Origin of the sequence: Bacillus cereus group sp. RP29, assembly GCF_040459765.1 — a bacterium.
GTDB classification, from domain to species: domain Bacteria; phylum Bacillota; class Bacilli; order Bacillales; family Bacillaceae_G; genus Bacillus_A; species Bacillus_A paranthracis.
Window position 1 is genome coordinate 2,707,478 of the sequence record NZ_JARVHN010000001.1, and the last position, 57,671, is coordinate 2,765,148.

The window sequence follows — 57,671 nt, forward strand, 5'->3', positions numbered from 1 at the left end:
TGAAGAGCACCTTAAAGTGCTCTTTTTTTTGAAATTCATGCACATATATAAGTTGTTCTTTATTCGTATTATCGCCCTTACATTATGTAATTTTGCATAATGTTACATAAATTGTGTATTTTCCCTTTTTTTCGACAGGAGCAGGCAGTATACTTTGTACAAGCTTTCTATTTCAAAATTATACGAGGTGAAAAAATGAAAAACAAAAAGACGTTAACTAAGGTAGCATTAACAACAGGTTTAGCTTTAACAGCAGTAGCACCATACGGAGTAGGTCATGCAGAGGAAACAGATCAACTACAAGTTCAAATTCAGGAGGAATCATTCCGTTCTGGTGAACTTACACAACCGTCACAAAAGGCACCAGAGAATGTAGTAAAAGATGCTCTTAAGGAGAAAACAGAACAAGCCCTTTCTTCAAAACAAGTCAATGGAGAAACTGGAGTAGATTACAAAGTTCTTCAAAAACGTGATTCATATGATGGGACTACACTTGTACGTATACAGCAAACATATGAAGGAAAAGAAGTATATGGCCATCAATTAACTGCACACGTAGATTATAACGGTGTTATTAAAAGTGTTTCAGGTGATAGCGCGCAAAATTTAAAACAAGAAGAATTGAAAAAGCCTATCAATCTATCAAAAGATGAAGCGAAACAATATATTTATACGAAGTACGGGAACGATATCAATTTTATTTCTGAGCCAGAAGTTAAGGAAGTTATTTTTGTTGATGAAAATAATGGCCAAGCTAGCAATGCATACCAGGTTACATTTGAAGCGGCAACACCAAAATATGTTTCCGGAACATATTTAGTAAATGCACAAAATGGTGATATGTTAAAAAATATGGTACAAGAGTCTAACTTGAAAGCAAGTGAAAAACTAGTTGGAGCCTTAAAGAAAAGTAAAAAAAGCAGTCTTACATCATTAACGGGCACTGGAAAAGATGATTTAGGGATCTCTCGTTCATTTGGTATTTCTAAACAAAGTAATGGCAAATATGCTCTGGCTGATTATACAAGAGGGCAAGGAATTGAAACATATGATGTGAATTATAGAGATATTACGAAAGAAGAAAGCTATTATCCTGGTACATTAGCAACTAGTACTTCGACAACATTTAACGATCCAAAAGCAGTAAGTGCTCATTACTTAGCAACAAAAGTTTTTGATTTTTATAAAGATAAATACAACCGTAATAGCTTTGATAATAAGGGACAAAAGGTAGTTTCAGTTGTACACGCTTGGGATTCTGAAGAGACGAATGATCCGAAAAATTGGCAGAATGCATTGAGTGCTAATAATGGAAGTATGCTTGTATATGGTGATCCTATCGTCAAAGCATATGACGTAGCTGGCCATGAATTTACACATGCTGTTACTTCTAGTGAATCTAATCTTGAATATTACGGTGAATCTGGTGCGATTAATGAGGCACTATCTGATATTATGGGAACATCTATTGAGAAATACGTAAATAATGGAAGCTTTAACTGGACGATGGGAGAACAAACTGGATCTGTCTTCCGTGATATGGAAAACCCAGCTTCTGTTCCATCTTCACTTGGAGTACCTTATCCAGATGATTACAGTGAATTTAACGATTTTAATGGATGGGATCAAGGTGGCGTTCATTTTAATTCAAGCATTATTAATAAAGTTGCTTATCTTATTGCAAAAGGCGGAACTCATAACGGAGTAATTGTTAAAGGAATTGGTGAAGATAAAATGTTTGATATTTTCTATTATGCAAATACAGATGAGTTAAACATGACTTCTAATTTCAAAGAATTGAGATCAGCATGTATTCGAGTGGCAACTAACAAATATGGTGCAAATTCAGCTGAAGTTCAAGCAGTACAAAAGGCATTTGATGCAGCAAAAATTAAGTAAGTTAGAAATATAGTTCTTATTCATATATTATTACATTATGAAAAACAGCTAATGTCGTTTTAAGGATATTAGCTGTTTTTTTCATACCAATGTATTTGAAAAATAAACTTACTAAGCAATAATTAGGTACTCTACCTTTAAGAAGTTGCGACAAAGATTTTAGGTTTATAGTATATAAAAACAGAAAATTAATAATATATTGACCCCTTAATGGGAAGTGCTATAAAATGAAAGCGATAACAAACGATTGCTTTAAAATAATTTCCCTGATCTTTTCGTATTTACAGATATATGAAGACATAAATAAACTATTTTTTTAACAATCAATGCAAACGTTTTCGTATTGGAAAGATCATTGAAATACATATGTGAAAATAACCAATACGGGGGGGGGAAGCAAAAGAGATTTCTAGATTAATTTAAATTGTGTAATGTAGTACGGGCATAATAAATCGTCCGTACTATTTAAAGAAAGGGTGTATGTAGTGCAAATGACAAAAAGATTAATTAACAAATCAGTTTTATTGCTTACTATAATCGTTATGTTATCATCTGTTTTCTCTTTTCAAAGTGTAAAGGCAGTTTCAAATTCGAAAACAACTGAAGTTATCATTCATTACAAAGAGCAGCTTGGAAATACAAAAGACTGGAATCTTTGGTTATGGGGAGAAAATGCAAATGGTACATCTTATGAATTTACTGGTGAAGATGAATTTGGAAAGTACGCTAAGATTAATATAGATGGTGACTATAATCGTGTAGGATTCATCATTCGTACAAATGAGTGGGAAAAAGAGGGTGGGGATCGTTGGATTGAAAATATAAAGGACGGTCGTGCTGAAGTATGGATTCTTTCTGGTGATGAAAAGGTATATAACGCTAAGCCTTCTTCGGATCTATCAATTCAAAAAGCAACTATTGATAGTTTCAATGAAATCACTGTAACGACGAATGTTCCATTTCATATTAAGGAACAGAAAATCGAAATTGAAGGTATTAAAATTAAGAATATTACTCCTTATGATATAAACAGTGGAGATATTACGAATAAGGTGAAAATAATTACGGAACAGAAAATTGATTTAAAACAAACATACAAAGTTAAAATAGAAAACTTAGCTGATACGAATACTGAAATTGGTAAAGTCATTCGTAGTGAGGAATTTGATCATTTATTTTATTATGGTGGTAACGATTTAGGAAATACATATACCGTGCAACATACAAAGTTCCGTGTATGGGCTCCTACTGCGAGTGAAGCGAAGTTAGTTACATATAAAAAATGGAACGATAAAATAGGTACTGAAATAAATATGCAACAAGGTGAAAAGGGCACCTGGAAAGCAGAACTTAAAGGGAATCAAAAAGGTCTCTATTATACGTATAAGGTAAAAATTGGTGATAAGTGGACAGAAGCAGTTGATCCGTATGCACGTGCTGCTTCTGTAAATGGAGATAAAGGTGCGGTTATTGATTTAGAAGAAACAAATCCGAAAAAATGGAACACTAACAAAAAGCCTAAATTAAAAAATCCGGAAGATGCTATTATTTATGAATTGCATGTACGTGATCTTTCTATTCAGCCCGAAAGTGGCATTAAACAGAAAGGAAAATATTTAGGTGTAACAGAAAAAGGAACAAGAGGGCCTGAAGATGTGAAAACAGGACTTGATCATATAAAAGATCTTGGTGTTACACACGTTCAGCTTTTGCCGATATTTGATTATGCTTCAATAAATGAAGAGAATGTAAACGAACCACAATATAACTGGGGATATGATCCAAAAAACTTTAACGTACCAGAGGGGTCCTATTCTACAAATCCATACGAGCCAACTGTTCGAATAACTGAATTAAAACAAATGATTCAAACACTACATGATAATAATCTTCGTGTTGTTATGGATGTAGTTTATAACCATATGTATAATGCTGCTGAATCTAATTTTCATAAGTTAGTTCCCGGTTATTATTATCGTTACAATGAAGATGGAACATTTGCAAATGGAACCGGTGTAGGAAATGATACGGCTTCAGAAAGAAAAATGATGAGGAAATTTATGATAGATTCCGTCACATATTGGGCAAAAGAATACAATTTAGACGGATTCCGTTTTGATTTAATGGGTATTCATGATTATGAAACGATGAATGAAATACGTAAAGCTGTTAGTCAAATTGACCCTTCTATTATACTGCATGGAGAAGGTTGGGATTTAAATACTCCTCTTGCAGCAGAGTTGAAAGCAAATCAAAAAAATGCAGAGAAAATGAAAGGGATTGCTCATTTTAACGATAATATACGTGATGGATTAAAAGGTAGTGTATTTGAAGAGAAAGAAAATGGGTTTGTAAATGGAAAAGAACACATGGAAGACCGTATTAAAAAAGGTATTACCGCAGGCATTGACTACGATACAAATTCGTCGACTTACCAAGATCCAGAGCAGGTACTAACGTATGTGGAAGCACATGATAATCATACATTATGGGATAAACTTGAGTTGACTAATCCAAGTGACAGTGAAGAAGTGCGAAAACAAATGCATAAATTATCTTCTTCGATTTTATTAACATCACAAGGTATTCCGTTCTTACATGCGGGACAAGAGTTTATGCGCACGAAATATGGTGATCATAACAGTTACAAATCTCCAGATTCAATTAACCAGATGGACTGGTTGCGCCGTGCAACGTTTAATAATGAAGTGGATTATATGAAAGGTTTAATAGAATTACGCAAAAAGTACTCAGCTTTTCGAATGACATCTGCAGAGCAAATAAAAACACATGTATCATTTATTGATGCTCCGAAAAATACTGTAGCTTATACAATAGAGGGGAATAAAAATGAATACTTTACGGTGGCTCACAATGCAAATAGAGAAACTGTTGAAATAACACTTCCATCGAAAGGTCCTTGGAAAGTACTAGTAGACGGGAAGCAAGCGGGAAGTAAATCCCTTTATGTTGTGCATGACAATAAAATTAAAGTTCCTGCGTTAAGTTCATTTGTTTTAAAGTTAAAATAGTATAATTTCACATACTGTAATTGTATTACAATTTAATCAATCAAAAAGAGAAGAACTCGCCAAGGTTCTTCTCTTTTTTATGTGTGATTAGGGTTTCCGTAATTGTAGATATACGAGTTTATGAATATAGCAAAAGGCAAGACGATGAATCTATTTTCAAAGTGACGAGAAAATGACAAAACTGTAAGAATGCATGAATGATTGTAAGAAAGTTCGATGTTTTCCTTTTTCTTTTTTTATTAAAGTGAAAAAGAAGAAAGCGGTGTCATAAGAGGTTGGTATTTTTAGGTGGGTACAATAACCAACACTATCCATGTAATAAAAGTATATGGCAATCAGTAAGACACCTTACTAATAAGGAGGGATTTGAAATGTCTTTTTCTCAATTCAATATCGATATTTTTCGAGCCATTAATGATTTAGGTAAACAATATTCATTCCTAAACCCGGCCATAGTATTTTTGGCAGAATATATAGTATATATTTTAGCTTTAATTATTTTAACTTATTGGTTTATTGGATCTAGAAAAAGTAGGATGATGGTTATTCAAGCGATGGTTGCTTTTGTAATTGCTGAGGTGATTGGAAAAATAGCAGGGAAATTCCATCTGAATTATCAACCGTTTGCAGTATTGCCTCATGTTAATAAACTTGTCGACCATGCTGTAGATAATTCATTTCCTAGTGACCATACGATTCTCTTTTTTTCAATTTGTTTTTCGTTTTGGCTTGTTCGTAAAAAAACTGGATGGCTATGGCTTATACTTGCGCTTTGTATAGCGATCTCTCGTATTTGGGTAGGGGTTCATTATCCTTTTGATGTTGCAGTAGGGGCTTTAATAGGATGTATTTCGGCGGTATTTTCGCATTGGTTAGTACCGAAATTATCTTTAATTAGGCAATTACTTACTCAATATGAAAGAGTAGAGAAACATGTTTTACCATCCAAAAATAAATCAAAAGGATTGTGAGTATAGACCTTTATCACCCTCATTACTATTCTTCACAAGTTGAATGTTCAATGCACTTATTGACATTCATGAAGATGAAAAGGAATGGGTAGTACATCTAGGTAATAAAATAGCTTGTTACCTAGATGTATAATCTAAATGCTGTTCCGTTAACATTTTGAATGTATCGTTATTGCAGAATTAAACCTACAATCATAATGAAACTAAATAGTATCATCCAACCAAACGCACAATAGCCGAAGATTCTAATCCATTTTGGCAATTGATTCATGTTAACTCTATTTGTGGGAACTCCTTGCATAAAAAACATCATTTTTTGATCTCTATCCCTATTATTTTGTTGTTCATACATAATATCATCACCTTTCTAGAACTATTGTGTTTATAGTATATCAGTCTGAAGAAAATTATGTATAAGGGCTCGTTTGCATCTTGCGTGGTGAATTTTATAAATAGCAAAAAAGAGTCCTATATAAATGGGACTCTTTTTCTTCAAGTATTAACTTACTGGATATGCATTAGAACCAAGATAACGTTCTTTTATAATTTGTAGATGATGAAGCTCATGTCCAGCTATGATGTATGCTAATGCACGAACTGTAACTTCAGATTTGTTCGCATATCCTTTTTGTAACCAAGTGTCTTTATCTAAGCTTTTCAGTAAATGCACGGTAGATTGGCGAACAACTATTAAATTCTCAAGAAGATCTTGCATAGATTGCTTATCAAAAGCAGCTTTAAGAACATACATATCATCGTTATAGCCTGGAAGTTCTGCTGTCTCGCCTCGAGCGATAGATAACAAGCGATACGCCATAACACGTTCTGTATCCGCAATATGGCCGATTACTTCTTTTATACTCCATTTAGTAGGAGCATATCGAAAAAGTCCCTCACTATCAGAAATGTCTTTTAATAAAAGATTCGTTTCCTCTATTTGTTGTTCTAAAATTTGTATGATATTTCCGTCTGATACTAAGTTAACATACGTAGCATAATAAGAGTTATATTCACTTGCCTTTGGTCTAATTTGCATACGAATCATCCTTTATATTTAATCTTTACGTACAGCTTATCACAAAATACTTTCAAATTAATCTGAAAGTTATAAATTATAATTAAAAAATTCACCTACTACCTTAGTTGAATTTATGTACTTTCACATCAATTAACAAACAGAAAAAGGATTTTTGATTTAACTCTTAGAATAGCGTTCTATTAGGAGTTCTTTGATATGAATTGTTTTTTGATTACTTTTGATGATAACTAAGAAATATAGAAAGGTTGTGAATTTATTTGATGGGTTATAAAGCTATGCTGTTTGATTTAGATGATACGTTACTTAATAGGGATATGGCAGTAGATAAATTGTTTTTATTTGTTTTAGAAAATTGTTATGAGGATGTTAGTGATACAGTTAAAAACAATATGCTACGGAAATTTAAAGAATATGATAAAAGGGAATACGGCATGAGTGATAAAACAATAGTTTTAGAATCGTTGTTTGATGAATTCCCGCCGAAGTATAGATTGCCACGCAATTATATCCAAGATTTTTGGAATAATAATTTCCCTAAATGTTTTTCAATAGACAAAAATACTATTCATTTCTTACATCATATAAAGAAGCACTTTGAAATTGGAATTATAACAAATGGCTCAAGTCAGAGGCAAAGGGCTAAAATAATTAACACGAATTTAAACAATTACTTTGATACGATCATTATTTCTGAAGAAGTGGGATTTAGTAAACCGGATAAACGTATATTTGAACTAGCATTAAATAAGCTTAATGTGCAACCAGAAGATGTATTATTTATTGGAGATGACTTAGAAAAGGATATTGCTGGTCCTCAAAATGCAAATATAAAAGGTGTGTGGTTTAACCCTCAGAAAATCAAGAATACTACCAAAATACAACCATATGCCGAGATTAACACTTTGGATAGCTTGTTAAGTTATGTTACGCCACAATATTTTTTTAACAAGTAAAATTAATTTCATTGACCGTATTAGTAATAAAAAATAGAGGCAATTTTAAAAGCTACAGCTAATTTAATCTATGATTCATACGAAGTTTTGTAAAACAATTTTACTCATATTGTGTAAATTATAAAGGGGTGGGACTATGGAAATAAAGAAAGTAGTAATCGATGGAATCAATATTGCGGTCATTAGAAATGATAAGGTATTAATATCCGATGTTCAATCTGCATTAGATACTATGGCAACTGTTCAATATGAGATAGATGCGAAGCATATTATTATCCATAAATCTTTAATAAGTGAAGATTTCTTTGATCTAAAAACACGTCTTGCGGGCGATATCCTTCAAAAGTTTATAAACTACAAGGTGAAATTTGCTATTGTTGGAGATTTCTCTATGTATACTAGTAAAAGCTTAAAGGATTTTATTTATGAATGTAATAAAGGTAAAGATATTTTTTACTTAGCAACTGAACAACAAGCAATTGAAAAACTAAGTACATTAAAGTAATAACAATACCCCAGTAAAATTACCCTCTTTTTCATATCGCTTATTATTTATAACATATAAGAACTGATGTTTGTGTTAAACTAAGAAATGAATAAAGGGGGAGTTTTCTTGAACAGTTATAATGATACGATACAAAACTTAAACAACATAATTTACAAACCTAACAATTTACTGATTGCGAATGTAAAAGAAGAAAAGCAAAACGCAGAATATGCAGGATATTTATTTCACTTAAATAACAAAACCATTCGTTTTAGAAAATCCAAAATTACTCCTAATAAAATTGGTCAATTTGTTTCTTTTTGGGAGAAAGATGACGATATGCAAAATCAAGCATTCTCTTATGACGCTGCTACTGACTTATTAGTTATCACTTGTATAGATGATAATAAACTAGGACAATTTATCTTCCCTAAAGAGATTCTTCTTAAGGAAAAAATCTTGAGAACACAAAATCAAAAAGGCAAGATGGCTATGAGGATTTATCCGATCTGGGATACCCCTGTTAGCAACCAAGCTAAAAAGAGCCAAATGTGGCAGCTTCAGTATTTTGTTGATTTAAGCGATTATAATAATTTACCTATAGACAAACTATTACATTTGTATTCGTAGCTTCTTATCTTGAGTAATCTTGTAAGTTAGACTTTTTGTACCGGTACAGTTAAACGAAATGTACATTGTTTCAGTACCCCATCAAAATTACAATCAGCATATACTAGTTTAACTTATACATTTTAAGGGGTGCTGACTATGACAAGTCTACAACATAAGCTTTTTACAAGATTGAATCTTGCAAAGCGTACTGAAATGAAGTTTGAAGAATTAAATACAATTCTTTTTGCATTTGCACACACTATACCATTTGAGAATTTAGATGTTATATCACGTAATTCGAATGCAATTACTATGGAAAATTTACAGGATAAAATTTTAACTAGATCCCGCGGTGGACTTTGTTATGAATTAAATACTCTTTTGTACTACTTTTTAAAAGATTGTGGTTATGATGTACAACTCGCATTAGGTACCGTATATAAAAATGATATAAACACTTGGGCACTCGAGGATGGGCATATAACGATTATTCTAAATTATGATAACGTACGATACGTAATTGATGTAGGTATTGCTTCATTAGTACCTCTAGTCCCTGTGCCTTTTACTGGTGAGGCTGTTTCTTCTAAAAATGGTACGTATCGAGTGAGACGAAAAGATACGAGTAAAGGGAATTACGTTCTAGAAAGAAAAGATACGAACGGTGAGTGGAAAGTATGTCATGCTTTTTATAATCGTATCATTGATGAGGCAGTAGTGAATGATGTTCAAAAAAGAGTAGTAGAAGATGAGAAATCTATTTTCAATAAAGGACCAATTGCAGTGAAATTGACGGAATCTGGTCATGTCTCTTTAACCAATACTAGTTTCACTGAAATAGTTCATGGCGAAAAAGCGAAACGTGAAATTACAGAAGAGCAATATAGGGAGCTTTTAAATACTTTATTTGCTATTGAGTTATGATAAAACAAATAGCTAGCCGGTTCTTATGAAGAATCGGTTATTTTAATTTAAAACAATTATTAAAGTTTGATTTTCTTAATAGATATAATACACTAGAACAGTATAAAAAAGGATAAACAATGAATTTTAAATGTAAAGGAAGATTTTTATGTCAATAATCGATAAATTAAAGCTTAATAAGTATACAAATATGGTCGTAATTAATGAACCAAGTGATTATGATATTTTTACCGGGAAAGAAACTACATTTTCAAAAGAACACGATGCTATTTTTATTTTTGTAGAAACACTGGATGAAATGGTGAAACAAACAAATTTTATTATTAGTAATGAAGAATTACTAATTGAAAAAGGATACATATTCATTGCATATCCGAAAAAGGGTAATTCTCGCTACAGTACGTTTATTCACCGTGATGAGATGTTTCCAGCATTAAACGTTGGAGAAGATGGATATGTGGGAGAAAGCGATATTAAATTTGCACGAATGGTAAGTATGGATGACATCTTTACTGTTGTAGGTTTAAAGCGTGAGAAGAAAAAAGCGACAAAAACGCCTGCAATGAGCCAATGTGTAGCTGATTATGCAGATCGAATTCAAGATGTTGAAGCTTTATTAGCTAATCACCCAAATGAACTTAAGTTTTATCAAAGTTTAACACCTGGATATCAAAAAGATTGGGCACGTAATTTATTTTCTGTAAAACAAGAAAAAACACGTGAAAAACGTCTTGAGAAAATGATCGAAATTCTTTCCCAAGGATATAAAACAATTGAATTATTTCGTAAAAAGAAAAAGTAAAACTAGGTAATTCACAATGATGCAACAATTAATTGAGCTTAGCACATTGTAAAAAGGATTCCTTTCAGTATACTAAAGTATGTTCTTATATTTAAATAATTAGCAAAAGAGAAAAGGTGTTTGAAATGAAATCGTATATTGTAGTTGGAGCTGGTATTTTAGGAGCGTCTACTGCTTACCATCTTGCTAAGGCTGGCGCGAACGTTACTATCGTGGATCGTCAACAAGTAGGTCAAGCAACAGATGCAGCAGCAGGTATTGTCTGTCCATGGCTTTCGCAACGTCGTAATAAAGCATGGTATAAAATCGTTAAAGGCGGTGCACGTTACTATTCTTCGTTAATTCAGCAATTAGAAGACGACGGTGAAACGGATACAGGTTACAACCGTGTAGGTGCAATTAGTTTACATACTGATGAGAAAAAATTAGATCAAATGGAAGAGCGAGCTTATAAACGCCGTGAAGATGCACCTGAGATTGGTGAAATTACGCGTTTATCAGCTGAAGAAACGAAAAAATTATTCCCGGCATTATCAGAAGAATATAGTTCTGTTCATATTAGTGGTGCTGCAAGAGTAAACGGAAGATTATTACGCAACGCATTAATAAGCGCTGCGAAAAAACATGGCGCAACTTTTTTAAAAGGTGATGCAGTATTAGTCCGTGAAGGTAATCATATTACGGGTGTTAAAGTAAACGATGAAACAATTTTAGCAGAGAAGGTTATTGTAACGGCTGGTGCATGGGCGAACGAAATCTTAAACCCATTAGGAATTAACTTCTTAGTTACGTTCCAAAAAGGACAAATTGTTCATTTGCAAATGGAAAATACAGCAACTGAAAATATGCCAGTTGTTATGCCGCCAAATGATCAATACATTTTAACATTTGACAATGGCCATGTCGTAATTGGTGCAACACATGAGAATGATACTGGTTTCGATCACCGTGTAACGGCTGGTGGTTTAAATGAAGTATTCCATAAAGCATTAACAGTTGCACCTGGCTTAGAAAATGCTACTATGCTTGAAACGAGAGTTGGATTTAGACCATTTACTCCAGGGTTCTTACCTGTAATTGGCCCGCTTCCTAACTTTGAAGGTATTCTCGTTGCAAACGGATTAGGTGCCTCAGGTTTAACTGCAGGTCCATATTTAGGATCAGAACTTGCTAAGTTAGCGCTGGGACAACCAATTGAATTAGATTTAAATGATTATGACGTTGCAGGCGCAATTGAATAACATAAGATATAGAAAAAATACGCTAAGCAAATTCGATAGGAAATAAGCAGTTTTTTTTCTCTGTTAAGAGTAAGACTGTTTATGAAAAATAAAATACTTTAAAAATAAAGAGCCGACACCATAAACCTGCATTATTAAGGTAGAATTGTGATGTTTGCTCTTTATTTCTATTTATTTAAAGCTTATTTTCGAGAGGAGGTTAAGCAATGAGAGCACCGTATCAAGTATTGATATTTCCTTATATAAAAACTGACGATTCTATTCAATACGCGATTTTCAACCGAAGTGATTATGCTTATTGGCAAGGGATAGCCGGTGGTGGTGAAGACGGTGAGATTCCTATTGAATCAGCAAAACGTGAAGCGTTTGAAGAGGCTGGTATTACAAGAGAATGTTCATATATACAATTAGATTCTGTGTCTTCACTACCAGTAGAGGATGTAGTTGGAGAATTCCTTTGGGGTGAAGAGGTTTATGTAATAAAAGAATTTTCTTTTGGAGTTAACGTCCCTACAAAAAACATCTCATTATCTAAAGAACACTTACATTATAAATGGGTATCCTTTGAAGAAGCAGTAACGCTTTTGAAATGGGACAGTAACAAAACAGCATTGTGGGAATTAAACAAAAGACTATTAAAATAGTAAAAGTATTAGCAAAGACGTTAGTGGAACAAGAATTGAACAATTAAAAAACTTACTATTCTTCATATGTAGCAAGTTTTTTTCTATACAGTTACCCCTGGAAAAATAAAAATAGTTAGAAATATTTTTTTATTGTATGGTTTTTGGCTCTGTATAGCGGAATACATATTAAGTATTCAACAGTTCAAATAAAACGAGTCATCTTTTTATTTGAAGAAGAAAGATGACCAGTTTTATGCTAAAATTCGCTTAGTGTATATTTTCGTTAAAATGTGGGCAGGCCCACTTTTAGCAAAACCGGAGTGGAAATGATGAGTATAAATTGTTTTGTGGGATTGATAAAGAATGAATTATTAAAAGAGATAAGCATAAGAAGCGAGGATGAATCCGAGCCTGTAGTAGTTAAAGATATTCCTAGACTTTGGAAGTGTTTAGGGAAAGGTAATTATGCCGCAGTATTCATGCACAAAGAATACAAAGATTGGGTAGTGAAAGTTTACGCACGAGAAGGAGAAGGCATTGAAAAAGAATCAGAAGTATACCGCAGAATCGGAAATCATCCTTCTTATTCAAAGCTTATTTATAAAGGAGAAAATTTCATAGTATTGAAACGGTTAAAAGAAATTACCTTATACGATGCTGTTCATAAAGGGATTAAAATCCCTAAGCAGGTGATCCTTGATATCAATAAAGCTTTAGAGTATGCAAGAGAACAAGGATTAACCCCCTGCGATGTTCACGGGAAAAATGTGATGATGGAAAAAGGAAGGGGATATGTAGTCGATGTATCTGATTTCTTAAAAACAAATGAAGATAGTAAGTGGAGAGATCTAGAAAAGGCATATTTTACATTTTATTTGCCTTTCATTTATAAATTGCCTTTCCCTGTTAAAATTCCGTATTTTATGTTAAACATTGTTAGACGTTCGTATAGAAAATATAAGAAGCTTAAAAAGAAATTCAAGTTGTAATACTTATAAGTGAACCGCTAGTAAACAAAAGGACCGTACATATTAGAGATGTACGGTCCTAATCTTTTTTATGCATACATATTTTTGCTAGTTATATCACTATCAATCCCAAAACGAGATATTTTGAATAAATGAAATCGTCAAAATAAGTGTTGATGCGGAACCAGTAGTTAATAACATTTCTACCTTTCGTCCATTCTGTTCTTTTGAAGGTTTTATAAGTTCTGTAATCAACATAATCCATATTATTATAGAAACTATAGAAATAATATTTATAGACATATGTAACACATCCTTTCGTGTTTTTACATAAACATTTCTTTTTTATAAATTAAAAGCAGTTTAACAATAAAATATGTACAGCATTATAAATCAATATTTTCCTGTTAAACCACCTTTTTTAAATAGAAATACGACTGATAAAACGATAATAACTGCCTTTAAACTGCTCCAATATGGATAAACAACATGATCTGTTAGATGAGCATGCTGAAAAATGTTCTCTAATCCAAAAATCCCAATAATGACCGCTAAAAGAAAAGCAGCTTTTCCAATAGTTGTATTACGATAGAGGGTAAATAAATATAGTGCAAATATAAGCGGTAAGATGATTTGTAGTAAAAGTGTCATAAGTAGCCCTCCTAGTTTATTTATAATTATATTATATATAAATTTGTAATAAAAAGGAATTGCTCTTTTTGATACTAATAAGATCCCTCTAATCATACTCTTCTATTAAAAAGAATATAAAGGGGTGTAAAGTTAATTGACAAAAGTTAAAGTTCGTTTACGACCCATTGTTCATAACATCAATTTACCCACTGTAATAAAAACAGCAATTCTTCCAGGTGAATCGGCTGAAAGGCTATTTATCGCAACGCAATTAGGAGAGGTTTTCTACATAGGAGATGGCGTCATAAAAACATTTTTAAATATTCGTCCGCGAATTATAAAATTAGGCACATCTGAAGAAGGTGTCTCTAGTAGTGGTTATGATGAACGAGGATTGCTAGGACTAACATTTCATCCACAATTTTATCAAAACGGTTTATTTTATCTTCATTATTCAGTAGCTGGCACTCAAGGACCTAGTGCACTTTCTGAACAATTTAAACCGAATCCTTGTGACCCGAAAACTTTAAATTTAAAATGGCTAAATAGAGATACGCAATATGATCATATCGATACAATTGAAGAATGGATTTTACAATCAAACGGTCACCCTCAAAAACGTAGAACATTACTTAATATAAAACGTCCATTTTTTAATCATAATGGAGGAAATACTTTAAACTTTTCTCCAGAGACGGGGAAACTTGTTTTTACAAATGGAGATGGTGGCTCGGGTTATGATCCGTTCAATTTAAGCCAAGATGATTTAGAAATAGCAGGTAAAATTATTGAAATCGATGTAAGTAAAAATACATTCATAAATAATCCTCCAGTCGTTACACGCTTTAATGAACTTCCTCTATCTATACAAGAAACACTTACAGTAATTGCAAAAGGTGTTCGTAATATAACCGGTATTTCATTCCAAAGGTTTTATAATCAGTATATTAAATATGCAGGTAATGTCGGACAGGATATTGTAGAGTCTATTTTTTCATTTGTTCAATATAAACCAATCCGGGTTACCGAACTTGTTCAAATGCATGTAATGAGACTCACCCCCAATCAAGATGGATTTATTAATTTTGGTTGGAGAGGATGGGAAGGAGAATTGCCTACTTCTTTTATAAAACACTGTTCTGAAAATCCTACTTTTGATGAGAGAACAATGGCTTATTATAATGAAACAATAGAAACATCAGTGAAGCGAATTCAGCCACTCATTAGTTATTTTCATAAAGATCCAAGACCGGATAAGTTTGGAGGAACTTCACTAACAGGCGTTCAACCATATATGGGAACTGCAATCCCGAATTTACATGGTAGTGTTGTGTTTACTGACCTTGCTAGAAAAGAAGAGTCTCGGCCGCCAGTTAAAGGTGTATTAGCATATACTAGAGCAGGTACAGATGGTAAACATACTGATTTTCATGTTATTGAAACTGATTATGATTTTGGTACGCAATCAGCTTATTATATGAGTTTAGGAACAAATTTGGATCAAACTAGGTTATATTTAGGAGTTTACGGTTCTATGAAAGTAACTGATTTTAACAAAGGTACCATTTTTGAAATTACCCCTTAATACGATATACACTCGTAGTTTAATCATACAAGGAATTCCCTTTGTTTTAAAACGTACAAGTTCTCCCCCTAAAAGCCTTTTATTGTATAGTAACTCATTACAAGTAGAACACAGCTCATAAACCACTAGTGTATGAATAAGATAGAAAGTGATGGATGAGATATCTTTAGGGGGTATTTTGATGAATCGATTTGTACGTTATTGGTGTCAACTTATGATAAAGAATAATGGGGACTTTGTTCATAAAAGAAAATTATCCCTAGCAAATAAAGTAGTCATTACAGCTTTAATGAGTGCTTTGGCCACCATGTTTCAAGCAGCAGGTAACTTAATTCCTGGTATAGGGTTATTTATTAGCCCTTTTGCGACGTTACCAATTTTTTTGGCGATTTGCTACTCTATTCGTGAGGGAGTACTTTCTTATTTCCTTACTATTCTCCTATTATTTATTATTGAGCCAAGTGAACTAATTGTTTTTCCTTTTACTACAGGTTTATTAGGTATAGCCTTAGGGCTTTCCTTTATACTATTCAAGAGGAGAATTTGGGTTGTTTCCTTTTCTGCAATTTGTCTACTTATAGGAATTATGATAGTTCTCGATATTTTCCGTTTTCCAGTACTTGGTCCTACTATTCATACAATTATGGATATAAAAATGATTTTATCAATATTTATACTGAGTTTTCTATACTGCTGGATCTATGCAGGGCTTTGTAGAATATTGTTGAATAGAGTATATAGAGTATGGTTTTAACACTTGTATAGAATGGAGACTTAAAACATGTATAACATTGCAATTAGGAGACCAAATTCGGATGATTTAGAGGAACTACACTTATTTTTCTGTATAGTTATTACGAATACATATAAAGACGAAGGATTATCACAACTATTGGATGACATAGAAAATGAAATTAACATGAAAAAGCAATATTTGAAAACAGATTTTGATAGTAATGGAGAAAAACGTTACTTTTTATTAGCAATTGATACAAATAACGATAAAATCATCGGAACAATTGAAGTTGGTCCAGCAAGTACGTTGATTAATAGTTGTACAGGCGGTGTACTTAAGGATTTGTATGAAATAGGAACTGTTTTTATACTGCCAGAGTATCAAAGAAAGGGTATTGGAAGTTTGCTACTAAACACAATGTTTCTTACGTTACTTAGCAGAGGAATAACAGAATTCTGTTTAGATAGTGGCTACAAAAAAGCACAAAGTATATGGACGAAGAAGTTTGGAGAGCCTAGTTATGTACTGAAAGATTATTGGGGAGAATCAAGTGATCATATGATTTGGAAGAAGAGTTTACATGATACACCTATAATATTTGAATTATAAAATGAAATATGCCTATGAACGTAGCTTTTCTTACATATGTATGCTATTATTTATCTTTATAATAAAAGAGGACGTGAATGAACTTGATTAAAATTAGTATCCCTGAAGTTGATGTTACAATTACTGAACGTAAACAAGTTATTAGAGGAGACGAGCCAAGAATTACGCCAATCAATGGTTTTATCGATTTCCACTTGTTCCCTAGAGATAAAGGCGGCATTTTTATGTTTTACAATATTAATGACGAACTACTTTTCGTAGGTAAAGCTCGTAAAATTAGACAACGTATTAAGAAGCATTTTGAAGATAATGTTTCTCCAATCAAAAATCACCGTGATGAAGTATACCGCATTGATGCATGTATCGTAGAAGATCCAACTGAAAGAGAAATTTACGAAACATATATCATTAACGAATACAAAGCAAAATATAACGTTGATAAAGTATTCTATAAATAAGCAATAAAAAAACAATCCTAGCACATATACTGGGATTGTTTTTTTATTTAGATTTAGCCCTCATATTTTTCTCCTTTTTTTAAATGATTAGCAACAATAAAACAAACTACACCTATACATATAAGTACAATTCCAATTGTTTTATGTTTTCCAAAAAAGAAAGGAATATCAGAAATAACATTTGTCATACATAACCCTACAAATACAAGGATAGGTCCTATCCACAGTAATACATTGCCGAATTTTGTATGTTTCCGCATAGTAAGCCTCCTCATCCCTTTTTACATATATATCCATGGATTGAAAGAAAATTCATAGAGAAATATAGTTTTTTTCATATCGAAAATTTAACCTTCATATATTGGTACAAGCAAACAAGAAAGGGGCCCATCATGAATTGGTTAGAAGCTTTTATATTAGGGATCATACAAGGTTTAACAGAGTTTTTACCGATAAGTAGTACAGGTCATCTTTATTTAGGAAGGCATTTGTTTCAATTAGATGAAGCAGGATTGTTTTTAGATACGATGCTGCATATCGGCACTTTACTTGCAGTCTTTATTTATTACAAAAAAGAATTTATATATTTAATCAAAAATCCGTTTTCAAAGCTGATGCTACTACTTATTGTCGGAACGATACCCGCAGTTGTAATCGGGTTGTTATTTAAAGACTTTTTTGAGGATATTTCAAAAACAGGTATTACGATTGGTTGGGAGTTTTTAGTGACAGGATTCTTCCTCTACATGGCAGATAAACAAAAGAATGGTCGTAAAAAAATGGACGACATTACATATAAAGACGCATTTATCATCGGTTCATTTCAAGCGGCAGCTATTTTTCCGGCAATTTCTCGTTCTGGTATGACAATCGTCGCTGCATTATGGAGGAAGTTAGACCGCGAAACTGCTGCTTACTTTTCTTTTTTATTATCAACGCCAGCCATTGTCGGAGCTATCATTTTGCAATTTGCAGATGTTTTTCAAGGGAAAGCAGAATCTATTTCTAGTACATCTTTAATTGTCGGAACGTTATCAGCAGCGTTTTTTGGATACATAGCCGTTTCATGGATGATTCAATATTTAAAACGTCACTCTTTAAAAGTATTCGCGTATTACGTATGGGGATTAGGTATTTTAATTTTAACGTTGCAATTTACTGATGTATTTTAAGTATAATGATAAAGAAGTTAATTTGTTTAAGATCCTGTTTCATTCATACAAGGCAGGATCTCTTTTTATTAAGGGGGAAAACATGTTTAATAAGGCTATCGTTATTGGTGGAAGTATGGCAGGAAAGTTCGCAGCAAAAGCATTATCAACTTCTTTTAAAGAAGTAATCATTATAGAAGCTGGTGAAAGATGGGATGGAAAGTCTTCGAGAAAAAGAGTTCCACAAAGTAATCATCCTCATGTGTTATTAAAAGGTGGAGAAAACGCAATTGAAGAATTGTTTCCTAATATTATGAATGAATTAATAAAAGCAGGTAGTATCGTAAATAACTTTACTCGCGATTTAAAATGGCATCAATTTGGTCTATGGAAACAGCCGTTCATAGGGGAAGTACATATGATTCAACAAAGTAGGTTTTTGCTTGAATGGCATATTCAAAAACGAATATATCAAATTTCAAATATCACCAGTAAATTTAAAACACTAGTGGAAAGGTTAATAGTAGACAGAAAAGCTAACAAAGTATGTGGTGTAAAAGTTAAATGTTTAGAGACAGACACACAAGAAGAAATACATGCAGATATTGTTGTTGATGCAAGTGGATTTAGTTCAAAAAGTATAGAGTGGCTACGAGAATACGAAATTGAAGTACAAGAAGAGAAAGTTCGTATTGATTTATTTTACGCAACGAAAATGTTTAAACTTAAAGAAAATGAGGAGTTAGACTGCTGTAATATGCTAATGTCTCCAAGTTTCCCTGACAATCCGCATGGTGTTCTTATTCAAACGATTGAGGATAATCGTTATTTTGTTACTTTCAGCGGGTATGCAAGTGAGAAAGCACCACAAACAGATGAGGAATTTTATAATTTTGCTGAAAATCTATCAATCTCCAATGTTACAGATTTCCTAAATAAAGCGGAGGCAATTTCAGATATCAAAACGTATAAAATTCCTTATCAAGTACGTCGGAGATTTGATCTCACTACAAATATGCCAGAAGGATTATTAGTCGTTGGAGATGCACACTGTCGTTTTGATCCTGTTTTCGGTCAAGGTGTTTCCGTTGCAGCTATGGAAGCTCACCAGTTGCAATTACTTCTGCAAGGTAGAAAACAACTTGATAAAACATTTACAAAACAATTTTATAAAAAGGCAGCTACTATAATAGAAACCCCTTGGGATATGACAACAACGGAAATATCACGTCACCCGCAGCTACAGAGAGAATTAACTACAAAACAAAAATTTCAGCTATGGTATACGAAACAAATATATCGACTATCCGCAAGTAATTCTGATGTTTATATTCGGTTAGTACGAGTGATGAATTTAATTCGTAGTCCATTTCACCTATTTCATCCAAAAGTGCTACTTGCTGTGTTATTAAAACGAAAGAAATAGCAGGAAAATAGTTGATTAAAAAAGAATATATAACAGTTAGTAGATATAGAAGGGGTAATCGAAATGAAAATATACATAGAACAATTAAAGAAACACGATGCTAAGGATTTATTTACGTTTGAACTTACGAATAAGTCTTTTTTTGAAACAATGGTACCTAATCGTGGCTCGCAATATTTTGATTTTGAATATTTTCAAAAACTACTAGATGATTTATTAATAGAACAGGCGGATGGAGAATCTTATTTTTATTTAATTCGTAACGAAGAAAATGAAATTGTAGGAAGAATAAATTTAATAGATATAGATTCGGAGACTCGAATCAGTTCGTTAGGTTATCGGGTCGGAGAAAAATTTACTAAAAAAGGAGTTGCAACTGCAGCCGTAAAATTAATTTTAGACGTAGCAAAAAATAATGAAATTAATGAGGTTCATGCTAAAACAACTTCTAATAATCTTGCATCACAAATTGTACTAGAAAAAAGCGGATTTTCTTCTTATCAAAACGAAGCAGATACAACATCTGTACAATTAAATGGGGAACAGGTGAATTTTGTACATTATATTTGGAGAAATAATTCGCGCTTATAAGAAGGGGGACTTATTCATGAATGATTTACGATATCCAATTGGGCAATTTACATACAAACGTCCTATAACGGAAGAAATGATAGATACATGGATTCAAGAAATTGAAGATTTACCTAATGAACTAACGAAAGCTATTAAAGATTTAGATCAGAAGCAGTTAGACACACCGTACCGCGTTGGTGGATGGACAGTTCGTCAAGTAGTCCATCACGTTGTTGACAGCCACATGAATAGCTACATACGCTTTAAATTAGCACTAACAGAAAAGAATCCAACGATTAAACCATATAAAGAAGAAAAGTGGGCAGAATTACCTGATTCTAAATTACCAGTAGATGTTTCATTAGTAATGTTAGAGTCATTACATAAAAGATGGGTTAACCTTTTATATTCTTTAGAACTTGAAGATTTAGAAAAGACATTTAACCATCCAGATACTGGTGAAACAAAACTTGCTGTTGCAATTGGACTATATGCATGGCATGGTCGTCATCATACAGCTCATATAACTTCATTAAGAAAACGACTAAATTGGTAACATGGAGATTACATTAGAGAAGGCAACAGAAAGTGATGCAGCAGTTTTATTTCAAATGCAAATAGACTCATTTACCCCTTTATTAAATAAATATAAAGACTATGAAACAAACCCAGCAAATGAATCTATTGAAAAAACTATATTTAGAATAAATAATCCCAGCAGTAATTTTTATAAGATGATAATAGATTCGAAACTTGTTGGAGCGATATGTATATCCCAAAAAGAACTACCTTATAAATTTTGGATCAGTCCAATGTTTATTCATCCAATCTATCAAGGGAAAGGAATTGCTCAGAAGGTACTTATTTTAATTGAAGAGATGTTTCCAGAAGCACGAAGTTTTGAACTTGCTACGATTTTAGAAGAAGAAAGAAATTGTTTTCTATACGAAAAGATGGGATATAAAAGAACAGAAGTAACTAAGAAATTAAATGATAAAACTACACTTATTTATTACAAAAAAGAAAGGTAAAGCGTTTAAAATACGCTTTACCTTTTTATGTTATTTTAGATTAAATATACAATTTTAATGTATATTCTTCCAAAATAATCGGATTAGTAATTTTTTAAATGAATAAACATGCAAAAATACACTATTTCGTCGTATATGTTACCAACGCTTTTTGAATGCTTAAAACACTATCGTCACCTTTAAATTCTTTCGTAATTGGCGTACTCAAACTAGATACCCCAATTTTAAGTTCTGCATCTAAATCAAAATGCCCAGCTGTTTCAATGCTAAATTGTGTAATGCTTTTATAAGGGATTGAATGATACTCAGTTTTTTTACCTGATATTCCTTGTTTATCTACTAAAATAAGACGACGATTTGTGAATACAATTAAATCACGAATTAATTTATAAGCATGTTCAACTTTCTCATCGTCTAACATAATCTTCTCTAAATCACGTTCTACACTTTCTGTACTCGTATTTGATGCATTTCCTAAAATACCGCTAAATAAACCCATAGGAAATTCCTCCTCCATTATTTGTGGAATGTGTTACTTATATTGTACCATGCTATTTACTAAGAAATTATGATATTACTTTAGTAGTTTCTGGTTATTATTGCAATTCATTTATATAACCTCATCTTAATATCTTATGCTAATATGTAAGTAAGAAAAAAGAAGCAGAGGGATATAGCATGAAAAATATCGGTTTAGTATTAGAAGGCGGAGGAATGAAAGGTTTATATACTGCAGGCGTACTCGAATATTTTATGGAAAAGAACTTATTTTTCCCTTATGTAGTTGGCGTATCCGCCGGAGCTTGTATGGGAGCAACTTATTTATCACGTCAAAAAGGGAGAAATAAAAAAGTAAATACAGAGTTAGTAGCAGATCATCGCTATATATCTTATCGAAATTTAATTCGAAAACGTGAATTATTTGGAATGGATTTTTTATTTGATGAAGTACCGAATAAAATTGTACCGTTTGATTTTCAAACTTTCTTAAACTCAAATGAACAGTTTGTTATAGGAACGACTGACTGCGAATCAGGACAAGCTATTTATTATAATAAAGCAGAACACGGAAATGACATTTTAAAAATCATTCGTGCATCTAGCTCAGTGCCGTTTATAGCGCCTGCTGTAGAATATGATAATCGAAAATTACTAGATGGAGGACTTATAGATCCTATTCCGGTTTTAAAAGCGCAAACTGATGGTTATGAAAAGAACGTTGTAATTATGACAAAACCAGAAGGATATGAGAAGCAACGAAATAAATTTTCTGGCCTAGCTAAAATTTTATATAGGAAATATCCGAATATCGCACAATCTTTAGTAGAACATTATCGTTTTTATAATGAGACGATATCTTATATGAATCAAATAGAACAAAAAGACAACTTTTATATTATTCAGCCTAGCGTACAGCTTCCAATAAGCGGAATAGAAAGAAGTAAAGAAAAGCTCGTTAATTTATATAATCTTGGCTATACAGATGCTCAATATCATTATGAAAACTTATTAAATTGGATAGAAAACTAAAGGGGTGGAAAGTTGAAGTTAGGAAAAAGGGTTATTTTTAATGAATTGCAGAAAATGCATAGTCCACTGCATAAACCGTTTCCGAATTGTGACATTCGAAAAATACGAAAAGATTTTAATAATATGTTTACAGAAGATGATTGTATAAGCGCTGATTTAAATTATTATTGGATGCATACAGCAGGTACTTTAAGTTACGTGCTTAATAATAATGAACAGGAGATTGTGTTCAATCAAATAAAGTGGCTAAGGAAATCTTTTTTTGAATGGTTTCCACAATATCGTTTTTTAGAAACAGAGATTATGAAGTATCCCATTTTGTATAGAGATTTCATGAATTATGAAAAGACTCGAAAGTTATTACTTTATTACCTTACTGATTAAAAACGTACAAGTGATGCTACTTGTACGTTTTTTGTTCATAAAATATTCAATATTAACAACTTGTCCATGTAGGTATTTTAACGAGAAAAAAGAAGTACATATAGAGAATGTGTGAGGGAGGAGATAGAAGTTTGTTAGCTGTTTTCCTTTCAATTCATGTCCAACTCAAATATTTCGAGTAAAATTCGCTTCTAAATGGTATTATCAAATATCAAGAAAACTAATTTAGAAACGAAGAAGGGACAGGTTTAATATGGAAAACGTATCAAATGTAGATAAAGTAGAATCAATTAAATCTTTACAGTCAACAATCCGTAAACTTGAAAATGCGCTATCTCAGATGACTCAAAAAGGCTCAAACACTACTTTAGTGAAAAAAAGACTCAAAGCAGCTAGTATCGGCTTAGCTATGTTAGAAAGTATTTGGAATCAAGAAACCCATCATTACACGCAAAAGGATTTAGCAGACGCTCGAAATGTTCTAATTGGTTTGCTTCCATCAATTGAAAAGATTTATGTTAAGTCAAAGCTCGGGAGTCCTCAAAGAACTCTTTTAGAAAGAAGAATAAAATCATTGGAACTTTCTATTCAAGCAATTGATCATTTTTCTAATCAATAACTTCTCTAAACACATAACTTACGACTACTTTTATATAGGGATTCTAATGAAAAAAACTACATATAGAATACTACAAAGGAGGAAGAGAGGTGACTACAATAATCAGTCCTAAGTTAGAGAAGCTTAAAAATCAATTAAAGAATGGAAACGAAAAAGCTCTTTATACTTTTTTGCATGAAATCAAGTCAAATCATACACCACTAGTAGAACAATGTCCTATAGATAATCAGTACAAACTTATAACTTATATATGGTTAGGTGATCAAAATACTGAAAATGTTTATGTAGTCGGTAGTTTTCCTGGTTGGGATCTGTCTGTAAATCAATTACAACGATTGTTACAGACAGATATTTGGTATGTTACGTTTAGGACGAATAAGAGGTTCATTTCAACTTATTATTTTACAGTAAATGATTTTTTCAAAAATGATTGGATAAAGCGTAGTGAACAGTACCGACTAGACCCATTCAATGAAAATGTATTTGGAGAAGGTGCCAATAAAGCGTCTGTGTTAAAAATAGATATGGAAGTGCAGTATAGCAGTCGTTTTCATTCAAATGATTATCCATCCGGAAAGATTGAAACATATTCTTTTTATAGTTCGATTTTAAATAACACACGTAAAATTCATATTTATACGCCTCATGATTATTCTCACACTTCACATCTTCAAGAACTTCTCATTGTATTTGATGGGAATTCATTCATTAATGACCTTTCAATCACAAAAACACTTAATTATTTAATTTACGAAAAAGAAATCCCATCGTGTATAGCTGTTGCCATAGATCCTGTTGATAGATTAGAAGAGCTAACTTATTACGATAAAATGAATACATTTTTAAGGGAGGAATTACTTCTGTGGATTCAGGCTAAGTATCGTGTGCATAAAGAAGCGAAACATACAACAATTACAGGTTTCAGTCTTGGTGGCCTAGCAGCTTTTTATGCAGCACTTCAAAATCCATATATTTTCGGAAATGTGTTGTCAATGTCTGGATCCGTACATTGGGAAAAGGATAATTACGAAAATACAATTCCTTGGATTGAAAATCAAATTTCATCAATAGATTTTAATACGACTCATCTCAATTCTTACATAGCAGTAGGTGAACTTGAAAACGAACCTCTTTTAACGGCTAATAAACGGCTATATAGAGCTTTAGAAGAAAAGAAATACCAAACCACTTATGAAGAGTTTCAAGGCGGACATGATAGCGTGTGGTGGCGAGAAAAGCTATTCGATGGATTAAGGGCATTAGAACTTACAAAAACGACACTAAAAAATAAAAAGGAGAGAGAATCTATGAATCAAGAAGAACTAGATAAAAAACTAAAAAAGCAAGAGATTTTAGTAAAAGATGAGAAAGTTTGGTCCTATACGTATGAGGATCATATTAGTTCTATCGTTAAAGAAGCAGAAAAGAAAGGGTCTTTTGATAATTTACCTGGTAAAGGGAAACCACTGAATCTTGATAAAGATCTTTCGTACAATCCTGAAAAACAACTGTATAGAACTTTGAAAAATAATCATGTTTTACCTAGGTGGATTGAGATTTCAAAGGAAATTGATGACTTAAAAGAAAAACTAAAAGAAAATACAAATACTGCAGAAGCAGCGAATTTAATTCGGACTATTAATAAAAAGGTTTTAGAACATAATTTACTTTGTCCAGCAAGTGCGCAAAAAACGAGGGTGAAAACGGACTTTTAACAATTTTTCATGAAGCTATCTCTTGCTATATAATTAAGTAAGGCATTTTCAATTCATTATGAAAGGGAGGCAAATGTGATGAAGAATACGTATCAACTTCAAATTCCGAAAGAACTAGAGCAGTATCGTAGTATTTTAGAAGAAAGTGTAAAACCGTATATTAAAGTGTCTGGAACATTAGCAGAGACAACCCTTTTTGAAAGTAAGTTTGGTGGTTATCCGTATTTACCTATAGATCAAGAGCATCCTAAAGATTCAAATGGACAACCTATGATGTTACTTGCACAGTTAAACTTTGAAGAAATTCCGCATGTTGAATATATGCCCCAAAAAGGAATATTGCAGTTTTTCGTAAGTACTGATGATGAGCTTTATGGAGCAGATTTTGATCACCCAACAATCCAAAAAGACTTTCGAATTATTTATCATTCTAAAATTACTGAAGATTTAAATAAGGTAATTACTGATTTTAGTTATTTAAACATTTTAGAAATAGAAGACTTTATCATACCTGAAGCAGCAAAATTAAAATTTGAATTAGATTATCAACCCATAACATCTAGAGATTATCGATTTGAAAAGATGTTTAGTGAGGATATTGATTGGGAAGAAATTGTTGATGAAGAAAATAATACAGAATTAGGCGAACTGTATGATGATTTATGTAAAGATTTCGGACATAAAATTGGTGGTTATCCATTTTTTACACAGACAGATCCAAGGGAATGGGAAGAAAAATACCAACAACATGATATATTATTACTACAAATCGATACAGACGACTCATTAAATATTATGTGGGGAGATTCTGGTGTTGCTAATTTCTTTATTAAAAAAGAAGATTTGTTAAATCTAGATTTTTCCAATGTTATTTACAACTGGGATTGCTACTAAAAAGATATAAATGAAATACTAGCAAGCTAAAAAATCTTCCTGAAGGTGAGGGAGATTTTTTTATGTTAAAAATAAACGTTATGTTAACTAGAGTGTAAGATAATACGAATAATAAAAGTCAAGCGTAAATAACAGAAATAACAAGAAATAATGTAAAGTTGTAAAACGTGTGTAAATAGCAATAAATTTATAAAGTACAACATAAAATAAAATTATTAATTTATATTTTGTAAAAAGATTTTTCCGCATAAAAAAATTGTTACTGATCAAAAATGTTTTTGATTCGTTAAATCTTAATCAATAATCGATTAAGATTTGCTGTGATGAATTTATAAATAAAAAAAAGATAAAAAACTGTATAAATGCGTTTAAAGAAGATTTTATGTGAATCTCACTAAAAATCTCTGTTTCGTCTCATTAAGTATAGTTTACTTGGGTTTTGATACCTGATATTACTTCGTTTCTATAACTGCCTATAATATATATTATGTTAACTGGATAAAAGTAATAAACTTATTATATGTTAGTTTGCATTGTTACGCTTCCCTTTTCATCGGATTCATTCTGTGTAATCGATTGTGTGCTTATTTGTTGTTGTTTTATGAGTTGTTGATGATAATGTCTCCAGATATAAATTATATTTAAGACAATAAAAAATGCAATTCGTTTTAAATGAACACATTAAACGAATTGCATGGATATGATTCATAATAAGTTTTTAAAATTAGTTTGCTACAGCAATTGCTTCGACTTCAATTAATAAGTTATCGTTAATTAACTTTCTAACTTCGACAGCTGAACTTGCTGGCGGATTATTAGTGTCAATGTATTGATCTCGAATATCTCTAACAACGGCCATTTGAGAAATGTCTGTTAAGAAAAATGTTAATTTTACTACATCATTGAAATTTAAGTCTGACGCTTCTAATGCGATTTTAATATTTTCAAATACTTGTCGTGTTTGTGTAGCTAAATCATTAATTCCAACAATTTGACCGTCTATATTAATTGCTACTTGTCCAGATATGTAAATCGTTCGTTTAGCGTTACTAACTTCCACTACATGTGAGTATCCAAAAGTTGGTGGCCATCGTTTCTGGATTGATAAATTTCTTTTGCATGGCTCTTCTCCTCTTTAAATATCTTGTTTTCTTTATATTAGATTTTAAATTCAGATTATCCCTTATTTACTATAATAATTATTTACCGTTCAGCTGCTACATTTGTAAAAGTATATTAGCACTTTAATTTAAAGTTATTGATGGATTATGTACGTTTGATTTTTTTGGGTGCTTGTTATAATTACACCTTGTTTTATTAATTCTTCAGTTACTTTTGTATAGAAAAAGTGATACCACCAGATAAAAAACTCTTCATAAGTAATTTCTTTTGAGTATCTGCTGCTGGCAAAGTATTGTTTTAAAGGTTTATCGTTTTCATTGAATAATAAGACTAAATCTTCACTGATTGTGTTTGCAATTTCGTTAAGTATAAATAAGTCTGTTGATTTAAATACAGGGATAACAGGTTGTGAATTTTGATATAAGCCTAATTTTTCGTAAACTACGTTTAAATGTAAGTCTTTTTGTCTATCTGCTGCTACGAAACCTTTTACTAATTGTTTTTTCTTATAATTAATATCGGTACTATTGTTTTGAAAATATTCTTTAAATGTTTCGTTATCTGCTGTTATTAAATTTAATGTTGAATATCGAGAATTTCCATAAAGACCAATTTGAACTTCTCCTAAATCTAAATACGTATTACCATACATCCCGAAAGCCTCTATATCTGTTAGTTCTTGTTCTTGAATAGCATAATAATATCGTTTCTTATTTCTTAAAGGTCGTTTCTTTTTTAAATAGTTTTCTTCAATGTAATTTATTTGTCCAAAATCTAATAACACACCACTATACAATAAAAGACTATAAGATTCTCTAGATAAATGATTAAACGTGTCGATTCTTTTTGAAATATCTTCAATATGACTTGAATAGTTTTCAAAAATCTTAAGTGTTGGTTTAATTAGAGGTTCACAAAGATTATAAAGCTTTTCTCCTTCACAAACTGTTATAATCATACACGTTGGATAGTACCTCCCTCCTATTTGTTTCAATAGCCCCTCTGCTTCTAATAAATTAACGCGCTTTTCAAATTCATCATTCGTCCAATTTAACATCATTTTTATAGCATTTGACTCAAAACCAAGATGAATCAATACAAGTAAATATTGAAGTTTCGTTCCTTTTATTTTTATAGATGGCGAATTATCTCCAGACGAAATCATTTTTGCTTCATAAGCTGTATGTAATATATTCTCCGGACTATTATTAGTGAACATTTCATATTCTCTCCCTTACTAATAAATTCATTATAAAATCTATGTATTTATTAAGTTCTATAAACGAAAATGAGTGTCCTCTAATAATCTCAAATTAAAAACCTTAGCATAGATATACTAAGGTTCCTTACATTTTTATAATGAATGAATTCTTTCATAGTCTTTTTTAAAATGTTTATTTTGATTTAGTAATTCGGCTGGTAAATTATGATTTTGTAGTACCTGATTTAAAGAATTCATAAAGCTATATGATCCTCCTACAAAGCTTACTGTATAAGTTTCATACTTGACGTAACCATCCCCATCAAAATATTCACGAACAAAATGATGTAAATATTCTTCTGGTACGAAAGGGAATTCAATGTTAAAAGATTTACATGGCATAATTCCATGTATGTTCATAAGGTTATATTTTATTGTTTTGCTATTAATATTTAGCATATATACACCTGTTTTTTTGTTTTGGTATAGCGGCTGATTTGTTTTTAGTTCTTTTTTTATATCTTCTAAAATATAACTTTCTTTTTGTATAACACCATCCGCTGCTATAAATCCTAAAATATAAGCCATATTATTTGACCACATTTTAAAATAATTTTCTGTTATGTCATATTTTCTCTTCCAACTGCCTATAGCGCGCCTTGGTACGTTGCTATCTGATAGAACCATCCGAATATACCTCGCAGACACATTAGCAAGCGTAGCTATTTCTGAGGTACTCTTCCCTTCTGTATATAGCTGCGTTATTTCAGATTTCGATAGTTTACATTTTGATTTCTTTTTTCTCTCTATTTGCACTTACATCCTCCCCTTCCTTTTAATAATTAGGGACATATTTTCTTCTATAACATATAACAAAACGTATGTTCTTTGTTACTTGTAAGAAGAAATTTACTAAATTAAAACAATTTACATTTACTTAGTATTCGTTTTATCTGCTGCTGCATGGTTTTTATTTTGTATATAAGAATAATGAATTTGACAAATTTATTAAATGTACTGCAATTACGGTGAAAGGTAAAATGATTTCGTTTAAACTACAAATAGCCACAGTTTGGAGATGCCTCTTCCCCGTTTCCTCTGTTTAATAGTAAACGTTATAGTGGTGCTTTTTCTTTAGAGCATGAAGATCTTCAAGAGATTGATGCAAAATACGGTCCATTCGATCTTACGTTAATGGAATGCGGGCAATATGATCCAAGGTGGTCTGCAATTCATATGTTGCCTGAAGAAACAGTACAAGCTCATATTGATGTACAAGGAGAATTACTTCTTCCGATTCATTGGGGTGCTTTTACATTAGCATTACACGAATGGAGTGACCCGATAGAACGTGTTACGAAAGAAGCTAACCGTTTAGGAGTTAAAATTACAACACCTCAAATTGGGGAATCTATTACGTTAAAATCTACAGACTATCCTAGGTATGCTTGGTGGCAAAAAGTCTAATTATAATAAAAAGCGAATCTGTCTCATATAGAAGATTCGCTTTTTTTCTTATTAATTATAATGTATTTTTTACAAACTGATTAAACTTGTCTATTTCTTCAACGAATGGATTATGATTACTTTCTTCAAATTTAGTTAATGTTGCGTTCGGGATTAAATTTGCTATTTCACGAGAAAATATGTAGGGACATTGTACATCATGCTTACCACAGTATATAAAACTTGGGATTTTTACGAATTTAAGTTTCTGACGAACATCATAATCTTTATATTCAACTTGTCTAAAATAATTTAACCGATTGCCAACTGTCTTTCCGCTATTCGGCAATTTTAATGCCTCTTCAAGCTTTTCTTCAGAATAAAAAGACATAAGTGCCCACTCTCTACTTAATGCTTTTCTTTCTTCTTGTACTGTACTATCATCATTTAATGCATTCATAATTGATACGATTCTATTAAATTTTACATTTTCACTACAATATATACTATCTTTATGAGATGCATATTCCTTGCTCGCCGCTGCGCCACCAACAATTATTTTCGTTAAACTTTCTTGTGCTTCAGTCGCATATACAAGAGCTAACATCCCTCCTGTCGAATGACCAGCAAACCCCCACTTATTAATATATAAAGCTTCTCGAATCGCTTCTAAATCTTTAATCGTTTCGGTCATACTATATTCAGAATCAGTTTTAGCCAAATCTGAATTGCCACATCCTTTTAAGTTAACTAAATATACGCTATAATGGTCAGTAAATGGGTTTGCAAAAGTATTTCCATTATCATTATACTCACTATACAAATGAGTAACGCAAAGTGGAGGTCCTTCTCCCTTTAGAAAATATTCAAACTTTCCTCTTGGAGTTTTGATAATATTTGTTGTCCACATATCGAATCTCCTATCTGAAATTTTCATTTTCTCTTAGTTTGTTATTTATAAGCGAATAGTATTATATAAAGAAGTAAGTAACCTATCCTGCTTAACCAATTTCTGATTCCTATAATTTATTAATTTATGATTAGATAAAATAAAATTATGCTCTAATATGAATTCATTGTGGAGCACTTCAACTAAAAATTTAGGTATCATCTCTCCTACGCCGTAATTATAATCACTAAGAATCCAAGAAATCTCTTTCCAATCTAGAATTCCTTCTGAGACTTTTTTTGGAGTGTGATATATAAATTCATGAAGTAACTCTACTAGATAAACATACATACCGCCAGAATATGAAGAATCCTCCCATGTAATAATGCCTTTAAATTGAATTTGGTCATACGTAACTTTTATATTAGTCTCTTCTTTTATTTCACGAATCGCATTTTCTAAAGGTGTTTCGCCCTTTTCTATCTTTCCTCCTACACCATTCCATAATCCTTTTACCGGATCATATTCTCTATTTAACATAAGTATCTCTTCATTTCTTTTTATAAAACATAAAGTGTGCTTGTACATAACGTGATTCCTTCCTCCGTTTTTAATAAGCTCTTACTGGAGATATAAGATGGATTGCTGCAGAGTGTGTCCCTGCTTCAACTAATATCGGTCTCATAGAACCGCTGAAACTTAAAGTAACCGTTTCTTCTTTTATTGCCCTTAAAGCATCCAACATAAATCGTCCATCGAAAGATATATTGAATTGTTTTTCACCTTGAATTACATCTATCTGTTGTGTCTCAGATATTTTTCCAATCTGAGAAGCATTAGAAGAAACTTTAATTGTAGATTCATTTACAATTTCTAAGTTAACATTGTTATTTGCCCATTCACTTGCTAATAAGCTTGATCGATCTACCCCTTGTAACATTCTTTGTCTATCTATGTTAATGACTGTTTGAAATTCATTTGGAATTAAACTAGATATATTAGGATATTTCCCTTCAATTAATCTTGAATATAATGTAGTTGTGCCGAATGTAAAAATAATGTGGCTTTCTGATAGATAAATAGAAACGAATTCTAAATTGCTGTTCATTAATTTTAAAAGTTCATTAATGGTTGCACTTGGTACAATACAATTCGCTTTCACATTAGTAGAAATTAATGTTTCACGTATAGCTAGTCTATGAGAGTCAGTTGCAGCGCATATTAATTTGTTGTGGTCTAACTTGATATGTACTCCAGTAAGAACGGGTCTAGATTCATTTTTCGCTACTGCAAAGACTGTTTGTTTAAACGCATCAATCAATTGTTTTGTTTCTATTTGTATTTCTGCATGATCGTCTATTTGTGGTACGTTAGGAAATTCATTCGCTGGAAAGCCATTTAAGTTTAATGTGATTTCTTCTGATTGTATGGTAATTGTTTGCTCATTCTTACTTTTTATTACTATATCGCTTGGCATTTTCTTTATAATTTCAATGAAGTATTTTGCAGGTACAACAATTGTTCCTGCTTTTAAGGTAGTCGTAATTTGTTCGTCATCCATGGAACTAGGGATGAATTTTTCGATGAAAATATTTGAATTACTTGCGATTAAAGTAATTCCAGATTGATCTGCAGTTATTTTTATACCGGATAGTATAGGAATTATAGCTTTGGTAGATATTGCTTTACTTACTTCTGAAAGTGCTTGAGTGAAATGTTTATGATTAACGATAAACTCCATTTTTTCCCCGCCTTACATGAAATGATAGTTTTATGAAGATTGATGAATGATTGTTCCGTTAAAAAAGTAAGGTACTGTTTCTTTCCTTTGTAATATATTTAATAAGTGTTCTGGTATACGTAAATGCGGTTCTGCTCTATGTAATTCCATCCAAGTAATCTCTTCAATTTCTTTTGGCCTTGTTATATTTGTTTCCCCTCCAATTTTTTCACCTAAAAAATTAAAGAATATTGCATGATGTCCTCTCTCTTCAAAAAAAGCTTCGCTAATGTAACAAATACCATTTACAGTTATATGTAGACCGGTTTCTTCTTTCACTTCTCGAATGACTGCCTCCTCTAACGTTTCTCCTAATTTAACTGCACCACCTGGTAGTGTGTAATAAGAACCATTCTTCCCTTTGTTTTTTACCATTAAGATCTTTTCATTTGTTTTATCGTATAAAAGCGCATATGTAACATTTACTTTTTTCATCTAAGTCCACCTTCAATAACGAGAATTTTCTGTCTTTGTTACATTCTACCATTTAATCGTTTTAAAATATAAAAAAATTAATAGAGTATTTCATTTATCTATCCTTAGTAAAGGTAATAATTGATCCCCTTCATTTCTAAATAAAAAGAACGTATTTTGAAAGTAATTATTCAACGTACGCTCTTTATGATTTGATTGATTCATTTTGGGATTCTATATATTTTCTAACCTTTTTTCCAAATAGTATCGATTATGTCCTTTAGGGTGATCTTCACTTACTCCAATTACTTTATATCCATGTTTTTTATAAAAAGCAGGTGCCTGAAAGCTAAAAGTATCTAAATTGATTAGGCTACACTCTTTTTCAATTGCAAATTCTTCAATAAGTTTTATTAACTTGGTTCCATAACCTTCGTGTCTATATTTTTCAGAAACCCATAAGAAATCAACATGTACGTGGTGCCAAAATGTAATTCCAGTTATTCCGCCTACTATTTCTTCATTTTCATTTTTCACTATAAAACTAATTTTTTCTGAAGGCTTTTTCTCTTCATCTGAAATATGTTTTTGATTATATTCAATTACTTTTTCTCTTATGTAATCACTATCTTCTTGGACCCATTGTTTTACTATTTTCATTTTAATTATCACGCTCCTTTTAAAGTATCTATTCAATTTAATAATCGTAATATCCTGTCTAACTTAATTGTCGTAGTGCAATGTTTCATTTCACTAAAATTTAAAAAAGCCGTACTACATTTTATTTGTAGTACAGCTTTTTACCGCGTTTGATTCTTTTTACTTAAAACTTCCGTTAGTTTGAACGTATTAGTACAATAATTCAATTGTATTACTGCGAAAAAGAATGAACATTCCTAAACCAATTAGAACAATTGGAACGATAATATGACAATTTCTCTCAAGTACTTTAGCTAAAATAGGAGCTCTTAACAATGTGTAGCTAATAAAACACCATATTGCTATCATGCAAAAAAAGATAATTAATGTAACGAAATTTGCTTCCAAGGATTGACTAGTGAACATTGGTATATAAATTGAGATATTATCAGCTCCATTAGCTAATGTAATCGCAGCTACTTTAAATAATGAGCCAGAAGTGTTATCAATGACTTCATTACTTTTGTTAGAACGAAGCGAGAATAGTCCTTTAATCCCCATATAAATTGGCACGAATCCTAATAATCCGATCCACGATATAGGAATGAAAAAAGAGCTTAAGAAACCAATAATACTTAGAAAAATAATTACACTAAACCCCAAATATTGTCCAATAATAATATAAAGTTCTTTTATCTTAGTTTTCCCATGGAAAGTTCTATCTTCTTCCTTACATACTCCTGTCTTTACTTGTGAAAATAAAACAAGGAGTATAAAAATATCATCAATATTTGTTGAAGTAAATGCAATAAAAGAAGAAATTATAGTTGTAACCAAAATAAGCCAACTACCTTTATAATGAAATGTATGCCTACTAGCGAAGCGGATTAACTGTAGTTTTTTATCAATATTTTGATTCTTTTATAAAACAATATGAATATTTTACTTATCTGCTACTTGATTCGTTAATAAATAAACCACTTTATTGCTTCTCAAATCATTTCATTTTAAATTAAGTAAGTGTATTCTTCCTACACAATGGCTAAAAAGGGAAAATTAAATGTTGTGTAATATAAAAAGAGCCCTTTATGAGGACTCTTTTTAAACTTAAGCTACTTTTCGATATAAATGTTGTGTTTCTTTTTTCTTTTCTGCTTTTGGTGGACGAATTAAAATAGATATAATGAAAGAGATAACAGAAAGAACGCCGATTATAATAAAGGTTGGTTCAAATCCTCCAAGAAGCGCCCCGATGAATGATCCTGCAAGTGCACCAAATCCGAAACCTTGGTATACAATCCCATAATTTGTACTATGGTTTTTTAATCCGAAGAAATCTCCAACAATAGCTGGGAATATAGTGATATTACCGCCAAAGCAAAAGGCAACACTTGCTACACATGCGAAATATATGCCGTAATTTAGCGGAATGAAACTTAATGTAAAGACTGACAATCCAATGATAATAAACGTTGCAGAAACGATTTTCATTCGACCTATTTTATCTGATAACGTTCCAAGAACAATACGACCTACTGTATTAAAAATTGCAATCATTGCAACGGCGTTAGCGGCAGTTGCTGCGCTAAGTCCAACGAGCTGCACTCCGATATCTTTGACCATACCGATTAAATATAGACCGCCCATACACGATGTGAATAGCATAAAAAACAAAAGGTATACTTGTTTCGTTCGCATCATTTCACGAGGTGTATAATCATTGTGTAAAGTCTCAGCTACAGTGTTACTTACTATTGCTTCACGTAAGAAGAACGATCCGATTAATACTAAAAGTAAGACGATAATCCCCCAATATAAAAAGGCTTGTGATACACCAAGGCTGTCGATCAGATTTCCGTTTATATATCTAAAGATTAAGCTGCCCATTCCATATGCTGATACAGATATACCTGAAATAAGCCCTTTCCGATTCGGAAACCATTTAATTAAATTAGATAATGATGTGATATAAGCAGTTCCATCGGCATAACCAACTACTACACCCGCTAATAAATATAGTAATGGTAAGGAGGAAACTTGTGAACTTAGTATTAAACCGAGTCCCAGCACAATCCCTGCAGTAGCGATGAGTTTTCGAAGCCCTAATTTTTGCTGTAACTTTCCTGCAAATAATGTTGAAAATGATAAAGAGAAGCTTGTAATGGAGAAAGTTATAGCAACTGAATTAAGGTTCCATCCAAACTTACTTACAAGGGGCTGATTAAATAAACTCCATGTATAAATTGTTCCAAGGCCAATTTGAACAATGATTGTACCTAGAACAATTAGTAACGGATTTATAGAAGTTTGTTTCATACTAACTGTCCCCTTCTTTTATCGTGACATGAATTTTCACAGTTAGTATAACCATCATAAAAAGCAAGATACTGCATGAAAAATGGAAATTGAATTCATGTACACAAAAAGACACTCCATTATGAAGTGTCTTTCTGCAGGTTATATTAGATTTACTTAAAGAAAGCTTTGTTAAGATAAGACATTTTCAAATGCTTATGTATATAGAATACCAAAAGATTTCTGTCATGAGATGGGACTTAAGATGTATTTTTCATTCATCATATAGTCGGATAAACGAAAAATTAATATTCAATTTCATCAAAATCTTTCGGCTGCGGTACCGTTTGCATATTAGCTGCATCTTTTGGATCGCTATAAATTGCATTTTGTTCTGTATTTACATCCTTAATGTTTTGCTTTTTATTTTTGTTCACTTTATCTTTCACTTTCAATCACTCCTTTTTGTTATAGGAGTAATTATGCCCTATTACTGTTACGAAATGTATCAACGACTAAATTACTAAATTCACGTAAATAATATAAATAATTATCACCGCCGTAGTTGTATCTTTTATTATACATTTTCGCAACAACTACATTATATTCAGGTATTACTAATATAGTTGGTCCCGTAATTCCTAATATTTGATACGCTCCTTTTGGTACGCGTTCACCAAGTTCATTTAATTGTGCAGGTTCATTTTGAACGAACCAAAACAAGCCATTTTGTGGTAGCTCTTTATTTGCATATATTGGACTCTGCAAACTCGTAGCGATTTTTATAACTTCTTTTGGAACAATTTGTTTATCATCTATCATACCTTGATTTAAATGAAGGTTGCCCCACTGTGCAAATTCTCTAGCGGAGACAAACAGATTTTTTTCAGTACCGTCATCTACTGTACCAATTTCACTAATTGCGTCTTTATTTGGATCATCAACAACTGCAACTAAATTATCATCTTGCTGTATTCTCCATCCTGTTTCTTGGAAATTAGCAGGTTTAAACACACGCTCTTTTAACAATTCAGGAAAACTTTTGTTATATAGCTGATAAATAAGACGTGTCATCATTCTTACATTAATATCTCTATACGCCCATCCTTGCCCCGGTTCAAATTCACGAAAAATTATCCCGCCATTCGTTTCTTCTAATCCGTGCGAATGTGTTACTAAATGTCTTATCGTCGTTTTACTAAGCAATACAGGATCAAAGTCTTTAAAATATTTTATCGCTTCATCATCAATAGAGTTTATTTTCCCCTCGTAAAGCGCATACGCTATCATTAATCCTAAATAACTTTTTCTAGCAGAAGCAACGTTAAATTGTGAAGATGCTGTTACTTTCTTGCTTGTAGATGTATTTGAGTGATAGCCACTATAATGCTCCAGTACAATTTTGTTATCTTTCATTATGCAAAGCGCTGCTGCAGAGCTATGGTTTTGTTCTTTTATATTTTCTACCCAAGAAATCAACTTATCATATGTATACAAATAAATCCCCCTTAATACACATAAAAATTACAGCTTGAAAGAAAAGTGCAAAATAGTTTTCACACCTTTCCTTCAAGCAAAATATCTTTGATGTTCTATACTTAAATGATCCACCAGTTCCAGCAATTAAAGCAACCGAAACATCCAGCGCATCCTATGCATCCGCCGCAACGACCTGCACAACCACCACATCTGCCGCCACATCCGCCACAGCGTCCACCACAACCTCCGCATCCGCCGCAACGACGTGCATCGTCTTGAATGTAGTAGTATGGATATTGACTTTGTTGTTGATCCCAATACACAACATTACCAGTTTGATAATCATTAAGGTTTAATGATTGTAGTTCTTGTTGAAACTGATTCATTATGAAACCCCTCCATTTATAAATATAAATTCCGTCCACATATTGAAGTTAATAAATGTTAATAAACAAAGTAGAAACAAATGGCTATATACTTGAATACGTACATCAACAAAATATGAACTTACACTAGGTGATGTACCTTGTTTTTCAGCCTATTTTCTTAATCACTTTTTGCTGGACGAATTTATTATTAATAGAGGTTTTTAAAAATTACTAATCCAACAGTTTAGTAGTTCATCACTTAATTTTCTTTCTAGTAACTCTTTAACTAAAGGTTCTGGCATGATTTTATAAGTATGTAAAGCTTCTTGATTATAATCTATCCAGTGAAATGCCAAATGAGATTCTTTAGATTTTGGTATGAAATCAATATGTAGCTCTTGTGAATCTATCTCAAAAATATGATTGATTTCATGGTGAAGAACTTCTCGATCTTGCCATCGGTTTTCTATGACTCCTAAAAATTGTTTTATACTACAATTTACTCCGAGCTCTTCCCTTAGTTCTCTTATTAATGCATTCTCAGCTGATTCGCCAACTTCAACATGACCACCTGGTAAAAAATAATGATGGCCAATATATTCAGCCACTAACAATTTTTTATCCTTAATCATAACAGCTCGTACAATATGATGAAATTTATTTTTCAATTGTTATTCCTCCCATTCATTGTTAAACGAATAAACGATAAACTTCCTCACCATCATAATCATGTCCCAATGGTTGAAAACCGTAACTTTCATATAATTTCTTTGCAGAGATATTATCTTTATGTACTGTTAATCTAATTTCTTTACACGCCTTAAACGTATTTTTTATTAAATATATACTTTCTTGTAATGCTGCTTTTCCATAACCGTTACCTTGCTGCTTTTGATCGATAATAAATCCGTTTATCCAATACATATCAGTTGTTTCTTTTACAACAGCATGCATAACAAAACCAACCATTAAATCGCCATTGTATATTGCAAATGGTTGGTATTCTACAGCATCCCCATCTGGTTTTATATATACTTTAGCAAGTGAAACTGCTACAGCCGGAACAAATTTTCTTTGATTTTCTTTAACTTGTAACTTTAATGCATCTTCCCAATTCTCTCTCGTAACAACCTTTAACTGGATATTCAATATGGTAAGCTCCTTTATAAAAAGAATGTATTTATATATTCAACGCAATAAAATAATTCCCTGTTTCTTAATTTTAAGAAACAGGGAATTATCACTTCTAAAAAATCTATCCAGTTATATCGCTGTACTTTTCACTTCGAGTATCTTTCTTTAATGATACATGCGCTATTAAAACTCCAAGTATAGTAATTACTCCACCAACTACCGAAATAAAAGTAGGTACTTCACCTAACCATACCCAAGCTATAAAACAAGCAATTACTGGCGTTAAATATAGAGAGCTTGTTGCCTCGGAAGCACCAGTATGAGATATAATATAGGCCAATGCAATATACGGGAGTACTGTTGGAAATAAACCTAAATATATAACGCTCAAATTCACTTCAAGAGGAGCCACCAGTATTTCTTGGTACATTCCCGGTAAGAAAATAAGCATACATACAGTACTAGATAAAATTGTATATATGGTAAATGGCAAGAAGCCGTACTTTTTCAAGTACGATGTTTGAAAAACGAAAAATAGACTTTCTGAAACGGCTGCTAATAATATAAATAATCCCCCGCTATTAAATTGAATAGACCCCCCTTGACTAAATGATATGAAAGAAATTCCTATAAAGCTAATTACACCACCGATCCATCCAGTTGCTTTCATTTTTTCATTTAAAAAAACAAAAGCAAGAACTGCCGTTACTATAGGTGTGACGGAAACGATTAAACTTGCCGATCCAGCATTTACTGTTTTTTCACCATAGTTTAATGCAATGTGGTAAAAAGTAAACCCTAAAGCACCAAATAAAAAAATCGCTGGAATATCTTTTAGATCAGGTAATCGTAGTTTGTATAAAAACGAAAACAAAAGAAGTATGAATGAAGCGATTAACAAACGAAGTAAAGTAAGATGTTCAGGTGTGTAAGATTCAAGGCCCATACGAATTGCCGGAAAGGCCGTTCCCCAAATTAAAATTGTAAAAGAATGAGCACATATAATTCGATAATCCCATTTTTTATAATTCATGTTTTCTCTCCCCCTTCAAACCAACCACTTTATAATTACCAATTATTTCTTCCCATCATATTTAATAGTTGATACAATGTCTTCAACCAGTTTTTTATCGTAAAAACCAACCACTTGGCATTTTTCAAGTGAGCGAAGGAGTTTTTTGATGACCACTAGTAAAAAACTACCTAAGTATCAGCAAATAGTAGACTATATGAAAGAAAAAATTGAAAATGGAGAATGGCCTATAGGAAGTAAGATTCCTAGTCAACGGCAGTTAGCGAAATTATTTCAAGTAAATCGTAGTACTGTAATAACTGCACTAGATGAACTTATGGCTGATGGATTGATTCAAGGGAAAATTGGAGCAGGAACAATTGTAACGAATAATACATGGTCATTATTAGCAACAAATCCACCACCTGATTGGAGTGAATATGTAAAGGCTGGTATTCATAAACCAAGCAAGTTAATGGTACGAGAAATAAATGAAGCAGAAGCAAATAACAAACTTATCCATCTTAGTAAAGGCGAACTTTCTCCTCATCTTTTTCCATTAGAAACGATGCAGTCCATTATGAAGAAAGTAAGTGAGGAATTAGACTATTTTGGATATGAGGAACAAAAAGGGTTTTATCCGTTACGTGAAGCAATAAGTAAATACGTAAAATCATTTGGAATACAAGCATCACCGGGTTCCATATTAATCGTCTCGGGTGCATTACAAGCATTGCAATTAATATCAATTGGTCTTTTACATAGAGAGTCTACCGTTTTACTTGAACAACCTTCTTACTTATATTCACTTCATGTATTTCAATCAGCAAATATAAATCTATCTGGTATATCTATGGATCCTCACGGTATATTACCTAACGAGTTATTAAAACGAATTAAATACAGTCAGAAGAAAAATATTTTATACTCAATCCCTTGTTTTCAAAATCCAACAGGGGTATTAATGTCTAAAGAGCGAAGAAAAGAAATATTAAAAATATGCGAAAAGGAACAGTTACCTATTATTGAAGATGATATCTATCGCGAGTTATGGATTGATGAACCACCACCAGTGCCTTTAAAATCAAGGGATAAACATGGACATGTATTATATATTGGTAGTCTCTCTAAGACACTTACCCCAGGACTTAGAATTGGATGGATTATTGGACCTGAACCAGTTATTGATAGATTATCAGATATAAAAATGCAAACAGATTATGGATCGAGTTCATTATCTCAAAGAGTTGCTGCTGAATGGATAAATAAAGGATTTTATGAGGAACATGTTGCAAACATAAGAATTAAATTAAAAGAACGAAGACAAATAATGATACGAGCTTTACATAAGTATTGTGCAGATATTGCCACCTGGGATATTCCTAGTGGTGGATTTTTTATATGGCTAAAGGTAGTACCTAGCATTCCGATGAAGAAATTATTTTCAAAGGCACTATCAAAAGGGATTCTATTAAACCCGGGACGTATCTATGAAGAAGAATCAGATCGATACATTCGTTTATCATATGGATATGCTTCTCCAGAGCAAATGACTAACGGTATTAAATTGTTAAGCGAATTAATTCGTAAGTTAATGACATAATAAAAACTCCTCTTTTTCCATAGAGGAGTTTTTGTGTATTTTATTTACCACAACCGCATTTCCTGCCCCAACACAATAAGTCCTTCATAAGGATCCCCGTCAATGTTTAATACTTGAGCAAAAGCAGGTTCTGTTTTTAAACCGTTCTCTTTTAAGCGAATAATTTCTTCTCTTATATGTGGATGTTGCATTAATAACATGTGCTCTACTATCATATGTCTATATGCATTTTGGTTGCGCACTGGCTTAGGCTGAGCAAATAATTCAAATTTAAAACCTTCAAATTCAAAATTTACTTTTATCGATTCAGTATTTTTAATTTTTTTCTTTTTTATTTTGAATCCTTCATAAGAGCCATATAAAGATCTCATTTCTTGTTCAAAAACATCAAAGTTATGTACTTCCATTACTATATCTAAGTCAGATTGAAGTGTGTCAATTCTTATAGGTATTGTCCCGTAAAGAATGGGACTATACAAAGCTAAATCCTCCATGATGTTTAGTTTATTCAAAACATCATATACCTTTTGTTGCTTGTCATTCCCTGATTGTAAATATGTAATAGATGTAAACATGGAAGTCTCTCCTTCATTTCACGTAATACGTGTTTCACTAAATTCAAGAAAATTTGTCCGTTTAAATTTGTTCTAAGAGTACCTTTATTTCAATATATTAAGACGAATAAACGATGTTTTTCAACTTTTCTCCTATACTGCAATACTATAAAAATAAAAAAGGAGGAATTATTATGAGCATTTTTAACATTCTTTTAACCATCCACATATTATTTGGGACAATATGCTTAATCACCGGTATTGTAGCGATGGTTGCTCAAAAGAAGAAAGGAAAACATACGGAATGGGGTGAAATATATCATGCATCCTATGTGGTCATAACCCTTACTGCAATTATATTATCCATTATAAACTGGGATAAAATCGCATATTTATTTTATGTAGCAATTTTCTCTTATGCTTTTGCGATTTATGGCTACCTTGCACGAAAAAAACGCTGGAAAAATTGGATCCACCACCATATTAGAGGTATGTTAGGTTCTTATATAGGTGCGGTAACCGCACTTTTAGTAAACGTCGGCATTCATATCCCCTTAATTAATTTACTGCCACCTATATGGTTTTGGTTTTTACCTACATTAATCGGTATTCCTCTCGTAGCCAGTGTATCAAAAAAATATAAAAAGCGTAGTTAAAATTCATTACATTTTTGTTACTTTCTGATGATTATTATGAAAAATCATACTCAATGTAATATTTTATTAATAAGTTCAAAATTGTACTGCTTTAAGTTAGTCACTTAGCGCTAAATAAAAAGAATCCAATACTTTTATTGGATTCTTTTTCGGATTTCATTTCAATGTCGGCTCTATGTATTCAATGATATTACCATCTGGATGACGAACTATCATTTTTATGCCTGTGGGTACTTGTATTGGTTCAGTAATCATTACGCCGTTATAGTTTAAGATTAGTTTTCTTACTTCATTGAGATCATCAATTACGATCGTTGCAGCAACATGATTCTTAATTGTTTCATTTAATTCTTCAATTAAAAGTAAATTTGTAAATCTAATTACATGCGTTCCATTCATTTGAAATTCCTGTGGTTTTTCTTGCTTTAATAGTATTTTGTAAAATTCTAGATGAGTTTGTAAGTCTGAAACATAGAGGCGTGGAACAACAGCTAATATATTCATCCTACTTACACTCCTTTTTATTTTAACTAGATTAATTATATATTAATCGAAAATTTCTATAAACTATTATGTTAAAAATAGTATCTTTTAATTAAATTTCAAAACTGAATGTAATCGATCCGGATAATTCGTAAACATCCCGTCAACTCCCCATAATATTAACTTTTTCATGTCTGCTTCATTATCTACAGTAAATGGATGAACTTCTAATCCGTGTTTCTTTATTTTCTTTACATAAGCTGCATCAATATATTTGTAATTCATACCAAGACCTATGCAATATGTACTATACTTCTCTATTTCTGATTCAGTTAATTGAACTGCTTTTTTGTAAGATAGTAATTGGACTAGAGGTATATTAACATGTAAACTATGTAGCTTTTGCAAACTTTCTTCACTAAATGATTGAATAATAACTTTATCCTGTATTTCATAGTGATTGATAATTTCTAATAACTTTTCTTCCATTCCTGGATATTCATCAGGTGATTTGGTTTCAATATAATAGTTCGCGTCATGCCCAAACACTTCAATTACTTCTTCGAGTGTTGGAACTTTAGCATTTTCATATTCTTTCTTTGCTAAATTTGGATACTTTTTATTGTAAGTAGAACCTGCATTTAATTGCTTTAATTCCTCTAATGTATGTTCCTTAACTAGCCCCATACCGTTTGTAGTACGATTTACTGTTTCATCATGCATAGCTACTAAATGTCCATCTTTTGTCATTTGAAGATCTATTTCTATATAATCGCCTTTTAATTGTTGTCCCAATTTATACGCAGCAATTGTATGTTCCGGTGCATACGCCGAAGCCCCTCTATGTGCAATGTTTTTTATATAATTCGATTGATTAATAGCTTTTGTGTACTTAAGTTCATTTACTTTATGAAAAACAAAAGTACCTATTACTATAAATGTACAAATGATTGTAACGATATATATCTTTTTCATAATAATGTATTAACCCCTACATGAAAGCAATTTGGCTTGGATAATTTATTCAAATAAATGTCGATTTTCAAATACCGTCATTTGTCCAACAGATTGAAAATCAGCCTTTTTATAAATAGTAATCCCATCAGGTGAAGCTTGTAATACACATTGAGCAACGTTTAATTCCTTTGCTTCTTGCAGCAAGTAATGAAACATAGTAGAACCAAATCCTTTTCCTCTCATTTCTTCTTTCGTTGCTATATCATAAATACCAATACTATCTTGTGTACACACTAATGAACCAACCGATACGACTTCATCTTTATAAAACCCTAAGTATAGTTTCATATTTTCACTATTCCATAAATGGAAAGAAGCAGTTTGATTGTAGAATGCTTGTACATGTATACCTTCCTCGGATGTACCAAATAGACTAGCTAACGCTTCTCCAAACTTTTTAATTTGTCCTGACGAAGATGCTTTTTGTATCGTAAAACCTTCTGGCAAGTTTGTTGTTGGATGTATTGTATGTAAGTTTGCTACCATCGCGATATTTTGTTCTGTTTCTTTTAATCCAAGCTTTATTAATTCATTCTTTATATTCCCCTCTAGCTTCTCGTCCCAAAACCAAACACTCATTGGATATTTCTTTTGGTTATAGTATACTACCTCCTTATATAATTTCTCGATATTTTCCGTTACATTATTGTTTAGTAAAGTAATGATATTAAATGTATCTGCAGGTAAACCACAGTCGACAGCAATGTAACCCTTCGTTTCTTTTACATTCATTCCCTGTGCCTGCCGCGCAATATATGAAGTTTTATATGTAAAATTATCTATTAGTAACTTTTTAAAATTCATTCATTTTGCCCCTTTCATAAAAATTCAAATTCGAATCTTTCAGTATTAAATATAACATATAAGAAATATACCTATTTCTATAAAAATATCTCTATAAATCACTCTTTGTCTCCTTAAAGAATTAAATATGATATAACGTTGTCGGAATGAAAAAAGTGGTATATAATAAATATTAACATTACTAGTAATTATTTTAGGTATTCCTAGAATAAAGGAGCGATACATATGAAAATTACTATTTATTTCGGAAGTCATGAAGATCAAGATGTTCGTACAATGGACTGTCATTTAGATGTAGAAGATACGGAAGAGATTGTTTCTGTATCATAATATAAATAGTTGGGATGAACCCTCTTCCCTACAACGTTTAAGGCACCTTTTACAGGTGTCTTTTTTGTTGTTTTTTCGTCAAAAACCCTTTACTTTAGAGCGTTTTAATAGTAAAATATACATATACGAACAAATGTTCTTTTTTATTTTAATTGTACATGAAGGGATGATTTTTACAATGGCTCAAACAAAGCGCAGAGGAAGAAAAAAGCAAACACCTATTATTTCAAATACAGGCTTTATCGGCTCTGTCTTTATTGATACATTGGAGTTACAAAAGAAATCCTATTATTTCGCCCGTAAAAAACTTCAAATTGTTCATCACGTATTAGATGGTCTATCTGGGGCAACAAGCTCTCTATTTAAAGAGCATAACATTTCAGCATACATGTCATGTGTATATTTACATAAACAAAAGAAAATCGGATTTGTTCTTTCAACGAAGCCTTTTGAACAAAGTGACGGTGTTGCTTACTTTATAAATTATTTAATCGAAAAGAATTTTTACGGTAACGAGGAAGTAGAATATCAAGAAGTATATAATACAGGTTTTATTGGTGTAGTATTCGCCGATTTATGTAGTATAGATCGTTTTAATTTCGAGTTTGAAATGGGTATGTTAACGAAATTAATGAAAGATATGATTATTCCGGTTAAAGAACTCTTTTTACGCCACAATGTACCGGCATACATTTCCACTTCTCATCTAGAGGAACAAAACAAATTAGGTTTCGTTCTATCTGTAAAACCATATGATGAACGTGCAGAAGCAGATTTATATTTTGAGGCGTATTTAAAAGAACGCGGGTTATTTATTGGTGATGAAGAAGACGATATTGATAAGATTGTTATTAGAAAAACAGCTGAATTACGATAGATAAGCGCAGGATGATGATCCTGCGCTATTTCGATATTATTTAATTACGTTCAACACTATACCCTTTTGAATGAATTTCTAAATTCAATTTATTTGAGTAAGCCTGATTTAAAATAAGAAATACGATTCCTCCTCCAATTGGAAGCGTGTAGGATGGAATATGATTTAATAATAGACCTGATAATGCCAGTGCTATCGGCTGCATCATTTTACCTAAACTTAATCCAATACTAAGCACTCTGCCCCTATATTCATCTGGAATCTCTCTTTGCATAAAATAAATTAAAGGGATATCGATTAATGCTATCATTAACCCTAAAAAGAACATAATGGCGCAGTACATGGTCACAAATACAATTTTATTCACTTCAATACTTTTGAATAGAACAGGTGCACCTGAAACTATCATAAAAATTGCCATCATAAAACTTGTTTTTTTCAATAGATAGGAATAAGAAAAACGATTCGTTATCTTTTTTACTATGATTGCACCAACTATCATACCTATTGGAAAAGTCCCTTGGATCAAACCAAATTGTTTAGAACTAAGATTGAGAACTGTATTCATAATGTATGGCAATGGAACAGTTACAGAAAATCCTAGAAAAAAATTAAGTGAAATTAAAATACGAAACGTATTTTTTAAGCTCTCCCGCTCCATTAAGTAAGAGTATCCCTCCTTTATATCTTTCATAAAATTAATTTCCCTTATTGAACATTCCTTATTTATGTATTGCTCGCACAATTTAAAGTTGATAAACAATATGGATATAGCCGAAAGGATAAATGAAATACCGTTAATGATTATAAAAGTGTTCATCTCAAAGACTGCAAAAACAATGCCCCCTAACATAGGCCCTAGAATTAAAGATATAGAATCGATAATTTTACTTATAGAGTTAAGACCCATTAGTCTCTCTTTAGAGACGATATTTGGTTTTGCAGCCTCTAAACCTATTACAAAAAATGTTGTAAATACTGTCATCAGAAAGGTAGTAGTATAAATGATGAATAAGTTTAACCCATAATAGTTGCTTACTATATAAACAGTTATTAATAAGCATCCGCTTAGTACATCCATACAAACGACGAGTTTCTTTTTATCAACCTTATCAGCAATTACACCGGCAAATGGATTCATAACAATCATTGGAATCGTTCCTAAAATAAGCGTAATCGCGAAATTTAAAGCAGATCCGGTTATTTGTAATACATACAATCCTAATGCAAAACTATAAATAGAGCTACCGAATATTGATACTGTTTTTGCAATTGAATATAAACAAATATTCCTTAGTTCTTGGTTTCTTTTTTTATTTTCTATATGTAACCGTAAACTTGTCATAACTTTTCCCCCTGCCTAATTTTGTGTTACGTACATTGTAAGTTCTTGGGTCAACCCAATCGCAATATGTACGATTTGAATAATTTTAAGGGGAAATAAATAAAAGATGGGGTTACCCCCATCTTTTTCCGAAAAATGAATATGTATAAATTTCTTCACCTTGAACAAAGAAATCCTCGTACTTTCCGCCTCGTTTCAAATAATTTGAAGTACTTTCATCAATGGATTGAAACTGTAGATTTTGGATTTCTTTCTTTATTTTTGAAAGTGAAAAATTTGCTCGAAAGTTATTTGTAATTTGGCTATTTAAGCTGAAATTTTTAAATAAAATAAATAAACTTAATAAATAACAATTGGATTTAAAAAGTGGGTTTAATTCGTGAAGTAAAAAATCCGCATGTTCAAAACTATAATTGCTCGTACCAGAGTGATCAATTACAATATCTACTGACCGATTTTGAATAGGGATGTTCAAAAAATCCGCACAGATAAAGAGAATATTTCTTCTCAGATTTTTTCTCGCTAATACGTCTTTTAAAAATAAAAGTTTATTGAAATCTCTATCTACTGCGATGTATAGGCAATCTTCGGGTAGTTCTTCATAAATGCTCCTCAAAAAGAACCCAAGTCCTGATCCTATATCTAGTATTAATTTGTTATTTAAATCTAAATGTATTAGTTTCTTTTTCGCCCATTCCCCTTCTTTAAGCATATTTTCCAAATATGCATTATCAGTTTCATGAATATAATCCGAAATAGTATCTTCAAGTGACGTTCGCTCATTTGCTTTAAATGATTTACCAGCAGTTATTATTCCTGAAGTAATTATATATTCTTCACCACAATTACAAATTAACTTTCCCTCGGTAATTTGATTGTTATTAATAATTCCATCTTGAAGAATTAGTTTTTGTCTACACTTAGAACATGTAAGTAAATGTAGTATACTTAAATCTATCCCTATAATTGTATTGGAAGTTTCATTTGTTAATAATAAATCATGTAACACTCCCTTTAATTTATCCCGTTTCTTCTCCAAAAGTTCTATTTCCTGTTCCATTTTGTCATATTTTAGTTTAAATAAAGATTGGTAAAAGATATCTTTTTCGTAATTCATAGATTTTGCTAAATTTTTATAAAAAAATAGTTCTTTGATTTCATTCAAGCTAAATCCTAGATCTTTGTAATGTATTATAAGTTCTAAATCTGTTTGACAATACTCATCAAAAAAATAGTGGCCTCCCTTTTTTTCAGGAATAATAAGACTGAGATCCATATAATGTCTAATTGTATCAATACTTAAGTTATTTACTTCTCCAAACTTACCGATTTTCATAGTATCCCTACCATTTAAATATTTTTTTATGTAGATTTCTATTTTTACCTTTAAAAATCCTTTCTCTTTTTTATCAACATTATTTATGGAATGAAAAGAGGGTATTTTTTATATAGGTGTGCCTAATAATATAGTACCAAGCTTTAAAGCTTGGTCAATTCTTTCCGAGATAGGTTGATGAATTTCTTCACTCCAGTAATTTGTATGTGTAATAAATTACACCTATTTCCTTGAGAATTTTAAAGATTCTCATCCCCAATACCTTACGAGTTATTGCTACAGATCTTGGTTTTGTACAAAAAACCGATAGAAACCAAGAAAAAGATTTTATATCTTTTTATGTTTAGAGGCGTTAAAAAATTACTACACCTCCTTCATATACGTGTAATATACAGGGATTTATAACTGGATATAGAACATAAAAAAGAGATGTTTATATTATTAATAAAATGATATACATAAGTGGAGGGTTAGAAAATGAAAATTGCAATAGTCTGTTTCGATAACTTTACCGATATAGATGTTTTTCTACCATGGGATTTATTAAATCGTGTACGTTTAGTCGGTGGTATTTCCGATTGGGATGTCCAGCTTTTAGGGACGGAACAATCTCATATATCTATGTCTGGCTTGCGTATTCCCATGACAGGAAGCATATCTGATATCCCTTTTGCCGACGCTGTAATTTTTGCGAGTGGTAAAGGTGTAAAGGATTTATATAAAAATCAACAATATATTAATAGCATTCATGTAGATCCTCAAAGACAATTAATAGGATCTATGTGTTCTGGTTCACTACTATTAGGAGCTAAAAAATTACTAACTGGTAAAAAAGCTACTACATATCCCTTAGCAGTAGAACAGCTAAAAGAATTTGGTGTAGACGTTATTGAGAAAAGTTTCGTAAACGAAGGAAATATATCGACTGCTGCGGGTTGTTTTGCTGCTCAAGAACTATCGGCTTGAATTATAAGGACCCTACTTAATGAAGAAATGGTTGATATTGTACTAGAAACTGTTCAGCCAGTAGGAAAAGGTTTATATTTTTAATCTCAAATCAAGTCAAGAAATTGTGGTTGCTCTCCAAAAATGATAAAATAAGATTTTTGTTTCGAGTTAACACAAATTTCGTTCTAGAGTGCTATAAAACTTCAACTTGATGGTGGCGTGGTATGCACCATTTATAAATAAAAAAACCCGCGTATCATTCACGGGTTTTCTTCTTAATAACTAATTGCTATTGTACCTTCACCTGCATGTACCGCAAATGAAATTGGTAATGGATATAATTTGAAATCCATTTCAGGGAATGCTTGTCTAATATCTGAAATCCATTCTTCAGCTCCATCTTTATCGTTAGCATGGAACATGTGAAGTACTTTTGGTAATTCTTTTTCAAGTTCATTTTTAATGTATTCTCGACATTTTTGGATTTTACGTACTTTCTTTTCAAGTAAAAGCTCTCCACCTTTTACTTCTAATATTAAGTTGACACTTAATAAACTTCCAAGTAAAAATTGAACTCCCTTTACACGTCCACTTGCATAAAGGCCTTTTAAACTTTTCGGGAATACGTGGAAAGGTCTTCTTTTTTCATCTACTAATGTTTTGTGTATATCTTGTAAAGTCATACTATCATTGTATAACGATTTTGCTTTTCTAATTAGTTCGTCCATTGGATAACTTGTTGTTTCACTATCTAATACCGTTAATGGGAAACCTGCCATTTCTGCAGCTAACTTCATGTTTTGATAGGTTCCACTTACTTTTCCGCTAATAGCAACTGCAAATCCTTCTTCATATTCTTCTTTGCATTTCGAAAATAACTCTACCATTTCCCCTATGTTAGGTTGTGATGTAGTGACAGTTTTACCTTCGTTTAAAGCATTATAAACGCGCTCACGCACACCTTCTTCACAATCTTTGTACGACACACCATCAATAATAACTTCAATTGGGATAACAAAGTTATCTCCTTCTGTTGTAAAACTCGCAGTTGTACTATCAGTAATCCAAGCAACACGCTTCATGTTGTTCCTCCCTTAATTCAATTCCTCTTTTCTAATTTTTCTATATATTTATGTTATGAAAAGAGAATATCCCTGTAATAGTAACAGGACTTTATTGTTTTGGCTATAGTAGATAGATGATAAATGTGAATATTTCTTGTCTTTTTCACAAATTAAAAAGAAAATCAAGAAATTTGCTTGATTTTCCTTTTATCCTACATTATTTAAAAGTTTCATTATCTAAAATCACAACATAATCATTTGTTAATCGTCCGGCTTCTTTCGTATAACTAACAAGTCTTTGTACATTATCACAGCTAAGTTTTGCACCCCATACGAGTAATGGTACACCGATAAAGTCGATGTGAAACCTTCTAGAAAACAGACCGCCAAAAGTCATTGGTAAAGGTACTGTTGGTGATGTATTAGAAAAAACAATCTTTTCATGACTTTGATAATGTTTTTGCAGAATCTCTCCTAAATGCTTCATCGCAGGTACAACGATTTTTGATGCGCCGCATCCAATCGTATAAACCGGGTTACCATTTTCATCTACTCCATGAAAAATAATTTTCCCCATATCTTCAGTTTTCAATTTATTAAAGTAATCCACATTTAATATTTCTTCTTTTGTTAGCTTACGATCCGTTGGTAATTTATTTAAATGATAAGCTGCTGCAAGTGCAGTTGAATGCGTTCCGCCGAAATCCGTGTAAATGAATATCATATGATCATCCCTTGTTATAAAAGTTCAATGTTATTTAGTATTACCGTTCACAGCATTGATAAACAAGGGATGAATGTATTTATACTTTTTTATTAATGTATTATTCATTTCCGATTATACTATTGTCTATTTATTATGTTACACCATGTAATAGCCATAAGCTTATTTATAAAAGTAAAAAGACGTACTTTTGACTCGTACGTCTTTTATCATCTTTATTCAAAATAAATGTATACTTTAACACGTATGAATTGTTAGTTATCAATAGTTTCTATTCTTTTAGAATCCGTCTCATTAAATACTTGAATGTTAAATTTAGCAGCTAGCATAATAGTGATTTTATAAATAAAGTATCCAAGAATACAACCTATAACGTTACATATTACATCATCAATATCAGTAACTCGTCCCACTCCACTAAATAAAGACTGAATTAATTGTAGCAATTCAATACTAGTTGATATAGAAAATCCTAATAAAATTGTATTTTTGAATTTCTTATATTTATCCCATAGGATTGGTGCTAAAAATCCTAAAGGCATTAATAATAAAATATTTCCGCCTACATTTCTTATAATTAGACCAATCATAAATAGGGCATCTCATCATAAGCACTACCAATTTGATTGATGTCTTTAATAATTGATGCAAATGGTATTATATTGACCGAGCGATTCAGATTTTCAATATTAGAAGGAAAACCGATTGGTAAAGGGAATAAAGTTACTGCAACAACCATACAAATGTAGACCAAGAATAAAAAACTTATTATTTCTTTCCACCAAATCACATGTTTTTTATTTTTGATACCAATTAATATTCCACGTACAATTAAATAACAAATAACCCCTAAAATAATAAACAAGCTACCGTTGATCATATACAAATTGTTAACACATCCTTTCATATGAATTAATAATTAAAATTTATAACTATATAGTAATGTTTTTTAATTTAAAAATCCATATATCCATATGTAATCGTGCAGAATTAGAAAACCCTTTATTTAGTAAATAAAGGGTTTCTCGTTAACTAAAATACTTTTCAAAACAAAAACAATCATGCACTCGTTTAAATTGTTTTCTTATGTCTTCTTTATTTTCACCTGTATAATGAGCAAATGTTTGAACTGGATATAACTGATCTATATTACTTTTCATTACACCTTTTATCTCGTCTGTATGATCGCTATATACGTGTAAATAGGAATCTACTTTTACAAATCCGTTCTTTTCATACCATCCATGTATCCATAGATTGTCCCTAGTCCATGCTTCTAGGCGATTTAGGTTACGTTCATTCGCTAACTTCTCCGCTTCCTTTAATAGCTGATTACCAATTTTCATTCTACGGAAATCCGGATGAACTGCAATATGCCAAATCATACCACCAAGACCAGTTCCTCTTGAACAAACTGTACGTTCTTCTAATTCATATTCGATATCTATTAAACCTACAATTTGATTTTCATATACAGCTACTAGTTCAATAGCCGGATGTTCATATCTTTCCTTTTCTCTAAATACATTATCGTAATAAGCTGTATCTAAAAAAGATAACACACGGCAACGTACCCAACCGGTTTCATCCTCTTTTCTATACGCTCTAATTTCTATATCCATATAATTAAAAACCTCCTTCTATTTCTATCATTAATTTTTCGGGTCCTGCTTCTTTATTTGATGGAATAACTAATATAATTCCTAAGTCTGGATATACGGCCGAACGAAAACTGACGCCTGGGTCATATCCCATTACATGATATTTGAATATCTTGTTTTCTCTTGTTTCAATCCATATTCCATAGCCATAAGATTGATTATTATTTACTTGGATGTGAGGAGTTAAAAGTATTTTTGTATATTCTTGGCTTATAATTTCATAGTTAAATAACGCTTCCCAAAACTTCAGCATGTCTGACGCAGTAATAAAAGCTCCACCATCCGAACCACCTTTTATCGGAATAGAGTAAGCATTTGTTCTCCATGTCTGGCTAATTTCATCTTTTATATATCCGAGAGCTGTCTGCTTTGGTAATCTATCTAAAGAAAAATAGCCAGAATCATTCATACCAATTAGTTTAAATATATTTGTTTCTATATACTCCGTAAATTTAAGTCCTGTCTGTTCTTCGATTATTAACCCCAGTATGATAAAACCAGCATTGTTGTAGTGAAACTTACTTCCAGGCGCAAACATCATATCTTTGTTTTGAAATAATGGTAAAAAGTCTTTTAAATTTTTTAATAGATACATAGGAGTTTCTTTCCAAAGATCCTCAAAGTTATCCAAAATACTTTCATCAAAATAATCCGGAATACCCGAACTATGTGTCAGAAGGTGATGTATTGTAATATTTTCATTGAAATTTGGAAATTTAATACTTAAACAATCTTTTAACTTTGTATGAAAAGTAATTACACCTCTTTCAACAAGTTGACAAATGCCAATTGCTGTGAATATTTTACAGCCGGAGGCAATTCCAAACCTAGTTTGTAGCGTATTGTTTATACACTCATTTCGATTTGCATAACCAAACGCTTCTTCATAAACTATGCCCTTTTTTTCTTTCACTAAAATTACTCCAGAGAAATCTATATGACGATATGTTTCTTTTACAATGTTATCTATTTGATTTTTAGTTTTCATTACAAAATCACCCTCGTTTATCAATATTGTTCTCCTTTCTTATATTTCCATATATAGGAGGGATAACCCTCCTATTGAACATCGTAAGATTTAAATCAAAACTAAGAGAACTATTTCGAATGTATAGACTCAGAAGAATTCACCTTAGAATGTGAAGGCAATAAAGTAAACACACACAATATAATAGTTATAAGTAACATTACCAATGATCCTACAATAACTACAAGTTGTATAGAAATAAATTGAGTTGCAACTCCGAATAGAATCGTAATCAAAATGGTTATGCCGGCAATTACTAGTCCATATATACTTCCAATCCGTCCCATTATGTGAACGGGAACGTTGTTTTGATAAAAGGTATAATATCCTGTATTTGCATATGCCATAGAGAAAGATAAAATAAAGAATCCGATAGCAGCTATTAAAAAATCATTTGAAAAAGCATAAATGATATAACCGATTGCGATGAATAATGATCCTATTCCAATTAAAAATGAAGGTGTTAATTTTTTTGATAAAATTGTATTTGTTATTGCTCCTAAAATAAATCCGGCTCCAGCAATACTAACTAAAAAACCATATTCACTATCTGTTAACAATAAAACTTCTTTCGCAAATGACAATTCAAGTGAATCATTTGCGGCAGTTAACACCATCATCCCTTGAAATAAGAAGTACACGAAAACGATATACAAAGATTTTTTACTAAAATTTAAAACGATGGTCCAATCTTTTTTTAGTACAGCTAAAGACAACCTGTCATTTGATGTATGAATATCAGGTTTTTTATCAAGATTAGGTAGCAGCAAGGTAATTACTCCTGATAAGAGAAATGCTATAGCATTCATATATATAGCAAACTCTGGTGTACTTGCTATTAACAATGCTCCCGCTATCGATGGACCAATTACAGAGGCACCAGACCCTATTAAACTACGCAATGAGTTGAAACGTTGTCTTTGTTCAACTGGTATTAATTTCGTCATATACGTCATCGCAGTTGGCTCATAAATTGCATTGGCCATACTAATAAAGAATACGAATACATAAACGATCCAAAGTGATGGAAGTAAAGGTAAAATAGCGATAAATACCGCGCGATATATATCGAGGTGAATCATTAATTTCCGTTTATTTAAACGATCAATCATGCTTCCTGACCAAGCGTTTGTAAATAGAGCAGCTAATGGTTTAATTACATATAAAGTAGCAACAGCTAAGGCTGAGCCACCCATATGATAGACAAGTACATTCAGTGCTATTAAGTAAATCCATGCCCCTAAATTTGCAATACCAACTCCGGACAGTAGTAATAAAGGATATTTCCAATCGTTAAGTAAGTTTTTCATTTTAGGCCCCCGCTTTCCAAAGTGTTTTAAACCAATAAAAAAATCCCACCCCCAAGACTGTTAGTCTTAGGGACGAGATTTATCATCGCGGTGCCACCCTAGTTTGTTAATATGTCACCATATTAACCTTATCTGGTACTGCATTCTAATTCATGCTTATACCATAGCTCTATAACGGGAGCTCCCGTCACACCACCCCCTAATTATAGGTTCCGATGCGCTGCTCAGAGGCTTGGTTCAATAAAGAATTTTTACTCCTTTTCAGCTAAATGGAGCTCTCTGTGAAAAATTCATCTTATTTACTCTTCTCTTCACTGCATTTGATTTTTTCCATATTATCACAATTTACTTTAACTTTAAATACAAAATAATCAGATATTTATAGTTGCCTCATTTTTGCTTTTCGACCAATTCGGTATATGAAACGCATTAGCTTTTTATGAAGATAAGGAAATAAGGTAAAGAATACGTCCATTGTTTTTTTAAACGGCATTGGACATATAACTAATTTATTTTTATGAATAGCTTTCAGTGCAATTTCAGCAAACTTGTCTGCTGAAATCGGCTTATTTGTTTTTAGTTGTTTTATAATTTGGCCCTTATTCATATTAATTGCAATTGATTTTTCAAATATGGGTGTATCTACAAAAGTTGGACAAAGTACACTTACATTTACACCGTATTCTTCTGCCTCATAATGTAATGACGTTGTTAAACCGACGATAGCATGTTTTGTTGTTGCGTACGCGGTACAAAGTGGAGCAGGTCCTAAACCTGTTGCAGACGCAGTATTAATGATATGACCAAATCCTTGTTTTTTCATGAATTGGTAAGCCAATTGTGTCCCGTAAATTACTCCTAATAAATTTATTTCAATAATATGTTTCCAATTATCTAAAGACATATCGAATACTTCTCCATACATAGCAATCCCAGCATTATTAAACATATAATCAATTCTACCAAACTCATTAACTATTTTTATAATAAGTTCCTCTACGGATTCAGCGTTAGTAACATCTAAATATTCGAACCTAGCTAGTTGATTATTATTTTTTATATTATTCACAAGCTCTTGACCACTTGTTTCATTAATATCTGCGATAATTACAAATATATCTTTATTTGCTAATTGAATAGCTAAAGCTTTACCGATACCAGAAGCTCCGCCAGTTATAATTGCGACTCTTTGTTCACCCATATAAAAAACCTCCTGTTGTTAATACATATAATGAAAACGGACGAGTGTAAAGAT

The 57,671-nt window shown here is 31.8% G+C and carries 59 protein-coding genes, 7 pseudogenes and 1 other annotated feature; of the genes and pseudogenes, 30 read left to right on the top strand and 36 right to left on the bottom strand.

Features of this window, described 5'->3' with window-relative positions; all coding sequences use genetic code 11:
- Positions 1-195: 195 nt before the first annotated feature.
- The 3 genes from QCI47_RS14470 to QCI47_RS14480 all read left to right on the top strand — a co-directional run bounded on the left by QCI47_RS14470 (position 196) and on the right by QCI47_RS14480 (position 5,902).
- Positions 196-1,899 (top strand): M4 family metallopeptidase, encoded by a 1,704-nt coding sequence (locus tag QCI47_RS14470; RefSeq protein WP_309423062.1) that lies wholly within the window; start codon positions 196-198, stop codon positions 1,897-1,899.
- Positions 1,900-2,384: 485 nt separating this feature from the next.
- Complete coding sequence (pulA, locus tag QCI47_RS14475; RefSeq protein WP_309423061.1) at positions 2,385-4,931, top strand: type I pullulanase; 2,547 nt, start codon at positions 2,385-2,387, stop codon at positions 4,929-4,931.
- A 371-nt stretch (positions 4,932-5,302) separates the two neighbouring features.
- A complete protein-coding gene (locus QCI47_RS14480) occupies positions 5,303-5,902 on the top strand; it encodes an undecaprenyl-diphosphatase (RefSeq protein WP_309423059.1) in 600 nt (199 codons plus the stop codon).
- 169 nt (positions 5,903-6,071) lie between these two features.
- On the opposite strand, the gene QCI47_RS14485 is transcribed toward QCI47_RS14480, so the two are convergent.
- Entirely contained in the window at positions 6,072-6,254 is a 183-nt protein-coding gene (locus QCI47_RS14485) for a hypothetical protein (RefSeq protein WP_000273226.1), read from the bottom strand.
- Between the two features lie 147 nt (positions 6,255-6,401).
- On the bottom strand, positions 6,402-6,938 hold the full coding sequence (locus QCI47_RS14490) for a DinB family protein (protein WP_061130430.1): 537 nt from the start codon (positions 6,936-6,938) through the stop codon (positions 6,402-6,404).
- A gap of 263 nt (positions 6,939-7,201) precedes the next feature.
- Between QCI47_RS14490 and QCI47_RS14495 the strand changes: the two genes are divergently transcribed.
- The 8 genes from QCI47_RS14495 to QCI47_RS14530 all read left to right on the top strand — a co-directional run bounded on the left by QCI47_RS14495 (position 7,202) and on the right by QCI47_RS14530 (position 13,575).
- Positions 7,202-7,894: an HAD family hydrolase gene (locus QCI47_RS14495; protein WP_061130431.1), complete on the top strand. Its 693-nt coding sequence runs from the start codon at positions 7,202-7,204 to the stop codon at positions 7,892-7,894.
- Positions 7,895-8,030: 136 nt separating this feature from the next.
- Positions 8,031-8,399, top strand: a complete 369-nt coding sequence (locus tag QCI47_RS14500) for a DUF4180 domain-containing protein (RefSeq protein ID WP_071741644.1) — start codon at positions 8,031-8,033, stop codon at positions 8,397-8,399.
- 108 nt (positions 8,400-8,507) lie between these two features.
- Positions 8,508-9,011 carry a MepB family protein gene (locus QCI47_RS14505; protein WP_061130433.1) on the top strand — a complete coding sequence of 168 codons (504 nt, stop codon included), beginning with the start codon at positions 8,508-8,510 and terminating at the stop codon, positions 9,009-9,011.
- Positions 9,012-9,149: 138 nt separating this feature from the next.
- Positions 9,150-9,917, top strand: a complete 768-nt coding sequence (locus QCI47_RS14510; RefSeq protein ID WP_061130434.1) for an arylamine N-acetyltransferase family protein — start codon at positions 9,150-9,152, stop codon at positions 9,915-9,917.
- A 148-nt stretch (positions 9,918-10,065) separates the two neighbouring features.
- Positions 10,066-10,719 (top strand): YdeI/OmpD-associated family protein, encoded by a 654-nt coding sequence (locus tag QCI47_RS14515; RefSeq protein WP_000022233.1) that lies wholly within the window; start codon positions 10,066-10,068, stop codon positions 10,717-10,719.
- Positions 10,720-10,844: 125 nt separating this feature from the next.
- Positions 10,845-11,960, top strand: a complete 1,116-nt coding sequence (locus QCI47_RS14520) for an NAD(P)/FAD-dependent oxidoreductase (protein WP_000844364.1) — start codon at positions 10,845-10,847, stop codon at positions 11,958-11,960.
- 206 nt (positions 11,961-12,166) lie between these two features.
- On the top strand, positions 12,167-12,604 hold the full coding sequence (locus QCI47_RS14525) for an NUDIX hydrolase (protein WP_001202595.1): 438 nt from the start codon (positions 12,167-12,169) through the stop codon (positions 12,602-12,604).
- Positions 12,605-12,912: 308 nt separating this feature from the next.
- Entirely contained in the window at positions 12,913-13,575 is a 663-nt protein-coding gene (locus QCI47_RS14530; RefSeq protein ID WP_130776739.1) for a protein kinase family protein, read from the top strand.
- Between the two features lie 102 nt (positions 13,576-13,677).
- Here the strand turns inward: QCI47_RS14530 and QCI47_RS14535 are convergent, their stop codons facing one another.
- Positions 13,678-13,857 (bottom strand): hypothetical protein, encoded by a 180-nt coding sequence (locus tag QCI47_RS14535; protein WP_309423056.1) that lies wholly within the window; start codon positions 13,855-13,857, stop codon positions 13,678-13,680.
- Positions 13,858-13,947: 90 nt separating this feature from the next.
- Positions 13,948-14,205 carry a hypothetical protein gene (locus QCI47_RS14540; RefSeq protein ID WP_000173556.1) on the bottom strand — a complete coding sequence of 86 codons (258 nt, stop codon included), beginning with the start codon at positions 14,203-14,205 and terminating at the stop codon, positions 13,948-13,950.
- A 136-nt stretch (positions 14,206-14,341) separates the two neighbouring features.
- Between QCI47_RS14540 and QCI47_RS14545 the strand changes: the two genes are divergently transcribed.
- The 4 genes from QCI47_RS14545 to QCI47_RS14560 all read left to right on the top strand — a co-directional run bounded on the left by QCI47_RS14545 (position 14,342) and on the right by QCI47_RS14560 (position 17,575).
- Positions 14,342-15,772: a PQQ-dependent sugar dehydrogenase gene (locus tag QCI47_RS14545; RefSeq protein ID WP_309423054.1), complete on the top strand. Its 1,431-nt coding sequence runs from the start codon at positions 14,342-14,344 to the stop codon at positions 15,770-15,772.
- Between the two features lie 181 nt (positions 15,773-15,953).
- The gene (locus tag QCI47_RS14550; protein WP_061130438.1) at positions 15,954-16,526 is read left to right on the top strand and encodes a YybS family protein; all 573 of its coding nucleotides are present in this window, start codon (positions 15,954-15,956) and stop codon (positions 16,524-16,526) included.
- A 27-nt stretch (positions 16,527-16,553) separates the two neighbouring features.
- A complete protein-coding gene (locus tag QCI47_RS14555) occupies positions 16,554-17,117 on the top strand; it encodes a GNAT family N-acetyltransferase (protein ID WP_309423052.1) in 564 nt (187 codons plus the stop codon).
- Positions 17,118-17,194: 77 nt separating this feature from the next.
- On the top strand, positions 17,195-17,575 hold the full coding sequence (locus QCI47_RS14560) for a nucleotide excision repair endonuclease (RefSeq protein ID WP_001048949.1): 381 nt from the start codon (positions 17,195-17,197) through the stop codon (positions 17,573-17,575).
- A 53-nt stretch (positions 17,576-17,628) separates the two neighbouring features.
- Here QCI47_RS14560 and QCI47_RS14565 read toward each other — a convergent pair whose 3' ends face one another.
- Complete coding sequence (locus QCI47_RS14565; RefSeq protein WP_001225592.1) at positions 17,629-17,835, bottom strand: hypothetical protein; 207 nt, start codon at positions 17,833-17,835, stop codon at positions 17,629-17,631.
- Between the two features lie 132 nt (positions 17,836-17,967).
- Between QCI47_RS14565 and QCI47_RS14570 the strand changes: the two genes are divergently transcribed.
- The 5 genes and pseudogenes from QCI47_RS14570 to QCI47_RS14590 all read left to right on the top strand — a co-directional run.
- On the top strand, positions 17,968-18,747 hold the full coding sequence (locus QCI47_RS14570; protein ID WP_001104267.1) for an undecaprenyl-diphosphate phosphatase: 780 nt from the start codon (positions 17,968-17,970) through the stop codon (positions 18,745-18,747).
- Between the two features lie 82 nt (positions 18,748-18,829).
- Complete coding sequence (locus tag QCI47_RS14575; RefSeq protein WP_309423050.1) at positions 18,830-20,152, top strand: FAD-dependent monooxygenase; 1,323 nt, start codon at positions 18,830-18,832, stop codon at positions 20,150-20,152.
- A gap of 63 nt (positions 20,153-20,215) precedes the next feature.
- Positions 20,216-20,743 (top strand): GNAT family N-acetyltransferase, encoded by a 528-nt coding sequence (locus QCI47_RS14580; protein ID WP_074543391.1) that lies wholly within the window; start codon positions 20,216-20,218, stop codon positions 20,741-20,743.
- Between the two features lie 16 nt (positions 20,744-20,759).
- Positions 20,760-21,281 (top strand): YfiT family bacillithiol transferase, encoded by a 522-nt coding sequence (locus QCI47_RS14585; protein ID WP_000999076.1) that lies wholly within the window; start codon positions 20,760-20,762, stop codon positions 21,279-21,281.
- A 1-nt stretch (position 21,282) separates the two neighbouring features.
- Positions 21,283-21,756: pseudogene (locus tag QCI47_RS14590) on the top strand (GNAT family N-acetyltransferase); the annotation flags it as partial.
- Between the two features lie 121 nt (positions 21,757-21,877).
- Here QCI47_RS14590 and QCI47_RS14595 read toward each other — a convergent pair.
- Entirely contained in the window at positions 21,878-22,255 is a 378-nt protein-coding gene (locus tag QCI47_RS14595; RefSeq protein WP_353811834.1) for a PH domain-containing protein, read from the bottom strand.
- Positions 22,256-22,434: 179 nt separating this feature from the next.
- On the opposite strand from QCI47_RS14595, the gene QCI47_RS14600 reads away from it, so the two are divergent.
- The 5 genes from QCI47_RS14600 to QCI47_RS14620 all read left to right on the top strand — a co-directional run bounded on the left by QCI47_RS14600 (position 22,435) and on the right by QCI47_RS14620 (position 26,898).
- Entirely contained in the window at positions 22,435-23,286 is an 852-nt protein-coding gene (locus QCI47_RS14600) for a patatin-like phospholipase family protein (RefSeq protein WP_095842874.1), read from the top strand.
- 12 nt (positions 23,287-23,298) lie between these two features.
- Positions 23,299-23,670 carry a YxiJ-like family protein gene (locus QCI47_RS14605; protein ID WP_000765966.1) on the top strand — a complete coding sequence of 124 codons (372 nt, stop codon included), beginning with the start codon at positions 23,299-23,301 and terminating at the stop codon, positions 23,668-23,670.
- A 253-nt stretch (positions 23,671-23,923) separates the two neighbouring features.
- Entirely contained in the window at positions 23,924-24,289 is a 366-nt protein-coding gene (locus tag QCI47_RS14610; RefSeq protein WP_000432683.1) for a hypothetical protein, read from the top strand.
- 89 nt (positions 24,290-24,378) lie between these two features.
- The gene (locus QCI47_RS14615; RefSeq protein WP_353811835.1) at positions 24,379-26,004 is read left to right on the top strand and encodes a DnaJ family domain-containing protein; all 1,626 of its coding nucleotides are present in this window, start codon (positions 24,379-24,381) and stop codon (positions 26,002-26,004) included.
- 78 nt (positions 26,005-26,082) lie between these two features.
- A complete protein-coding gene (locus QCI47_RS14620) occupies positions 26,083-26,898 on the top strand; it encodes a YwqG family protein (RefSeq protein WP_309423043.1) in 816 nt (271 codons plus the stop codon).
- A gap of 724 nt (positions 26,899-27,622) precedes the next feature.
- Here the strand turns inward: QCI47_RS14620 and QCI47_RS14625 are convergent.
- The 3 genes and pseudogenes from QCI47_RS14625 to QCI47_RS14635 all read right to left on the bottom strand — a co-directional run.
- A pseudogene (locus QCI47_RS14625) lies at positions 27,623-28,019 on the bottom strand (RidA family protein).
- Between the two features lie 134 nt (positions 28,020-28,153).
- Positions 28,154-29,239, bottom strand: coding sequence for a hypothetical protein (locus QCI47_RS14630; protein ID WP_000494911.1), 1,086 nt, complete (start codon positions 29,237-29,239; stop codon positions 28,154-28,156).
- Between the two features lie 165 nt (positions 29,240-29,404).
- Positions 29,405-30,037, bottom strand: a pseudogene (locus tag QCI47_RS14635) (endonuclease); the annotation flags it as partial.
- Between the two features lie 249 nt (positions 30,038-30,286).
- On the opposite strand from QCI47_RS14635, the pseudogene QCI47_RS14640 reads away from it, so the two are divergent.
- A pseudogene (locus QCI47_RS14640) lies at positions 30,287-30,688 on the top strand (MBL fold metallo-hydrolase); the annotation flags it as partial.
- Positions 30,689-30,743: 55 nt separating this feature from the next.
- On the opposite strand, the gene QCI47_RS14645 reads toward QCI47_RS14640, so the two are convergent.
- The 13 genes from QCI47_RS14645 to QCI47_RS14705 all read right to left on the bottom strand — a co-directional run bounded on the left by QCI47_RS14645 (position 30,744) and on the right by QCI47_RS14705 (position 40,698).
- On the bottom strand, positions 30,744-31,577 hold the full coding sequence (locus tag QCI47_RS14645; protein ID WP_262718172.1) for an alpha/beta hydrolase: 834 nt from the start codon (positions 31,575-31,577) through the stop codon (positions 30,744-30,746).
- A gap of 45 nt (positions 31,578-31,622) precedes the next feature.
- Positions 31,623-32,144, bottom strand: a complete 522-nt coding sequence (locus QCI47_RS14650; RefSeq protein ID WP_242231045.1) for an NUDIX hydrolase — start codon at positions 32,142-32,144, stop codon at positions 31,623-31,625.
- Positions 32,145-32,166: 22 nt separating this feature from the next.
- The gene (gene dnaN, locus QCI47_RS14655; RefSeq protein ID WP_076855530.1) at positions 32,167-33,297 is read right to left on the bottom strand and encodes a DNA polymerase III subunit beta; all 1,131 of its coding nucleotides are present in this window, start codon (positions 33,295-33,297) and stop codon (positions 32,167-32,169) included.
- A 30-nt stretch (positions 33,298-33,327) separates the two neighbouring features.
- On the bottom strand, positions 33,328-33,771 hold the full coding sequence (locus QCI47_RS14660) for an NUDIX hydrolase (RefSeq protein ID WP_353811836.1): 444 nt from the start codon (positions 33,769-33,771) through the stop codon (positions 33,328-33,330).
- Between the two features lie 213 nt (positions 33,772-33,984).
- Positions 33,985-34,410: a GNAT family N-acetyltransferase gene (locus tag QCI47_RS14665; protein ID WP_061130350.1), complete on the bottom strand. Its 426-nt coding sequence runs from the start codon at positions 34,408-34,410 to the stop codon at positions 33,985-33,987.
- Positions 34,411-34,599: 189 nt separating this feature from the next.
- On the bottom strand, positions 34,600-35,226 hold the full coding sequence (locus QCI47_RS14670) for a cadmium resistance transporter (RefSeq protein WP_242231041.1): 627 nt from the start codon (positions 35,224-35,226) through the stop codon (positions 34,600-34,602).
- A gap of 270 nt (positions 35,227-35,496) precedes the next feature.
- Positions 35,497-36,705 carry an L-lactate MFS transporter gene (locus QCI47_RS14675; RefSeq protein ID WP_000815154.1) on the bottom strand — a complete coding sequence of 403 codons (1,209 nt, stop codon included), beginning with the start codon at positions 36,703-36,705 and terminating at the stop codon, positions 35,497-35,499.
- Positions 36,706-36,989: 284 nt separating this feature from the next.
- Positions 36,990-37,133: a hypothetical protein gene (locus tag QCI47_RS14680; RefSeq protein ID WP_000653680.1), complete on the bottom strand. Its 144-nt coding sequence runs from the start codon at positions 37,131-37,133 to the stop codon at positions 36,990-36,992.
- A 31-nt stretch (positions 37,134-37,164) separates the two neighbouring features.
- A complete protein-coding gene (locus QCI47_RS14685) occupies positions 37,165-38,181 on the bottom strand; it encodes a serine hydrolase domain-containing protein (protein WP_071741658.1) in 1,017 nt (338 codons plus the stop codon).
- 101 nt (positions 38,182-38,282) lie between these two features.
- Positions 38,283-38,549, bottom strand: coding sequence for a heterocycloanthracin/sonorensin family bacteriocin (locus tag QCI47_RS14690; RefSeq protein ID WP_001071388.1), 267 nt, complete (start codon positions 38,547-38,549; stop codon positions 38,283-38,285).
- Positions 38,550-38,752: 203 nt separating this feature from the next.
- Positions 38,753-39,199: an NUDIX domain-containing protein gene (locus QCI47_RS14695; RefSeq protein ID WP_000790756.1), complete on the bottom strand. Its 447-nt coding sequence runs from the start codon at positions 39,197-39,199 to the stop codon at positions 38,753-38,755.
- A 22-nt stretch (positions 39,200-39,221) separates the two neighbouring features.
- Entirely contained in the window at positions 39,222-39,680 is a 459-nt protein-coding gene (locus tag QCI47_RS14700; RefSeq protein WP_001025607.1) for a GNAT family N-acetyltransferase, read from the bottom strand.
- Positions 39,681-39,786: 106 nt separating this feature from the next.
- Positions 39,787-40,698 carry a DMT family transporter gene (locus QCI47_RS14705; protein ID WP_309423036.1) on the bottom strand — a complete coding sequence of 304 codons (912 nt, stop codon included), beginning with the start codon at positions 40,696-40,698 and terminating at the stop codon, positions 39,787-39,789.
- A gap of 145 nt (positions 40,699-40,843) precedes the next feature.
- Between QCI47_RS14705 and norG the strand changes: the two genes are divergently transcribed.
- Positions 40,844-42,280 (top strand): efflux pump transcription regulator NorG, encoded by a 1,437-nt coding sequence (gene norG, locus QCI47_RS14710; RefSeq protein WP_440044306.1) that lies wholly within the window; start codon positions 40,844-40,846, stop codon positions 42,278-42,280.
- A gap of 44 nt (positions 42,281-42,324) precedes the next feature.
- On the opposite strand, the gene QCI47_RS14715 is transcribed toward norG, so the two are convergent.
- Entirely contained in the window at positions 42,325-42,855 is a 531-nt protein-coding gene (locus QCI47_RS14715; RefSeq protein WP_353811837.1) for a DUF4269 domain-containing protein, read from the bottom strand.
- 173 nt (positions 42,856-43,028) lie between these two features.
- Here QCI47_RS14715 and QCI47_RS14720 point away from each other — a divergent pair, with 173 nt between their 5' ends.
- On the top strand, positions 43,029-43,490 hold the full coding sequence (locus tag QCI47_RS14720) for a DUF2306 domain-containing protein (RefSeq protein WP_000021738.1): 462 nt from the start codon (positions 43,029-43,031) through the stop codon (positions 43,488-43,490).
- Between the two features lie 156 nt (positions 43,491-43,646).
- On the opposite strand, the gene QCI47_RS14725 is transcribed toward QCI47_RS14720, so the two are convergent.
- From QCI47_RS14725 to QCI47_RS14735, 3 genes are all read right to left on the bottom strand, one after another.
- Positions 43,647-43,994 (bottom strand): VOC family protein, encoded by a 348-nt coding sequence (locus QCI47_RS14725; RefSeq protein WP_001022865.1) that lies wholly within the window; start codon positions 43,992-43,994, stop codon positions 43,647-43,649.
- A gap of 87 nt (positions 43,995-44,081) precedes the next feature.
- Complete coding sequence (locus QCI47_RS14730) at positions 44,082-44,948, bottom strand: glycerophosphodiester phosphodiesterase (protein WP_309423032.1); 867 nt, start codon at positions 44,946-44,948, stop codon at positions 44,082-44,084.
- Between the two features lie 45 nt (positions 44,949-44,993).
- Positions 44,994-45,794, bottom strand: coding sequence for a GNAT family N-acetyltransferase (locus tag QCI47_RS14735; protein WP_309423031.1), 801 nt, complete (start codon positions 45,792-45,794; stop codon positions 44,994-44,996).
- A 508-nt stretch (positions 45,795-46,302) separates the two neighbouring features.
- Between QCI47_RS14735 and QCI47_RS14740 the strand changes: the two genes are divergently transcribed.
- Complete coding sequence (locus tag QCI47_RS14740; protein ID WP_001990662.1) at positions 46,303-47,001, top strand: hypothetical protein; 699 nt, start codon at positions 46,303-46,305, stop codon at positions 46,999-47,001.
- Positions 47,002-47,041: 40 nt separating this feature from the next.
- Here the strand turns inward: QCI47_RS14740 and QCI47_RS14745 are convergent, their stop codons facing one another.
- The 3 genes and pseudogenes from QCI47_RS14745 to QCI47_RS14755 form a co-directional block, all read right to left on the bottom strand.
- Complete coding sequence (locus tag QCI47_RS14745; RefSeq protein ID WP_061130355.1) at positions 47,042-48,346, bottom strand: MFS transporter; 1,305 nt, start codon at positions 48,344-48,346, stop codon at positions 47,042-47,044.
- 112 nt (positions 48,347-48,458) lie between these two features.
- Complete coding sequence (locus QCI47_RS14750) at positions 48,459-49,682, bottom strand: methyltransferase domain-containing protein (RefSeq protein WP_309423029.1); 1,224 nt, start codon at positions 49,680-49,682, stop codon at positions 48,459-48,461.
- Between the two features lie 126 nt (positions 49,683-49,808).
- A pseudogene (locus QCI47_RS14755) lies at positions 49,809-49,877 on the bottom strand (glutamine amidotransferase); the annotation flags it as partial.
- A 282-nt stretch (positions 49,878-50,159) separates the two neighbouring features.
- On the opposite strand from QCI47_RS14755, the pseudogene QCI47_RS14760 reads away from it, so the two are divergent.
- Positions 50,160-50,732, top strand: a pseudogene (locus tag QCI47_RS14760) (DJ-1/PfpI family protein).
- Between the two features lie 173 nt (positions 50,733-50,905).
- On the opposite strand, the gene QCI47_RS14765 reads toward QCI47_RS14760, so the two are convergent.
- The 7 genes and pseudogenes from QCI47_RS14765 to QCI47_RS14795 all read right to left on the bottom strand — a co-directional run bounded on the left by QCI47_RS14765 (position 50,906) and on the right by QCI47_RS14795 (position 57,617).
- Positions 50,906-51,712 (bottom strand): DegV family protein, encoded by an 807-nt coding sequence (locus tag QCI47_RS14765; protein ID WP_000831950.1) that lies wholly within the window; start codon positions 51,710-51,712, stop codon positions 50,906-50,908.
- Between the two features lie 199 nt (positions 51,713-51,911).
- Positions 51,912-52,418, bottom strand: coding sequence for a DUF3189 family protein (locus QCI47_RS14770; protein ID WP_000576331.1), 507 nt, complete (start codon positions 52,416-52,418; stop codon positions 51,912-51,914).
- Positions 52,419-52,672: 254 nt separating this feature from the next.
- Positions 52,673-53,304 (bottom strand): annotated as a pseudogene (locus tag QCI47_RS14775) (VanZ family protein).
- Between the two features lie 142 nt (positions 53,305-53,446).
- Positions 53,447-54,040, bottom strand: coding sequence for a GNAT family N-acetyltransferase (locus tag QCI47_RS14780; RefSeq protein ID WP_309423026.1), 594 nt, complete (start codon positions 54,038-54,040; stop codon positions 53,447-53,449).
- 4 nt (positions 54,041-54,044) lie between these two features.
- Positions 54,045-55,067: a serine hydrolase domain-containing protein gene (locus QCI47_RS14785; protein ID WP_309423025.1), complete on the bottom strand. Its 1,023-nt coding sequence runs from the start codon at positions 55,065-55,067 to the stop codon at positions 54,045-54,047.
- A gap of 110 nt (positions 55,068-55,177) precedes the next feature.
- Positions 55,178-56,416, bottom strand: a complete 1,239-nt coding sequence (locus QCI47_RS14790) for an MFS transporter (protein ID WP_309423024.1) — start codon at positions 56,414-56,416, stop codon at positions 55,178-55,180.
- A gap of 65 nt (positions 56,417-56,481) precedes the next feature.
- Positions 56,482-56,740, bottom strand: a binding site (T-box leader).
- Between the two features lie 55 nt (positions 56,741-56,795).
- A complete protein-coding gene (locus QCI47_RS14795) occupies positions 56,796-57,617 on the bottom strand; it encodes an SDR family NAD(P)-dependent oxidoreductase (protein ID WP_309423022.1) in 822 nt (273 codons plus the stop codon).
- Between the last annotated feature and the right edge of the window lie 54 nt (positions 57,618-57,671).

Coding starts and splice junctions, on each gene's coding strand:
- QCI47_RS14470 (WP_309423062.1), top strand. CDS start 196: ATGAAAAACAAAAAGACGTTAACTAAGGTAGCATTAACAACAGGTTTA.
- QCI47_RS14480 (WP_309423059.1), top strand. CDS start 5,303: ATGTCTTTTTCTCAATTCAATATCGATATTTTTCGAGCCATTAATGAT.
- QCI47_RS14485 (WP_000273226.1), bottom strand. CDS start 6,254: ATGTATGAACAACAAAATAATAGGGATAGAGATCAAAAAATGATGTTT.
- QCI47_RS14490 (WP_061130430.1), bottom strand. CDS start 6,938: ATGCAAATTAGACCAAAGGCAAGTGAATATAACTCTTATTATGCTACG.
- QCI47_RS14495 (WP_061130431.1), top strand. CDS start 7,202: ATGGGTTATAAAGCTATGCTGTTTGATTTAGATGATACGTTACTTAAT.
- QCI47_RS14500 (WP_071741644.1), top strand. CDS start 8,031: ATGGAAATAAAGAAAGTAGTAATCGATGGAATCAATATTGCGGTCATT.
- QCI47_RS14510 (WP_061130434.1), top strand. CDS start 9,150: ATGACAAGTCTACAACATAAGCTTTTTACAAGATTGAATCTTGCAAAG.
- QCI47_RS14515 (WP_000022233.1), top strand. CDS start 10,066: ATGTCAATAATCGATAAATTAAAGCTTAATAAGTATACAAATATGGTC.
- QCI47_RS14520 (WP_000844364.1), top strand. CDS start 10,845: ATGAAATCGTATATTGTAGTTGGAGCTGGTATTTTAGGAGCGTCTACT.
- QCI47_RS14525 (WP_001202595.1), top strand. CDS start 12,167: ATGAGAGCACCGTATCAAGTATTGATATTTCCTTATATAAAAACTGAC.
- QCI47_RS14530 (WP_130776739.1), top strand. CDS start 12,913: ATGATGAGTATAAATTGTTTTGTGGGATTGATAAAGAATGAATTATTA.
- QCI47_RS14535 (WP_309423056.1), bottom strand. CDS start 13,857: ATGTCTATAAATATTATTTCTATAGTTTCTATAATAATATGGATTATG.
- QCI47_RS14540 (WP_000173556.1), bottom strand. CDS start 14,205: ATGACACTTTTACTACAAATCATCTTACCGCTTATATTTGCACTATAT.
- QCI47_RS14550 (WP_061130438.1), top strand. CDS start 15,954: ATGAATCGATTTGTACGTTATTGGTGTCAACTTATGATAAAGAATAAT.
- QCI47_RS14555 (WP_309423052.1), top strand. CDS start 16,554: ATGTATAACATTGCAATTAGGAGACCAAATTCGGATGATTTAGAGGAA.
- QCI47_RS14560 (WP_001048949.1), top strand. CDS start 17,195: ATGAACTTGATTAAAATTAGTATCCCTGAAGTTGATGTTACAATTACT.
- QCI47_RS14565 (WP_001225592.1), bottom strand. CDS start 17,835: ATGCGGAAACATACAAAATTCGGCAATGTATTACTGTGGATAGGACCT.
- QCI47_RS14570 (WP_001104267.1), top strand. CDS start 17,968: ATGAATTGGTTAGAAGCTTTTATATTAGGGATCATACAAGGTTTAACA.
- QCI47_RS14575 (WP_309423050.1), top strand. CDS start 18,830: ATGTTTAATAAGGCTATCGTTATTGGTGGAAGTATGGCAGGAAAGTTC.
- QCI47_RS14580 (WP_074543391.1), top strand. CDS start 20,216: ATGAAAATATACATAGAACAATTAAAGAAACACGATGCTAAGGATTTA.
- QCI47_RS14585 (WP_000999076.1), top strand. CDS start 20,760: ATGAATGATTTACGATATCCAATTGGGCAATTTACATACAAACGTCCT.
- QCI47_RS14595 (WP_353811834.1), bottom strand. CDS start 22,255: ATGGGTTTATTTAGCGGTATTTTAGGAAATGCATCAAATACGAGTACA.
- QCI47_RS14600 (WP_095842874.1), top strand. CDS start 22,435: ATGAAAAATATCGGTTTAGTATTAGAAGGCGGAGGAATGAAAGGTTTA.
- QCI47_RS14610 (WP_000432683.1), top strand. CDS start 23,924: ATGGAAAACGTATCAAATGTAGATAAAGTAGAATCAATTAAATCTTTA.
- QCI47_RS14620 (WP_309423043.1), top strand. CDS start 26,083: ATGAAGAATACGTATCAACTTCAAATTCCGAAAGAACTAGAGCAGTAT.
- QCI47_RS14630 (WP_000494911.1), bottom strand. CDS start 29,239: ATGTTCACTAATAATAGTCCGGAGAATATATTACATACAGCTTATGAA.
- QCI47_RS14645 (WP_262718172.1), bottom strand. CDS start 31,577: ATGTGGACAACAAATATTATCAAAACTCCAAGAGGAAAGTTTGAATAT.
- QCI47_RS14650 (WP_242231045.1), bottom strand. CDS start 32,144: ATGTACAAGCACACTTTATGTTTTATAAAAAGAAATGAAGAGATACTT.
- dnaN (WP_076855530.1), bottom strand. CDS start 33,297: ATGGAGTTTATCGTTAATCATAAACATTTCACTCAAGCACTTTCAGAA.
- QCI47_RS14660 (WP_353811836.1), bottom strand. CDS start 33,771: ATGAAAAAAGTAAATGTTACATATGCGCTTTTATACGATAAAACAAAT.
- QCI47_RS14665 (WP_061130350.1), bottom strand. CDS start 34,410: ATGAAAATAGTAAAACAATGGGTCCAAGAAGATAGTGATTACATAAGA.
- QCI47_RS14675 (WP_000815154.1), bottom strand. CDS start 36,705: ATGAAACAAACTTCTATAAATCCGTTACTAATTGTTCTAGGTACAATC.
- QCI47_RS14690 (WP_001071388.1), bottom strand. CDS start 38,549: ATGAATCAGTTTCAACAAGAACTACAATCATTAAACCTTAATGATTAT.
- QCI47_RS14705 (WP_309423036.1), bottom strand. CDS start 40,698: ATGAATTATAAAAAATGGGATTATCGAATTATATGTGCTCATTCTTTT.
- QCI47_RS14715 (WP_353811837.1), bottom strand. CDS start 42,855: ATGTTTACATCTATTACATATTTACAATCAGGGAATGACAAGCAACAA.
- QCI47_RS14720 (WP_000021738.1), top strand. CDS start 43,029: ATGAGCATTTTTAACATTCTTTTAACCATCCACATATTATTTGGGACA.
- QCI47_RS14725 (WP_001022865.1), bottom strand. CDS start 43,994: ATGAATATATTAGCTGTTGTTCCACGCCTCTATGTTTCAGACTTACAA.
- QCI47_RS14730 (WP_309423032.1), bottom strand. CDS start 44,948: ATGAAAAAGATATATATCGTTACAATCATTTGTACATTTATAGTAATA.
- QCI47_RS14735 (WP_309423031.1), bottom strand. CDS start 45,794: ATGAATTTTAAAAAGTTACTAATAGATAATTTTACATATAAAACTTCA.
- QCI47_RS14740 (WP_001990662.1), top strand. CDS start 46,303: ATGGCTCAAACAAAGCGCAGAGGAAGAAAAAAGCAAACACCTATTATT.
- QCI47_RS14745 (WP_061130355.1), bottom strand. CDS start 48,346: ATGACAAGTTTACGGTTACATATAGAAAATAAAAAAAGAAACCAAGAA.
- QCI47_RS14750 (WP_309423029.1), bottom strand. CDS start 49,682: ATGAAAATCGGTAAGTTTGGAGAAGTAAATAACTTAAGTATTGATACA.
- QCI47_RS14765 (WP_000831950.1), bottom strand. CDS start 51,712: ATGAAGCGTGTTGCTTGGATTACTGATAGTACAACTGCGAGTTTTACA.
- QCI47_RS14770 (WP_000576331.1), bottom strand. CDS start 52,418: ATGATATTCATTTACACGGATTTCGGCGGAACGCATTCAACTGCACTT.
- QCI47_RS14780 (WP_309423026.1), bottom strand. CDS start 54,040: ATGGATATAGAAATTAGAGCGTATAGAAAAGAGGATGAAACCGGTTGG.
- QCI47_RS14785 (WP_309423025.1), bottom strand. CDS start 55,067: ATGAAAACTAAAAATCAAATAGATAACATTGTAAAAGAAACATATCGT.
- QCI47_RS14790 (WP_309423024.1), bottom strand. CDS start 56,416: ATGAAAAACTTACTTAACGATTGGAAATATCCTTTATTACTACTGTCC.
- QCI47_RS14795 (WP_309423022.1), bottom strand. CDS start 57,617: ATGGGTGAACAAAGAGTCGCAATTATAACTGGCGGAGCTTCTGGTATC.